This is a genomic window from Methylobacterium soli (assembly GCF_008806385.1).
GTDB lineage: Bacteria > Pseudomonadota > Alphaproteobacteria > Rhizobiales > Beijerinckiaceae > Methylobacterium > Methylobacterium soli.
The window spans coordinates 1-53,425 of sequence record NZ_VZZK01000032.1 but is presented as its reverse complement, the minus strand read 5'-3'; the positions used below and the strand labels follow the sequence as shown (position 1 = coordinate 53,425).

66 protein-coding genes and 1 tRNA gene (1 of these 67 cut by a window edge) are annotated in these 53,425 nt (G+C 62.8%); 28 read left to right on the top strand and 39 right to left on the bottom strand.

Annotated elements, in window-relative coordinates; genetic code table 11:
• Positions 1-740, top strand: the 3' end of a protein-coding gene (locus F6X53_RS24290; RefSeq protein ID WP_151003149.1) for an ATP-binding protein. The gene continues 1,339 nt to the left of window position 1, outside the view; 740 of the gene's 2,079 nt are visible here — the last part of the coding sequence; the start codon falls outside the window, past its left edge; its stop codon occupies positions 738-740.
• Positions 741-849: 109 nt separating this feature from the next.
• Here F6X53_RS24290 and F6X53_RS24285 read toward each other — a convergent pair whose 3' ends face one another.
• Positions 850-1,842 carry a hypothetical protein gene (locus F6X53_RS24285; protein ID WP_151003147.1) on the bottom strand — a complete coding sequence of 331 codons (993 nt, stop codon included), beginning with the start codon at positions 1,840-1,842 and terminating at the stop codon, positions 850-852.
• Entirely contained in the window at positions 1,839-2,234 is a 396-nt protein-coding gene (locus F6X53_RS24280; RefSeq protein ID WP_151003145.1) for a hypothetical protein, read from the bottom strand. The genes F6X53_RS24285 and F6X53_RS24280 overlap by 4 nt, the downstream gene beginning before the upstream one ends.
• Before the next feature lie 267 nt (positions 2,235-2,501).
• Between F6X53_RS24280 and F6X53_RS32635 the strand changes: the two genes are divergently transcribed.
• Complete coding sequence (locus F6X53_RS32635) at positions 2,502-2,966, top strand: hypothetical protein (RefSeq protein ID WP_191970977.1); 465 nt, start codon at positions 2,502-2,504, stop codon at positions 2,964-2,966.
• Positions 2,967-3,156: 190 nt separating this feature from the next.
• Positions 3,157-3,366 carry a helix-turn-helix transcriptional regulator gene (locus tag F6X53_RS24265; RefSeq protein ID WP_151003141.1) on the top strand — a complete coding sequence of 70 codons (210 nt, stop codon included), beginning with the start codon at positions 3,157-3,159 and terminating at the stop codon, positions 3,364-3,366.
• 34 nt (positions 3,367-3,400) lie between these two features.
• Here the strand turns inward: F6X53_RS24265 and F6X53_RS24260 are convergent, their stop codons facing one another.
• Genes F6X53_RS24260 through F6X53_RS24245 form a run of 4 tightly spaced genes read right to left on the bottom strand, consistent with a single transcriptional unit; the run spans position 3,401 to position 7,660 of the window.
• Positions 3,401-6,205 carry a lytic transglycosylase domain-containing protein gene (locus F6X53_RS24260; RefSeq protein ID WP_151003139.1) on the bottom strand — a complete coding sequence of 935 codons (2,805 nt, stop codon included), beginning with the start codon at positions 6,203-6,205 and terminating at the stop codon, positions 3,401-3,403.
• Positions 6,205-6,486: a hypothetical protein gene (locus F6X53_RS24255; protein WP_151003137.1), complete on the bottom strand. Its 282-nt coding sequence runs from the start codon at positions 6,484-6,486 to the stop codon at positions 6,205-6,207. Before F6X53_RS24255 ends, F6X53_RS24260 begins: the two co-directional genes overlap by 1 nt.
• Before the next feature lie 44 nt (positions 6,487-6,530).
• The gene (locus F6X53_RS24250) at positions 6,531-6,863 is read right to left on the bottom strand and encodes a hypothetical protein (RefSeq protein ID WP_151003135.1); all 333 of its coding nucleotides are present in this window, start codon (positions 6,861-6,863) and stop codon (positions 6,531-6,533) included.
• Positions 6,864-6,874: 11 nt separating this feature from the next.
• Positions 6,875-7,660 (bottom strand): hypothetical protein, encoded by a 786-nt coding sequence (locus F6X53_RS24245; protein ID WP_151003133.1) that lies wholly within the window; start codon positions 7,658-7,660, stop codon positions 6,875-6,877.
• Positions 7,661-7,867: 207 nt separating this feature from the next.
• Between F6X53_RS24245 and F6X53_RS24240 the strand changes: the two genes are divergently transcribed.
• Complete coding sequence (locus F6X53_RS24240) at positions 7,868-8,206, top strand: hypothetical protein (protein ID WP_151003131.1); 339 nt, start codon at positions 7,868-7,870, stop codon at positions 8,204-8,206.
• Positions 8,207-8,254: 48 nt separating this feature from the next.
• Complete coding sequence (locus F6X53_RS24235; RefSeq protein WP_151003129.1) at positions 8,255-8,704, top strand: HNH endonuclease family protein; 450 nt, start codon at positions 8,255-8,257, stop codon at positions 8,702-8,704.
• Between the two features lie 190 nt (positions 8,705-8,894).
• Here F6X53_RS24235 and F6X53_RS24230 read toward each other — a convergent pair whose 3' ends face one another.
• The 3 genes from F6X53_RS24230 to F6X53_RS24220 all read right to left on the bottom strand — a co-directional run bounded on the left by F6X53_RS24230 (position 8,895) and on the right by F6X53_RS24220 (position 12,149).
• Positions 8,895-9,353 carry a Mov34/MPN/PAD-1 family protein gene (locus tag F6X53_RS24230; protein ID WP_191970975.1) on the bottom strand — a complete coding sequence of 153 codons (459 nt, stop codon included), beginning with the start codon at positions 9,351-9,353 and terminating at the stop codon, positions 8,895-8,897.
• Positions 9,350-10,915, bottom strand: a complete 1,566-nt coding sequence (locus F6X53_RS24225) for a ThiF family adenylyltransferase (RefSeq protein WP_191970974.1) — start codon at positions 10,913-10,915, stop codon at positions 9,350-9,352. The genes F6X53_RS24230 and F6X53_RS24225 overlap by 4 nt, the downstream gene beginning before the upstream one ends.
• Before the next feature lie 112 nt (positions 10,916-11,027).
• Positions 11,028-12,149: a CBASS cGAMP synthase gene (locus F6X53_RS24220; RefSeq protein ID WP_151003123.1), complete on the bottom strand. Its 1,122-nt coding sequence runs from the start codon at positions 12,147-12,149 to the stop codon at positions 11,028-11,030.
• A gap of 120 nt (positions 12,150-12,269) precedes the next feature.
• On the opposite strand from F6X53_RS24220, the gene F6X53_RS24215 reads away from it, so the two are divergent.
• Positions 12,270-13,262, top strand: coding sequence for a CBASS cGAMP-activated phospholipase (locus F6X53_RS24215; RefSeq protein WP_151003121.1), 993 nt, complete (start codon positions 12,270-12,272; stop codon positions 13,260-13,262).
• Between the two features lie 102 nt (positions 13,263-13,364).
• Here the strand turns inward: F6X53_RS24215 and F6X53_RS24210 are convergent, their stop codons facing one another.
• A complete protein-coding gene (locus tag F6X53_RS24210) occupies positions 13,365-13,994 on the bottom strand; it encodes a recombinase family protein (RefSeq protein WP_151003119.1) in 630 nt (209 codons plus the stop codon).
• Between the two features lie 270 nt (positions 13,995-14,264).
• On the opposite strand from F6X53_RS24210, the gene F6X53_RS24205 reads away from it, so the two are divergent.
• From F6X53_RS24205 to F6X53_RS24185, 5 genes are all read left to right on the top strand, one after another.
• Entirely contained in the window at positions 14,265-15,335 is a 1,071-nt protein-coding gene (locus tag F6X53_RS24205; protein WP_306426581.1) for an HWE histidine kinase domain-containing protein, read from the top strand.
• 199 nt (positions 15,336-15,534) lie between these two features.
• Positions 15,535-16,080: a YciE/YciF ferroxidase family protein gene (locus F6X53_RS24200; protein WP_151003117.1), complete on the top strand. Its 546-nt coding sequence runs from the start codon at positions 15,535-15,537 to the stop codon at positions 16,078-16,080.
• 11 nt (positions 16,081-16,091) lie between these two features.
• Complete coding sequence (locus F6X53_RS24195) at positions 16,092-16,328, top strand: DUF2171 domain-containing protein (protein WP_151003115.1); 237 nt, start codon at positions 16,092-16,094, stop codon at positions 16,326-16,328.
• A 418-nt stretch (positions 16,329-16,746) separates the two neighbouring features.
• Positions 16,747-16,998 carry a polyhydroxyalkanoate synthesis regulator DNA-binding domain-containing protein gene (locus F6X53_RS24190; protein WP_238296139.1) on the top strand — a complete coding sequence of 84 codons (252 nt, stop codon included), beginning with the start codon at positions 16,747-16,749 and terminating at the stop codon, positions 16,996-16,998.
• Between the two features lie 231 nt (positions 16,999-17,229).
• On the top strand, positions 17,230-17,925 hold the full coding sequence (locus F6X53_RS24185; RefSeq protein WP_151003113.1) for a hypothetical protein: 696 nt from the start codon (positions 17,230-17,232) through the stop codon (positions 17,923-17,925).
• A gap of 2 nt (positions 17,926-17,927) precedes the next feature.
• Here F6X53_RS24185 and F6X53_RS24180 read toward each other — a convergent pair whose 3' ends face one another.
• From F6X53_RS24180 to F6X53_RS34060, 10 genes are all read right to left on the bottom strand, one after another.
• Positions 17,928-18,494 (bottom strand): hypothetical protein, encoded by a 567-nt coding sequence (locus F6X53_RS24180; protein ID WP_151003111.1) that lies wholly within the window; start codon positions 18,492-18,494, stop codon positions 17,928-17,930.
• A gap of 732 nt (positions 18,495-19,226) precedes the next feature.
• Entirely contained in the window at positions 19,227-19,508 is a 282-nt protein-coding gene (locus tag F6X53_RS24175; protein WP_151003109.1) for a hypothetical protein, read from the bottom strand.
• Between the two features lie 39 nt (positions 19,509-19,547).
• Positions 19,548-22,253, bottom strand: coding sequence for a DUF5906 domain-containing protein (locus F6X53_RS24170; RefSeq protein ID WP_191970973.1), 2,706 nt, complete (start codon positions 22,251-22,253; stop codon positions 19,548-19,550).
• A complete protein-coding gene (locus tag F6X53_RS24165) occupies positions 22,250-22,813 on the bottom strand; it encodes a hypothetical protein (RefSeq protein WP_151003105.1) in 564 nt (187 codons plus the stop codon). The genes F6X53_RS24170 and F6X53_RS24165 overlap by 4 nt, the downstream gene beginning before the upstream one ends.
• Complete coding sequence (locus F6X53_RS24160) at positions 22,786-22,974, bottom strand: helix-turn-helix transcriptional regulator (protein ID WP_191970972.1); 189 nt, start codon at positions 22,972-22,974, stop codon at positions 22,786-22,788. The genes F6X53_RS24165 and F6X53_RS24160 overlap by 28 nt, the downstream gene beginning before the upstream one ends.
• A 496-nt stretch (positions 22,975-23,470) precedes the next feature.
• Complete coding sequence (locus F6X53_RS33745; protein ID WP_280526064.1) at positions 23,471-23,605, bottom strand: hypothetical protein; 135 nt, start codon at positions 23,603-23,605, stop codon at positions 23,471-23,473.
• Positions 23,602-23,904 (bottom strand): hypothetical protein, encoded by a 303-nt coding sequence (locus tag F6X53_RS24155; RefSeq protein ID WP_151003101.1) that lies wholly within the window; start codon positions 23,902-23,904, stop codon positions 23,602-23,604. The genes F6X53_RS33745 and F6X53_RS24155 overlap by 4 nt, the downstream gene beginning before the upstream one ends.
• Positions 23,901-24,176 (bottom strand): hypothetical protein, encoded by a 276-nt coding sequence (locus tag F6X53_RS24150; protein WP_151003099.1) that lies wholly within the window; start codon positions 24,174-24,176, stop codon positions 23,901-23,903. Before F6X53_RS24150 ends, F6X53_RS24155 begins: the two co-directional genes overlap by 4 nt.
• A 571-nt stretch (positions 24,177-24,747) precedes the next feature.
• Positions 24,748-25,980, bottom strand: a complete 1,233-nt coding sequence (locus F6X53_RS24145) for a tyrosine-type recombinase/integrase (protein WP_210386407.1) — start codon at positions 25,978-25,980, stop codon at positions 24,748-24,750.
• 505 nt (positions 25,981-26,485) lie between these two features.
• Entirely contained in the window at positions 26,486-26,710 is a 225-nt protein-coding gene (locus F6X53_RS34060) for a helix-turn-helix transcriptional regulator (RefSeq protein WP_151003095.1), read from the bottom strand.
• Between the two features lie 293 nt (positions 26,711-27,003).
• On the opposite strand from F6X53_RS34060, the gene F6X53_RS24135 reads away from it, so the two are divergent.
• Positions 27,004-27,366 carry a CsbD family protein gene (locus F6X53_RS24135; RefSeq protein ID WP_151003093.1) on the top strand — a complete coding sequence of 121 codons (363 nt, stop codon included), beginning with the start codon at positions 27,004-27,006 and terminating at the stop codon, positions 27,364-27,366.
• A gap of 566 nt (positions 27,367-27,932) precedes the next feature.
• The gene (locus tag F6X53_RS24130) at positions 27,933-29,087 is read left to right on the top strand and encodes a YihY/virulence factor BrkB family protein (RefSeq protein ID WP_151003091.1); all 1,155 of its coding nucleotides are present in this window, start codon (positions 27,933-27,935) and stop codon (positions 29,085-29,087) included.
• 152 nt (positions 29,088-29,239) lie between these two features.
• Here F6X53_RS24130 and F6X53_RS24125 read toward each other — a convergent pair.
• The 3 genes from F6X53_RS24125 to F6X53_RS24115 all read right to left on the bottom strand — a co-directional run bounded on the left by F6X53_RS24125 (position 29,240) and on the right by F6X53_RS24115 (position 31,203).
• Positions 29,240-29,329, bottom strand: a tRNA-Ser gene (locus tag F6X53_RS24125).
• A 78-nt stretch (positions 29,330-29,407) separates the two neighbouring features.
• Positions 29,408-30,565 carry a tyrosine-type recombinase/integrase gene (locus F6X53_RS24120; RefSeq protein WP_151003089.1) on the bottom strand — a complete coding sequence of 386 codons (1,158 nt, stop codon included), beginning with the start codon at positions 30,563-30,565 and terminating at the stop codon, positions 29,408-29,410.
• Positions 30,562-31,203, bottom strand: coding sequence for a hypothetical protein (locus F6X53_RS24115; RefSeq protein WP_151003087.1), 642 nt, complete (start codon positions 31,201-31,203; stop codon positions 30,562-30,564). The genes F6X53_RS24120 and F6X53_RS24115 overlap by 4 nt, the downstream gene beginning before the upstream one ends.
• A gap of 107 nt (positions 31,204-31,310) precedes the next feature.
• On the opposite strand from F6X53_RS24115, the gene F6X53_RS24110 reads away from it, so the two are divergent.
• The 5 genes from F6X53_RS24110 to F6X53_RS24090 all read left to right on the top strand — a co-directional run bounded on the left by F6X53_RS24110 (position 31,311) and on the right by F6X53_RS24090 (position 34,411).
• On the top strand, positions 31,311-31,523 hold the full coding sequence (locus tag F6X53_RS24110) for a helix-turn-helix domain-containing protein (protein WP_151003085.1): 213 nt from the start codon (positions 31,311-31,313) through the stop codon (positions 31,521-31,523).
• Between the two features lie 178 nt (positions 31,524-31,701).
• On the top strand, positions 31,702-32,001 hold the full coding sequence (locus tag F6X53_RS24105) for a hypothetical protein (RefSeq protein WP_151003083.1): 300 nt from the start codon (positions 31,702-31,704) through the stop codon (positions 31,999-32,001).
• Positions 31,998-32,270: a hypothetical protein gene (locus F6X53_RS24100; RefSeq protein ID WP_151003081.1), complete on the top strand. Its 273-nt coding sequence runs from the start codon at positions 31,998-32,000 to the stop codon at positions 32,268-32,270. The genes F6X53_RS24105 and F6X53_RS24100 overlap by 4 nt, the downstream gene beginning before the upstream one ends.
• 17 nt (positions 32,271-32,287) lie before the next feature.
• A complete protein-coding gene (locus tag F6X53_RS24095; protein WP_191970971.1) occupies positions 32,288-33,532 on the top strand; it encodes an AAA family ATPase in 1,245 nt (414 codons plus the stop codon).
• Positions 33,533-33,949: 417 nt separating this feature from the next.
• The gene (locus F6X53_RS24090; protein ID WP_151003077.1) at positions 33,950-34,411 is read left to right on the top strand and encodes a hypothetical protein; all 462 of its coding nucleotides are present in this window, start codon (positions 33,950-33,952) and stop codon (positions 34,409-34,411) included.
• A gap of 34 nt (positions 34,412-34,445) precedes the next feature.
• Here the strand turns inward: F6X53_RS24090 and F6X53_RS32630 are convergent, their stop codons facing one another.
• Together F6X53_RS32630 and F6X53_RS24085 are read right to left on the bottom strand one after the other, a co-directional pair.
• Complete coding sequence (locus F6X53_RS32630) at positions 34,446-34,598, bottom strand: hypothetical protein (protein ID WP_191970970.1); 153 nt, start codon at positions 34,596-34,598, stop codon at positions 34,446-34,448.
• Between the two features lie 114 nt (positions 34,599-34,712).
• Positions 34,713-34,955, bottom strand: coding sequence for a DUF6522 family protein (locus F6X53_RS24085; RefSeq protein ID WP_151003075.1), 243 nt, complete (start codon positions 34,953-34,955; stop codon positions 34,713-34,715).
• A gap of 484 nt (positions 34,956-35,439) precedes the next feature.
• Between F6X53_RS24085 and F6X53_RS24080 the strand changes: the two genes are divergently transcribed.
• The 4 genes from F6X53_RS24080 (at position 35,440) to F6X53_RS24065 (ending at position 37,767) form a co-directional block, all read left to right on the top strand.
• A complete protein-coding gene (locus tag F6X53_RS24080; RefSeq protein WP_151003073.1) occupies positions 35,440-35,712 on the top strand; it encodes a hypothetical protein in 273 nt (90 codons plus the stop codon).
• Positions 35,705-36,019 (top strand): helix-turn-helix domain-containing protein, encoded by a 315-nt coding sequence (locus tag F6X53_RS24075; protein WP_151003071.1) that lies wholly within the window; start codon positions 35,705-35,707, stop codon positions 36,017-36,019. Before F6X53_RS24080 ends, F6X53_RS24075 begins: the two co-directional genes overlap by 8 nt.
• Before the next feature lie 199 nt (positions 36,020-36,218).
• Positions 36,219-36,917 carry a hypothetical protein gene (locus F6X53_RS24070; protein WP_151003069.1) on the top strand — a complete coding sequence of 233 codons (699 nt, stop codon included), beginning with the start codon at positions 36,219-36,221 and terminating at the stop codon, positions 36,915-36,917.
• A 352-nt stretch (positions 36,918-37,269) separates the two neighbouring features.
• Positions 37,270-37,767, top strand: a complete 498-nt coding sequence (locus tag F6X53_RS24065) for a hypothetical protein (protein WP_151003067.1) — start codon at positions 37,270-37,272, stop codon at positions 37,765-37,767.
• A gap of 11 nt (positions 37,768-37,778) precedes the next feature.
• Here F6X53_RS24065 and F6X53_RS32625 read toward each other — a convergent pair whose 3' ends face one another.
• From F6X53_RS32625 to F6X53_RS24050, 5 genes are all read right to left on the bottom strand, one after another.
• Complete coding sequence (locus tag F6X53_RS32625; protein ID WP_191970969.1) at positions 37,779-37,952, bottom strand: hypothetical protein; 174 nt, start codon at positions 37,950-37,952, stop codon at positions 37,779-37,781.
• Positions 37,953-38,521: 569 nt separating this feature from the next.
• Positions 38,522-38,680, bottom strand: coding sequence for a hypothetical protein (locus F6X53_RS32620; RefSeq protein WP_191970968.1), 159 nt, complete (start codon positions 38,678-38,680; stop codon positions 38,522-38,524).
• A gap of 180 nt (positions 38,681-38,860) precedes the next feature.
• Positions 38,861-39,043, bottom strand: coding sequence for a hypothetical protein (locus tag F6X53_RS24060; protein WP_151003065.1), 183 nt, complete (start codon positions 39,041-39,043; stop codon positions 38,861-38,863).
• A gap of 13 nt (positions 39,044-39,056) precedes the next feature.
• A complete protein-coding gene (locus F6X53_RS24055) occupies positions 39,057-39,305 on the bottom strand; it encodes a hypothetical protein (RefSeq protein WP_151003063.1) in 249 nt (82 codons plus the stop codon).
• Positions 39,306-39,498: 193 nt separating this feature from the next.
• On the bottom strand, positions 39,499-39,786 hold the full coding sequence (locus tag F6X53_RS24050) for a hypothetical protein (RefSeq protein ID WP_151003061.1): 288 nt from the start codon (positions 39,784-39,786) through the stop codon (positions 39,499-39,501).
• Between the two features lie 596 nt (positions 39,787-40,382).
• Between F6X53_RS24050 and F6X53_RS24045 the strand changes: the two genes are divergently transcribed.
• On the top strand, positions 40,383-40,637 hold the full coding sequence (locus F6X53_RS24045) for a hypothetical protein (protein ID WP_151003059.1): 255 nt from the start codon (positions 40,383-40,385) through the stop codon (positions 40,635-40,637).
• Positions 40,638-40,665: 28 nt separating this feature from the next.
• Here the strand turns inward: F6X53_RS24045 and F6X53_RS24040 are convergent, their stop codons facing one another.
• From F6X53_RS24040 to F6X53_RS32615, 3 genes are all read right to left on the bottom strand, one after another.
• A complete protein-coding gene (locus tag F6X53_RS24040; RefSeq protein ID WP_151003057.1) occupies positions 40,666-40,902 on the bottom strand; it encodes a DUF6894 family protein in 237 nt (78 codons plus the stop codon).
• A 155-nt stretch (positions 40,903-41,057) separates the two neighbouring features.
• Positions 41,058-42,647: a DUF4214 domain-containing protein gene (locus F6X53_RS24035; protein WP_151003054.1), complete on the bottom strand. Its 1,590-nt coding sequence runs from the start codon at positions 42,645-42,647 to the stop codon at positions 41,058-41,060.
• 161 nt (positions 42,648-42,808) lie between these two features.
• Positions 42,809-42,952 (bottom strand): hypothetical protein, encoded by a 144-nt coding sequence (locus F6X53_RS32615; RefSeq protein ID WP_191970967.1) that lies wholly within the window; start codon positions 42,950-42,952, stop codon positions 42,809-42,811.
• 20 nt (positions 42,953-42,972) lie between these two features.
• Here F6X53_RS32615 and F6X53_RS24030 point away from each other — a divergent pair, with 20 nt between their 5' ends.
• Positions 42,973-43,455, top strand: coding sequence for a hypothetical protein (locus tag F6X53_RS24030; protein WP_151003052.1), 483 nt, complete (start codon positions 42,973-42,975; stop codon positions 43,453-43,455).
• Positions 43,456-43,873: 418 nt separating this feature from the next.
• Here F6X53_RS24030 and F6X53_RS24025 read toward each other — a convergent pair whose 3' ends face one another.
• Entirely contained in the window at positions 43,874-44,212 is a 339-nt protein-coding gene (locus F6X53_RS24025) for a hypothetical protein (protein ID WP_151003050.1), read from the bottom strand.
• Positions 44,213-44,358: 146 nt separating this feature from the next.
• Between F6X53_RS24025 and F6X53_RS32610 the strand changes: the two genes are divergently transcribed.
• Positions 44,359-44,640, top strand: coding sequence for a hypothetical protein (locus F6X53_RS32610; RefSeq protein WP_191970966.1), 282 nt, complete (start codon positions 44,359-44,361; stop codon positions 44,638-44,640).
• Here the strand turns inward: F6X53_RS32610 and F6X53_RS24015 are convergent.
• Positions 44,625-44,807, bottom strand: coding sequence for a hypothetical protein (locus tag F6X53_RS24015; protein ID WP_151003046.1), 183 nt, complete (start codon positions 44,805-44,807; stop codon positions 44,625-44,627). The genes F6X53_RS32610 and F6X53_RS24015 overlap by 16 nt on opposite strands.
• Before the next feature lie 294 nt (positions 44,808-45,101).
• On the bottom strand, positions 45,102-45,341 hold the full coding sequence (locus F6X53_RS24005) for a hypothetical protein (protein ID WP_151003042.1): 240 nt from the start codon (positions 45,339-45,341) through the stop codon (positions 45,102-45,104).
• Positions 45,342-45,472: 131 nt separating this feature from the next.
• Between F6X53_RS24005 and F6X53_RS24000 the strand changes: the two genes are divergently transcribed.
• Together F6X53_RS24000 and F6X53_RS23995 are read left to right on the top strand one after the other, a co-directional pair.
• On the top strand, positions 45,473-45,667 hold the full coding sequence (locus F6X53_RS24000; RefSeq protein WP_151003040.1) for a hypothetical protein: 195 nt from the start codon (positions 45,473-45,475) through the stop codon (positions 45,665-45,667).
• A complete protein-coding gene (locus F6X53_RS23995; RefSeq protein WP_151003038.1) occupies positions 45,667-46,314 on the top strand; it encodes a hypothetical protein in 648 nt (215 codons plus the stop codon). The genes F6X53_RS24000 and F6X53_RS23995 overlap by 1 nt, the downstream gene beginning before the upstream one ends.
• A gap of 411 nt (positions 46,315-46,725) precedes the next feature.
• Here F6X53_RS23995 and F6X53_RS23990 read toward each other — a convergent pair whose 3' ends face one another.
• The 3 genes from F6X53_RS23990 to F6X53_RS23980 all read right to left on the bottom strand — a co-directional run bounded on the left by F6X53_RS23990 (position 46,726) and on the right by F6X53_RS23980 (position 51,345).
• Positions 46,726-46,959 carry a hypothetical protein gene (locus F6X53_RS23990; protein ID WP_151003036.1) on the bottom strand — a complete coding sequence of 78 codons (234 nt, stop codon included), beginning with the start codon at positions 46,957-46,959 and terminating at the stop codon, positions 46,726-46,728.
• Between the two features lie 420 nt (positions 46,960-47,379).
• Positions 47,380-49,629 carry a glucans biosynthesis glucosyltransferase MdoH gene (mdoH, locus tag F6X53_RS23985; protein WP_151003034.1) on the bottom strand — a complete coding sequence of 750 codons (2,250 nt, stop codon included), beginning with the start codon at positions 49,627-49,629 and terminating at the stop codon, positions 47,380-47,382.
• 84 nt (positions 49,630-49,713) lie between these two features.
• Positions 49,714-51,345, bottom strand: a complete 1,632-nt coding sequence (locus F6X53_RS23980; protein WP_151003032.1) for an OpgD/OpgG family glucan biosynthesis protein — start codon at positions 51,343-51,345, stop codon at positions 49,714-49,716.
• 320 nt (positions 51,346-51,665) lie between these two features.
• On the opposite strand from F6X53_RS23980, the gene glmU reads away from it, so the two are divergent.
• On the top strand, positions 51,666-53,042 hold the full coding sequence (gene glmU / locus F6X53_RS23975) for a bifunctional UDP-N-acetylglucosamine diphosphorylase/glucosamine-1-phosphate N-acetyltransferase GlmU (RefSeq protein WP_151003030.1): 1,377 nt from the start codon (positions 51,666-51,668) through the stop codon (positions 53,040-53,042).
• Positions 53,043-53,425 lie beyond the last annotated feature (383 nt).

The window sequence follows — 53,425 nt, the reverse complement described above, 5'->3', positions numbered from 1 at the left end:
GACATTCGGTCAAGGAGCGAGGAGAGCTCGATGTTCTTGTGCAAGCAAACACGTGGATATTTGGCGAGAACTTTCACATTACTCTAGCAGAAACCGGCTTGAGCCGGATCATGCAACGAGTGAGTGAGGAACTCTCCGGCAAAAAATCCAAGAAACCTAGCCTGAGGAAGCCCGATGGCTCGATCGGCAGAGTCGACTCTTTCCTTGGACGCGTGGTGCCCCATCAGCAACAGCGTCATCGGGAGTTCCTTCTTATCGAGCTGAAGAGGCCGTCCCTTAAAATTGGCAGGAAGGAGGCTGATCAGCTTGAAGATTATGTCAATGCGATTCGAACTCAGCCTGATTTTTACAACACTTCCACTTTCTGGAACTTCTACTTGGTCACTGGCGACTACGATGACGCAGTGCGCGAACGCATAACGCAGAAGGACCGTCCTGAAGGCATACTGCTCGAAAAGCCTACGCACATAGTTTGGGTAAAAACGTGGTCGGAGCTGATTCGCGAGTGCGAAGCACGATTGCACTTCATTGCGGAGAAGCTACAAATAGAAGTCACAACGGAGGAAATTGAAGAGCGGATAGCACAACTCAAGGCATCAATCATGCGGGAAGACCCCCGCATGTTGAATGGAAGTTCGTCTGACACTTCGGAGAGCGAGCCTGAAAGCTTATTCGATCGCGCAAGTAGTATCAGTCCTGCGAGGATACCCGGCGGATTAGCTGCGAACAGAAGCGAGTGAACCAATCAAAGCTGCATTGCGTCCGATGACCCATGGGGCATAAGCTTTAACGGGTGTTGAGGGTCGCAAGAAAGGGGCACCGCCAGATCGGATCCGGCGGCGCTATGGGTTAGTAGTTGTGGTCGGCTCGGTCGCCCGGCCGGTGAGCAGCCACGGCAGTGCTGAGCACGCGACTGGAGAGCCGAGGCAGGGTTCCAGTGGAGGACGATCCGCAAGAAGGGCAGCGGCACTCCACCCGGCCGGCGAAGGTCCTGGCCTGGACCTGGGCGACGCCACAGGCCGAGCACACGATGGCTTGCGGACGCCACTCGGGGGTGACAGCGGCCCCGTCTCCATCCTCGTCCATGTCGAGCCAGGCCGCCGCGGCATGCACGCTCATCCGGGACGTGGGCATGAACGGTACTGCGACCACTTCGCCGGGGCGCAGGCTGTCAGCCTTCGCAGGGACGTAGTGGATCAACCCTTCATGCCTCAGCTCGAGCATGACCTTGGCAGGATCATTCCGGTCGCGATACTCGAAACGCTGCGCCTGTTCGTTCCATGCGGTGACACCCGGCACCTCATCGTGGAAGGCGAGGCCGTCAGGCAGCTCGCGAATGCACCTGGCCAGCACCTCGGCGTCATTCTGGGTTTCGGCGACCTCGCGATAGCAGGGCTCACCATCGACGACGATGCCGGCACGCCGAGATCGGAGCGCCCGGAATGTCTTGGGCGCGGTGCCTTTGCTGTTCCTGCCGATCCTCCACTCGCGCTGTCGGTTCCAGCAGCTCACGCAGATATCGCCACCCGCATGAATGAGGCGCAGGTCGCTGCGGCCACAGCGCGTGCACCTGGTGTCCTGGTCCGGATGACCCGTGATCTTGACCTTGGCTGAGGCCGAGGCCGCCTGCAGGGGATCAACCTTGCCGGCGTGTACGGCGCCGATCGGGCAGAAGCGGCAGGCCGACACTCGCTCGTCGCCGGCAATGGCCGCGGTATGACGGGCGGAGCAGTCGCCGGTACTCATGGTAGCGCTCAGCTTCTCGCAGCGGAAATGCCGTTTGCCGGGCACCCACTGCAGGTACTCGACGCCACTGGCGCACGGTTCGGCAGCGACGCTCATGGCCGCACCTCAATGCTGGCGAGGCCAAGGCTGATTGCTCGGGCCTCCGAGGCGCGCATGGGCGGCGGCTCGTCGTCCGCATCCTGACCAGCCTGCAGTTCGGCAAGCTGGTCAGCCAGAGCAGCGAGGGCGGCATTAGGGGTGACAGGGGTAGGGGCGGTGCTGCGAGGCGCCCGGTGCTCTCCCGCTTCCGCCAGGGCCCTGCGCGCCATCTTGATGCCCAGCTCGATCACCTGGGCATGGGTCCGATCGTGCTCGACGGAGATCGCCCGCAGGATCTGCGCGGTGGTCTTATCCATCTCCACGGTCATGCGAGTGATGCCGGCGAGCTTCAGTTTGTCTCGTCGCGTCTTCTGGCGCTGCTTTGGGGTTTGCGAGGTCTTCACAGCCATTCTCCATGGTCACGTCCGGGGACGTGCTCATGGTCGGCTCACGACTATCCGCGGTGCGTGGTCACACTGGCTTTATCATTCGTGGTCACGCATTGACGTGACCTGATCAGGCCATTCTTGTGATCAGGTCACGCGGCTTGCAGCTCAGGGCGGCGCTACTTGTACTCAGACGTGCTCTGAGCGCTCCTAGTGCGCTCCCATTCCTCAACATCGGTCAGCCTGTAGACAACCCGGCCGCCCATCTTCGTGTACCGCGGTCCGTTGCCCATGGTTCGCCAATTCGCAAGCGTGCGCACGCAGATGCTGCCGCTCCAGCGCTCGCTCAACTCCTTGGGTGTCAGGAACATCTTGCGTGACATCGCCGGTCTCCACCGGGTCGATCATGTCGACCCAGGTATCGTCCAGCGTCCTTTTGATCTGCGCGCAATCCCCGTGACAAAGAAAATCACTCTCAGTCAGGTGCTCTATAATCGAATATTCAACGAGCACAGAGGCTTAGCCGTGAGAAACTTTACGTTCGGGCGCAAGATCCACAGGGTGGCTTTAGGGATTATCGCGGGTTTTGCGGTAGCTATGACTGCAGCCGCGGCAGATGCCGGCAGCTGCTATGGCGTCAGCGACCCCGAGGCACGCACCTGGTGTCTCGCCAAAGCCCATCAGCAGCCCAGCGCTTGCTACGCGATCCAGGACAGCACCATGCGGTCAATGTGCCTGGCCGAAGTTCGCAAGTAGATCTGCGCCCGAACAGCGCCCGATTGGTCTAATCACAAAAATTATTCTCTTTGAAAATCCGCGGCATAACGCTGTGGAGCACCAGATGAACAATCAGGTGCTTTTGACTCACGCGTCCGGCGATTCCAGACATCACTGCACGCCACCAAACGACCGGCGGAATCACTGAGGCGGACGGAAGAACATCGCAATGCAGACAGGTCAGGAAGTGCTCAGGCCCCATGATCTCGTAGAGCGCTGGGGAGGAATTGTGAGTGTTCGGACGCTGGCCAACTGGCGATCGCAGTCGATCGGGCCTCGTTACGTCAAGTATGGCGGCCGGATCGGGTACAAGGAAAAGGACGTGCTGGAGTGGGAAAACAAGCGGACAGTCGAGGGCACCTCCGATTACATCCGGTGAGCCCGAGAGGCGCCGTCCGTGGCGCCTCTTTACATCAGCGCCAGGCGCTGGTTGTGCCGCTCGCAACGGGCTTCCCGACAGTTGTCTGGAGGTCGGCCTGAGCCACCTGATTGCCGCTGCTGTCGCGCAGGATAAACTCGCCAGTCTGGTGCACGTTGACGCTGATGCCCTGATCTCGGCGGGCAGCTTCCTGCTCGCGCTTCCGCTGCTCAATGGCGGGCACTTGGTCAGCGTCCGGGACACTCCCCATCCACCGCTTTACGTCGGCCGGGTACTGCCGCGTCTTCGGCCCCCACGCCTTGCCCGACGCTCCACCGTAGTAGGCCATCAGCTCGCGATCCAGGTTGTGACCGATGTTCGGGTTGGCTTGGTTGTCCTGCATCAGCATGCGCCGCATCAGCAGGGCGTCATCGAGGTTGCTCGGGTCCAGATTACGGCCGGCCCGCTTGGACATTGCCGCCACGTTCTCCGGCATCATCTGCGCAAAGCCCAGCGCGCCCTGGTTGCTCACCGCGCCACTCTTGAAGCGGCTTTCCTGCCACAGTTGTGCCGCCGCCGTTCCCTTCTCATGGCCCAGCGCCTCATCCTCGCGCTCTAGGCGCGCGGCCAGGTCAGGATGCGCCTCGAGGTAGCTGCGCATGGTCTCGCGCTGCTTGCCGACATCCAAGGGCTTGGAGCTGGTGGAGCCGGTGCCGGCAGGATTGGCGCCCGAGGTCACTACATCGCGCTGCACCGGGTGAAGCTCCGGGACGCCAGCGGGCACGTTGTCGAGCGAGTCCTTTTTGTAACGCTGGCCTTCCCCGGCCACGGCATCGTCGTACGCCTGCTTGGCATCCCAGTACTTTTTACCGAGGGCATCTTCCTCGCTGCTCTGAAATGCAGTAGCTCCGCGCTTCCAGAATGGAACCTTGTCGGAATACTCTTTCCAGGCAGCGTCCTTCTTCTTACCGAGGTCCGACTCGATCGAACCAAGTCGGGCCTGGTGATCGGCTTCCCTGGCACGCTGCTCTGGCGTTGAAGGAGCATCCATGCCCGCCAGCTTCAGCACGCCCGACTGGATCGAGCTGAGCATGGGTAGGCCATCGGCCGCCAGGCGCACCATGGCGTTCGAGCCATCGATCGTGGCCTTCCGCGCATCCGACCCGACCGTGTCCTCCTGGTTCTTGCCTGCGATGTCCTTGGCCGCGGCATCCTTTTGGGCGTCGGTCAGCTTGTTGTCGGCTTCGAGCTGGCTGAGCTGGGAGATGCCTGTGGAGTTGACTTGGCTGGGATCCACGCCGAGGCGGGTGAGCCGACTGACAAGGCCGCCGACCTTCACCGAGCCGGCGTTTTCCCATGCGGCTGCCTGGCCGTAGCTGAGCCCGAACTGCGTTTTCATCGCGTTCAGCATCAGCTCCCGTGGCTTGCCGGCGTACTCGCGCTCCATCGCCTCCATCAGCAATTCCATGTTCGTCCTGTCCGAGTTCGCGGCCTCGGGCAGGGGAACTCCATGCTTCTGGTAATCGCGACCAATCGCGGTGTTGGGCCCGAACGTCGAGCGGCCGCTAGCGAACATACCGCCCTCAAGCTGCATCTCGGCTTGGACGGCGTTCAGCCCCAGCGCCTTCTGCAGCGTGCCGCTCATGAAGTTCTTGCCGGCCTCAGTAATGCCCCCTTGGCTCACCGCGTTGTCGACCTTAGCCAGCATGTTGCTGGAGGCGCCCGGGGAGGTCCCTGGCAAGCCGGTCTGAGACAGCCCGGCGAGCTTCGAGAGCCACGCCTCGCTGTTCCCACCGCTCATGGCGCGCGTTGACGTGCTCTCGATGTAGCGGCCAAGCCCGGCCATCACGTCCGCCATGCGGGGCAGCTCGCCCGCCTTCGCGACACTCTCGCCGATCAGCAGGGCCAGGCGCTTATTGTCGTCAGCGCTTCGAGTGATGCCCATGCCACGCATCTGACCGAAGAAATTCACGCCGGCCGACGGATCCAGGCCGAAAGACCGGGAGAAGCCAACGCCGACGCCGACTTCGTCGCGAAGGCCGTTCTGGTTGTTCGACCCGGAGAGCTTCGCGTAGCTCGAAGTGAGGGCGATCGCCTCGTCATCCTTGAGGCTGAACTCATCTGCCAAGCTGTGTGTCTTGTCGCTGAGCCTCTGGAAGGAGATGTTGGTGTCGCCCAGGGTGCGTTTCAGGGTGTCCAGGCTGATGGCTGCGTCGCGAGCCTCGCCAAGTGAGCCGATGACGCTCGTCAGTGCTCCGGCCAAGCCACCGATCGCAGCACCGATCCCGCCGCCCACGAAGCCCCCTGCAAGTGCGCCCGACGCAACCCCACCCGTAAGGCCGCCGACTTGGCTGGCCACACCACCGGCAATGCCAGCGGCAGCGCTACCAGCAGCCATCTTCCAGCCGCGACGCTGAATGCTCGGCGGCCGATTGCCACCGTCCGGGTCGCGGTGGCGACCCGGAGTGTTCGATCCGGAGCCGCCAGAAGGCTGTTGCTGGGCGGCGCGAGTGTCGACTGAGTCGGGCCGTAGGCGGCTCAGCATGGAATGGGCGTGCCCGGCCCGCTGAGCCGGATCGTGCCAGACCTTGCCCCACTCCACCTGGTCGAACGATCTGCCAGCTTGGCCGCCGGCCTCCAGGGCGCGTTTCAGACCGGGCGCCATACGCACCATGGCATCGAACTCAGCGCGCATCCGCTTAATGTCGTCCAGGGTCGTCTTGGTGACCGGCGTGAAGCGCAGGCGGCCAGCGTCCTGGGCAACGCGGCCCAGGTCATTCAGAGCAGCTTCCATCTGCTTGATCTGCGCCTGAACATCCTGCTGGTTCAGCTCGGCCGTAACCGGGATCTTGATGCTCATTAGTGATTGCTCCCGACTGCGGCCAGGTACCGGATGGCCAGGTCGTCAGGCACCTGCTTTCCGGTGGCCAGTTGGTGGCAAATGTCGCGCGCGTCGGTGCCGCTGATCTTGCCGGCGATGACAGCCTCATCCAGCTCGCGGCGCAGCTCGGCCAAATCCTTGGGCCGCAGCTTCTCGGGCTTCTCGACCGGGAGGGACTTCCTCAACAGGATCAGGTGCTTCGGCTTTGCCTTCTTCGGCTGGAAGCCAAGGGTGCGCAGGAGTTGATCAAATTTGCCCATGGTGGGTACCTCGGGCCGCGCGCCAGGCGGCGGCCCTGTAAAAGTCAGTGGGAAGTGGTCGAAGGAGCCGGAGTCGTGGCTGCGCGAAGCATTTCTTCGTGCAGGAGGCGCGCCTCGTTCCGCAGGCGCTCCTCCTTCTCCAGGTTTCGGGCCTTCATGATCTCGGCCAGGCACGCCAGGGCTGGCCCCATCAGCTCCGCCTCGCCGTTGTAGGCCCGCTCAATGGCTCGCGACACGAGGAACGGGGTCGCCTCGTCGATCTCCTTGAGGCAAGCGCGGGTGGCGATCTCCTGCTCGGTCAACTTCGGGCGGCCGGCAGGATTGCCCTTGGCTCCAGGGGCGAACTGGCCACGAGAGGTGCGATTGGTGGTTGTCATGATGGCGGCCCTCAGTGGCGGCTGATGATGCGTTTGATTTCGGGGTTGGCGCGGTAGTCGCCACTGGGGCGGAACTCGTACTGTCCGCTGGCACGTTCGGCGGCTCGCAGTTCGGCGTAGAGCGCCAGAAACAGCTGCTCAGCCCGAGCGAGGCGATCAGAAGCGATCCGCACACCTACGGTGCCGCGCGTCTGGCTGAGACGCTTCTCTGCGGCAGCCAGCTCGCCTTGCAGGACGGCCGGGACGGCAGCTGCGGCTTCAGCACTGGCAGCGGCCAGGCGAACCTCCAAGTCTGCGATGTCCTGCGGCAGGCCTAGGGCTTCGAGCCCATCGTCAGCGGTGGCAGTACCGGCGGCCCGGCGACCCAGGATGCTTGCCAGGTTCGCTTGCTTCTGGCTGATGGTGTGGCGGAGCTTGTCGACGGCCTTGCAGAGCTCGCCATGAACGCTCGAGGCCTGCGCCAGCGCTTTGCGGGCCTTGATTACGTCGAGAGCGGCAGACGCCAGCAGCGGGTCGCACTCAATCGCCTCGGCTATTGGGGCGGCGGACAGCGCTTCCAGTTCTGCGACAGTACCGGCATCCTCGATGCTGGCGGCATGGCTGAGGGCAAGCACGGCGGCCTCATCCGCAATTTGCTGGCTGGAAGCGGCGGCTTCGGTGCGCTGAGCGGTGGCCAGCTCGGCTTCCAGTCGGGTGATGGCTTCGCGATGCGAGCGGGTAGGCTCGCCGGCCTCGAGGGCAGCATCAAATGCAGCCTGAGCCGCGGTAAGTTGTTCCTGCAGGGTAGTCGTCGACATTCTGTAGAGCCTCGGAATAATATGAAGTTGCCGGACTGCGATTGGTGGCTAACCAGTTCCTCACCAGTTCTTGTCCAGTTACTGAATCATGGCGTCACGACTGTTCGGGAGGTCTGAAAAATGGGAGAAAGGAGGGAGCCGCTGCGACTGCCGGCCGTCACGCAGGCTCATGCGTTCGCAGCTGGGATCAGGCAGCTAGAGGCGGCCGTGTTGAGGGAGCAGTGGACTGGGGACAGCATCAGCGACGCCCACCAGGTCTATGAGCTGCCGAACTACGGCGAGCTGCTGGAGCAGGCCTACACGTCCGGCTTCGTGCGCGGCGATCTGTCGGCCGATGGCTTCGACTTCCAAGCAATCAACACCCAGCCGCAGGAGCAGCTGGGTGGCATGCCGATGGCCGAGGTTCGCCGGTTCGTGCACGCGCTCTACCGGTGTGAGCGGCACAACCACGGCTGGGGCAGCTTCGTGCTCGACGCGGTGCAGTCTGGAGCGTTTGGGGTGGTCGCCAGCAGGCTAGAGGCATGCAGCAACCCCGCCGACAGGTAGCTGCTGCGTGACGGCATGATTGCAGGCACCATTCATTCGAGGTGCATCATGCTCAAAAACTTCAACTACCCTGCCGCCATTCTGGCGCTGCTTCTCACCGCCGGCATCGCGCAGGCTTCCGATACCGACCTGCTGACCGGCCGCCTTTACGGCGCCGAGGCCATGCCTGAGCGCACGGTCGGGCGCGTCGAGTACGTGCACCTGATCGATGTCGGGCCTGATGCACCAGCGGGGGCCGCCGACGATCTGCGCAACGTTCTACCGGTATTCCGAATTGCTCCAGGTGAGGCCGTTGAGCGGCCTGAGCTGCGAGGAACGATCGCCAGGGCGCATCTGCTCATGGCAAAGCTCTACGGACTGCCGCTGAGGCCAGAAGACGCCCAGCGGTATCGTGATTGGGACCTACGCTACCCGCCGGCAGCGTGGGAGGTGCGGCGCGATAAGCGGATCACCTGCGTCGCGGTGGAGGAACCGATCAAAGACTGCGGCGCTCAGTAGCTCGCGTCGAAAGCCGGCGCCCACCTGGCCATTTTGGATGGTGGAGAGCCGACGTTCGGAAAAAGGTCAGTTAGGCTCGGCCGAAAGAGATTTTGGCCAGGCTCAACGCATCCAACATCGACCGGACACGATGGGTGTACCCAACTTACCGTACCGGTTCAGTGAGAGCTGGGCATCGACCCAGATCTCGTTACGGGGCGTCGAAGGGCACGGCCTCACAGAGTTCGCCCCTGTGTCCGTGCGCGCACCAAACCGACCGGCGCCCGACGATGAGAAAGACCACCGGGTCGGCGACGCGCCCCATGATCCCCCTCCACGTTCGAAGGTCCAGCGCCGACGGCTGCGGGTTGTCGACGGGATGCGTGTGCCACTCGCCGACGTAGGTGTCGGTACCCCCACTACGCCTCCAGGCGTCGAGGGCTGCCGCGTGGTGGCCAGGGTCCCGGCGGTCGAAAAGGGTCGGTCGCCGCAGGTCGCGGGGCAGCGGTGTCGTGCATATGGTGATCTCAATGTGCGGTCCGCGGTGGCTGCCGACGAAGATGCCCCCGGCTTCCAGCCCGATCTCGGCATCGGACACGAAGCGGGCAATGGTAGCCTCAACTGCGGGAGCGAGCAGGACTAACCCGTCGGCACTGAACCGCAGGATCACGCGCCGGCCCGACAGGCCGGGCAAGCCTCGTCCGGGCCTGGATTACCGTTCGGGACTGGGAGCGCACGGCGCACGTCGAGGAGGATCGTCCGGAAGCGGTCGCCGGGGTCGCCGTTCGCCCAGTCGATCGCGAGATCGCAGGCCAGCGCTGCCGCGGCGACCGACCGGGAGACCGGAAATGGGACGTAGTCCGCGTCACCGCATGAGACGTTGGCCATCGTTTCGACCTCGACGCCATCGCGCAGCACTGGGAAGCGGGGCGGACCGGCGAGCGCCGGTTTGAGGCACTTGAGGCAGGCCCGTTCAGCCTCGCCGGTCAGGAGGCACTGGGCGGCCGCACCGTTGGCGACCAGCCAGACGAACAGGTGTGGCGGCGTCGTGGGCCGAGTCCGGACTGCGCGCTCGTTAAGCGCGAGCGACAGGGCCTCTTCGCCCGTGGCGTCAATAATGAGATCGTAGCTCTCTCGGCGCAGGTCCAGTTCGCGGACGTCGCAGGCGTGACCCTCGATCGCCAGAGGCGGTAGCTGTTCCTTGAGGAAGGCCGCGCACGCCTCCGCTTTATTCCGGCCGAGGTAGGGCACGCCGAGGAGGTGCCGCCCGAGGTTGCCGGTGGAGAGGATATCGGTGTCAGTCAGCGCGAGGGTCCCTTTGCCGGCCCCGGCCCCGCACTGGGCGAGCTGTTGGGCGAGGAATCCGCCGATAGTGCCACAGCCTGCAAGCAGGATTTTCTTGCCGGAGAGGTTGCGCATGCGCCCGAGATTCCGCCCAAATAGGTACTCTGCGTCCGCGCGGACACCGACGGAACGCTCGATTGGCGTTGGGGTGAGCTGGCGTGCCATCACCTCCGGCAGCCGCATCCGCCGAATTTCAAGGAACTCGGGCCTGCGCAGCTGGAGCGGGACTTTGACCCTAAAGCAGTACAGGCCGTTGGGCGCGCGGATCAGGACCGCAGCACTGGTGCCTGGCCGCGTGCGGAGCACTTCCTCCACCACCCCAACCACGCCCGGCGCAGCGCGCTCGAGCCACCGGTTGAGATCGGGGAGGGTTTCCGGCGGCCAAGCCTCGGTCGCGGCGAAGGTCAAGGGCTGGTCGACGGTGACCACAGCCAGCGGTTCGCCTGCGTCAGACCGGCGGCGCGCGCGCTCTGTTCGAGCCATGAACCACGAGCGCCCAGTGGTCGCCACAAGCGGGGTCCGGTTCCCGCGGTCGAGCGTCGTACGGCAGAGGCGAGCCGGGCCGATGTGGCCGATCGGCAGATCGACGTAGGCGAAGGTGCCGCCCCAGTAGGCCTGGAACTCGTCGGCGAAGTCGTCGTCCGAGCGGCCCGCGACTGCATCACGTAAGACCGCCTCGGCCTGCTCAAGGCACTGCAGGACGGTGCCGCCAGGGTCGTACCGATCAAGGATCACGCTCCCCTTGCCGTAGTAGCAGAGGGAGCGGTTGACGCCGAGTAGGTGGGGCAGCGTGCGCTCCGGCATATGGAAGCCGGGCTCGATTTGGATTCGCGGGTAGGCAACGAAGTCCAGGTCGTCGACCGCGATGGTGGTCGGGATCCCGAGCACGTTGGGGTCGAGGACCCCAGAGAAGAGTGCCGTCCCGGACGCCGAGGCTGCCGGGGTGAAACCGCGCTGCCCCAGGGCGTCGTGGACTGCGGTCCGTGCTGCGGCGCTTGCGTCAGCCACTTTGCGACCGCCCAACCACGGGGGCGGCTACGTATTTCTTCGGCTGCGCCGCCACGGTCGCCTCAGCCCGCACTGGGATGCTCACGAGGTCCGGGCGATCCGGTAGCCGGGTCCCAAACGCGACGCGCAGGAGATCGACTGCGCGCCGCTGCTCACCACAGGTTTCGACCGCTTCTCTCAGGCGGTCCCGAAGCCGCTCAGCCGCAATCGCCGTCCGCGACCGCTCGGCGGTCGACATGCGGTTAAGGTTTTCTTCCGTGCACGCCGGGTTCGGCATATCCTCGCGCAGCATCGCCGGAAGCCGCTCAACGATCCGCAGGAGGCGTTCGTCCTCGCGCGTAGGCAGGAAGGGTTTCCCGATGGCCTTGTAGGCGTTCCACGCGCAGGCCATCAGCAGGATCGACGAGAGGTGGTCGTCGTCAAGGTGGTGGTGGTCGCGCCACCCCTTCAGATAACGGCAGTCGCGGCGCAGCCGCTCGCCGTAGTCGTCGACCGCCTCGATGAACCACATGTGGATCTTGCGCGGGTCGGAGGCCTTCCAACCCTCTTCGCGGTGGGCGAGCAGGACCGCGTCCGACGGGAGCGCGTCCCAGCGGTCGGGGGCTTTGTCGTAAGTTTTCTCCATCCGCTCGGCCCGGGCTTCGAGCAGCGCGAAATCATGGTCGGGGATCGCGTATAGCGGGATGTCGACGTGGGCGTCCGTTGCGATTTCCAAGCGCACGCAAGTCGGCTTCTGAATGAGCGTCCAACCTTCCTCTTCAGCTAGCTCGCCCAACACTGTCTCGACGAACTCGAAGAACTGCTCCGCCGCCTTCGAGGGCCGCTCGCCACGCACGAACGACAGCGGCAGGTAACACCCGTCGTCCAAGTCCTTCTGCTGATTCGGGGGCCAGGCCGGGTCGTTGAGGGTGCGGTAGCTGCTGCTGCCCTGGGTAAAGAACCGCGGCTGGATCTCTACATCGAACCGCTCCCGCGACGCCAAGCTGAAGGCAAGCCGTAGCCGGGCGCGGATCAACCGCTTCGCCCTTTTCAGATCGCTCACCTCCGCATCGAGATTCACGAGGAACGTCTCGGGATCAGTGGTGGTGTGCAACAGCTTGGAGACGTCAGCCACGAAAGGCTCCTCAGGGACGGTCGATAGGACGATGGCAGCCTGATACGCTTCGGCCACAGACGTTTTGGACATGGCCCCTACGATGGAACGGATCAAGAACCGCTCCGGTTATTGTCCACCATGACGTTCCAGATTCTCTCGCTCAGCGGCGGCGGCTACCGTGGACTGTTCACAGCGGAGGTGCTCACCCGACTGGAGAAGCAGGCCGGCAAGCCGCTCAGCCAGTGCTTCGACTTGATCGCCGGGACATCGATCGGCGGTATCATCGCGCTCGGCCTCGGCCTCGGGCACACCGCCGAGGCGATCCGCGACGCCTTCCTTGCTAACGGCGCGGCGATCTTCCCGCCGCGGCCTCCGCCCCGTCAGGGGGTCCTCGGCAAATGGGACCGCTATCGCGCGTTCACGAGCGGGCCGAAGTACGACGGCAAAGCTCTGCGGCGGACCGTGGAGGAAATCGTCGGCGCGGACACCTTGCTCGGGGCCGCTCAGACACGGCTCCTGGTGCCGGCGGTCAACATCACCGACGGACGCGTGCAGATGTTCAAGACCCCGCACCACCCGACGCTGACCATGGACCAGCACAGGCGGGTTCTTGAAATCGCGATGGCCACCTCTGCCGCGCCGACGTTCTTCCCGCTCGCGGCGGTCGGTAAGAGCTACTACGCCGATGGGGGGCTGGTGGCCAACTCGCCGGACGCGTGCGCCGTGCACGAGGCGATTCACTTCGCGGGGCAAAAGCGGGAGGATGTCCGGGTCCTCAGCATCGGCACGACGTCGACCGGGTTCGGTCTACCCAAATCCCTGGGCGCGGAATTCGGTCAGTCGGAGTGGGTCACGAATGAGCGCCTGGTCTCGACGGTGTTCGGGGTACAGCAGCAACTCGTCGATTTTATGCTGAAGCAAGATCTGAAGGACCGGTACTACCGGATCGACACGCTCACCTCGGCTGAGCACGCGGTGGACGTCGGCCTTGACGTGGCCACTGAGGCGGGGAGGGAGACGCTTCTCGCCCTCGCGGAGGGATGCTACCAACGGGCCTGTACGGTCCCGTTGGTCCTGGAGGCCCTCAAGCATGTCCCGACCAAGCCAGAATTTGTGAAAGAAATGCGGTAAAATCGCAATCTCTCGCTCCACAATTATTAACCCGCCGAAGAGCAGACATTCGGAAGGGCAGCATCGGGTCAGAAGCGGCGGTTCCGGCGCCGTCGGTGTGCCCTAACCAAGACGCGCTCCAGCAGGCCTGCACACCAGTTTGACGAGGCTCGCGCTGCACTTAGCCAGTTTAGCGGTGTCAGCAATGCTGTGACCAGAGGCCCTGAGGCTACGGATCAACTCATGCCGAGGCGCGTCCGCCTTTCTGCCGCTATAGACGCCCTTCTGCTTGGCCAAGGCGATACCCTGCTCCTGGCGCTCCCGACGCGTCTCATAGTCGTCGTGCGCCATCTGCAGAGCAAGGCGCAGCAGCATGTCCTGCACGCTCTCCAGCACCACCTTTGCCACACCCTCAGATGCCGCCGCCAGCTCGGACAGGTCGACCACACCAGGGATCGCCAGTCGCGCACCCTTGGCTCGGATGGTGGCGATCAGCTTCTCGGCCTCGGGCAGAGGCAGGCGGCTGATGCGGTCGATCTTCTCAGCGATCACCACCTCGCCAGGCTGCAGGTCGGCGATCATGCGCAGCAGCTCAGGACGGTCTGCGCGAGCGCCTGAGGCCTTCTCTCGGTAGACCCCTGCCACGTAGTAGCCTGTGACCCTTGCGCTGCTGACGATGGCTTCCTGGCGCTCCAGGTCCTGCTGGTCGGTGGATACACGGAGGTAGACGCGGGCAATCTTCGGGGCAGTCATACGATGGGTCTCGGTTAGTTTGGGTAGACCCATTATGCCCTACGTCAGTACCTAGGGCAAAAGAATTTATTCAGGAGCCAAATTGACCAGCGAGCAATGTTCCATCCTAATCGTCCAGCTTGGCCACCCATCACCCTGCTCGCGCCCTACACCTTGCGGTTGATCCCCGGCTCCCTGCGACGCCTCGCCCTGCAACCAGCGCGAGCGTCATAGGTTAATCCGCCAGACTGCAATCGCGCTCTTTCAGCTTGAGCATGAAGTCGAGGGCTGTTGCGGCAGCAATGGGTTCTGGAGGACACGTCTTTGTTCGGTGGTGACAGTGGAGTTGTACCTCCAGCGGATGCGGATCCATCCCCCGCTGTTGATCTGAAGCTGCTGCAAGCGGCCATCGAAGCCACGAACGAAGCGATCCTCATCACCTCGACCGAACTCGACGAGCCCGGCCCACGTATCGAATACGCCAATCCTGCCTTCACGCGCATGAGCGGGTACACGCTGAAGGATGTGATCGGTCGAACGCCGCGCCTGCTGCAGGGTCCGCAGACGGAGCGCGCCGTGCTCGACAGGATGCGTAAGGCACTCATTGCCGGGGAGGCGTTCCAGGGCGAGGCTACGAACTACCGCAAGGACGGCTCCACCTACTTCGTCGAGTGGCTGATCACCCCGGTACGCGGCCCTGACGGCAGCGTCTCGCACTGGATCTCGGCGCAGCGCGATATCACGGACCGGCGAGCCGCGGAGGACCGCCAGATCCTGATGGTCCGAGAGCTGCACCACCGCGTCAAGAACACCCTCGCCACCGTTCAGGCAGTCTTGAACGCGACCGTGCGCTCGGCGGTCAGCATTCCGGATTTTGCGCGGATGCTGACCGGACGGATCACGTCCCTCGCGAAAACGCACGCCATGATCACCGAGGATCTGGCTCAGGCGGTCCTGTTCCGCCAACTCGTCGCTTCAGAACTCCAGGCTTACGACGATCGGCAGGACGGACGGCTATCTCTTGAAGGCCCGCAGGTCGTGCTGCCTTCGGAGTTGGCCGTTCCGATCGGCATGGCCCTCCACGAACTGACGATCAACGCGATCAAGCACGGGGCACTGGCGCACGCGGATGGGCGCATCGAGGTGACCTGGTCGCTTGAGCAGGGGACATCCGGCCAGCAACTGCGCTGGATCTGGAACGAGCACGATGGTCCACCGGTGGCCCTGCCGACCAGAGACGGCTTCGGCTCGCGCGTGCTCAACCGTGTGCTGACGGCTCAGATCGGGGCCGAGGTGAATATCGACTACGATCCGGACGGGTTGCGAGTGACTGTCGACGTTCCCCTTGGTCAAGGACGATAAGACGTGCAGGCAGAGACGAGCCGCGCCTGCGAATCCGGACTTCGCGAGTCAGCTTGAATGAGATTGGTTCCTGGCTCGTCCGGTTGATTTCACAACATAATTTTCGGACCTGATCCGCCAGTGGCACGTTCTCACAGCACAGGTGCCAGCGATCGCTGCTGCGCCCGCATACCTGCAAATATTCAGGAGAATGTCAGCCATGGCTGCCAAGCAGAAGACCCTGCATGACGCCTTCTACGAGACCTTGAAGGACGTCTATTACGCTGAAAAACAGTCCGTTAAGGCGCTGAAGAAGTCAGCCAAAGCCGCCGAGCACGACGAGCTTCGCCAGGCGTTTGAGACTCACGCCGAGGAAAGTGCCACCCAGGTGGAGCGCCTGACGCAGGTGTTCGAGATCATCGGCAAGCCGGCGCGCGCCAAGACGTGCGAGGCCATGCAGGGCATTACCTCCGAGATGGAGGAGGACATGGATGATTTCGGCGATAGCCCTGCCGCCGACGCAGTGCTGGCCGCCTGCGCGCAGGCCGTCGAGCACTATGAGATCGCCCGCTACGGCACCCTGAAGACCTGGGCGAGCCAGCTCGGCTACGACGATGCCGCCAAGCTCCTCGATGAGACTCTGCAGGAGGAGAAGAAGACCGACCAGCTGCTCTCGCAGATCGCAGAGCGCATCAACGTCGAAGGCTCCGAGGGCGGAGCTCCGGAGGCCGCCAACAAGGGCAAGAGCAGCCGCAAAACAGCCTGAGGGACACGGCGATGATCGATCCAAGCAGCATCCAGGAACACATGCCCGTTGTCGGCTCAGACGGCGGCCATGTCGGCACGGTGGATCACCTCGAGGACAAGCGCATCAAGCTCACCCGAACCGACCCGGATGCGCACGGAAAGCACCACTACATCCACATAGACTCGATCGCCGCGGTCGAGAACGGCGAAGTACGGCTGAACCGAACTGAAGCCGAGGCCAAGGACGAGTGGGCTACGGCGGATTAGCTCAGTCGAGCTTCACCATCACGGGAAGGGGCCGCCGCAGCACGCCCATGTGCTCAGCCGCACGGGCTGCTTCGCTCAGCAACAGAAAAGGGTTGCGCTCCCGCGCAACGCTGTCATTGTTGCAATGCAGCACGGCGATGGCGTCGCTGGGCTGCAGCCCTTTCTTGGGCGTTTCCTCCCTTGACTTCGGGCCGCTCCCTCACCGGGGCGGCCTTTTTTATGTCTTGGGTGCAGGCTTTTAGCTCTCCCGTACGCTGACTAACAAGCATCATTTTGCGCCACCCGCTTCCATGTGGCGTTTTCCTGCGCATGGCGGGGCCATCGTCGACCAAGATCTCACGCAGACGATCGCCAAAATGCGTTCACACGCATTCGTCGCCTTGCTGGATGGTACAGCAGTCTGTAACCGTTCTAGAGTATGCAGCACTCGGCAATCGAGCAGGCGACGGAGAGCGGGCCCTCACCGGCAATGAAAACGAAGAGAGATCAGCCCATCCGGCTCATCAAGCGCTATGGCGGCTGCCGGCTCTACGACGCCACCGCGAAACGGTATGTCTCTCCAGACGATATCGAGCGCCTGACGCTGGAAGGAGTGAAGGTTACCGTTCGAGAGGCAGAAACCGGCCAAGAAGTGACCGAGGAGCTTCTCCCAGGACGCCGTATGCACTGAGGGCGCACAGCCGCGGCTGCCGTATGAACCAGGTCGATTGCAGCCAGGCCCTTGACCAGCTGCTGGCCGAAGCGGTGCGGATCGCCTGAGTGTCAGCTGCAAGGCAAGACACTTAGGCCTGTCGACCTGGTGGCAATCCGGGATCGTAACCCACCGTGGCGATGGCACGGCGCGCCGGGATGTGGTTCAAGCACCTCAACCTAGGCCGCACAACGCCATGCAGGAATTTCTATGAGGACGATCTTTCCGGCCGTCGCGTTGGCGGCCTGCCTCCTTTGCCCGCAGGAGGGCCAGGCCATGGGCGAAATCTACATGCGGGTCGCCCAGGACACCAACATGGCCAAGTGCGGCACGGGCAAGCTCGTCGAGTACCTCCACACGGGCGGCAACGTGCACGGCTTCTTCTCCAGTTACGTCCTCGCCTGCCTGAAGACCGAGACGACGGCGGAGTGGGTTCTCATTTCCGGCACTTCCTGCGACGACCCATCGGAAAAGGAGCGCCACGACTGCAACGGCAAGCGCGCCGGTCTTGTGCCGAGGTTCGAAAAGAATGGGGACTTCTGGCAAGCGAAGCCGGTCGGCGGCAAGGTCAAGCTCGGCTACAACCTGATCAAGTATGGCTTCGGACTTGATTGCCATTCGATCGTTCAAAAATACAAATCATCCCTTACGGGCGACAGCGGGAGCGAACTCACGGCCTGGGTCTGCGACTCTCTAGAGCTGAACGACGGAACCTACGAAGATTACAACCGAATCGAGGACCCGCGTAAATTCAAGCTCTACCACCTCACGACGACCGGCAAAGACACACTCAAGACCTCATACCCGGTCGCACCCTTTCCCCCAAAGGGGGACGATAGCTACACACCGGCCCTGAATTTTGTCCTGCCAGACACAAATTACACTTATGACGTGAGAGGGCGTTAGCCTCAATCGATGCTAAGCCGGTGGGGCGCATCGACCTGATAGGGCGACCCACGCTCGATGACGACTGTGTGCGCCTGCTCTCCGCTATCCAGTCCCCATGCCAAGCGCTCAGCGCGCTGCTTGATAGCGAGCGTCTGAGCAACGCGCCAAGCCAACCGGGCACCTCCGTCGTCCCTGGATCGGACTGCCTCGCTCAGTAGGCCGTCCACGACCTTCAGCTGCTTGCGGTGTGCCACGATCAGCTGGGCCCGATCATCAGCAGCAATGTCCTCCCGCGCTTCCGCCATAGCGGAGGGCCGCTCCTCTACCGGCACCTGAGCTACCTCCAGCTCGGCAGCAGCCTTCTCCATGCGATCGGCGATCTCGTGGGCACGCTCAGTCAGCTTCGGGCCGCCAAGCTTCTTCCAGCCGCCATCCGCAGCGCTCCAGCGCTTTATCGTGCGCTCGCTGCAATCGACGTGAGCGGCTACTTCGGCCAGCGTAGCTGGGGACGTGACGTAAAGGGTTCGTGCGGTCTCACGGCGGACCTCGATCAGGGGCTGGGCTGGTTTCTGGGTTTCGTCGGTCATGGCTGTGGCCTCGCAGGGCCCGTGGTGGATGTCCCCTGATCGTAGCGTCACGCCAGCAGACCGTGGCACCTGTCACCCTGAACATCGCGCTGGGGGATGCCGGCGGTGTCGCTATGGTTATTTTACGAGCGAAAAGCCCCGTCGCCAGACACGTGGGCCGACTTTTCTGCCTGCCTGTTCCAACCTTGTGAGGCGTTCCAACCCTGTTCCAACGTTTCGAATGAGTTGGAACGTCCTTAAGTGCCTGTAATCGCTAGTCTTTTACATACTCTGTTCCAACTGTTCCAACTATTTCAAAGTTCTAATCATGAGAGAGATTGCACATTGTCAGAATGATTATCATTTATCATTTGAGAAAAATATTCCTATATAGACTGAAACCAGTTGGAACAGTCGTCGAGTTGGAACGAAACTCGATAAACCCTTGCACAACAATCACTTACGACGTTCCAACCGACAAAATGAGTTGGAACACAGTTGGAACAGGGCCATGAGTTGGAACGGGAGTTGGCCGTCCAGAACAGCAAAAACCGTCTAAATGAGAATTGCTACGACTTCTCATCGTGTCTCGCTGCATGCCCACGCCTGACCGGCATGCACCACCATGGCGAGCCGTTTGCCCAACGGGCAGCCTTTGGCATGGCCTGAGCCAGCATGCCGCCGGGGTGCCACTCGATTGCCAGGCACGAAAAAGCCCGCGACTGGGCGGGCTTGTGGTGGTCGGAGCGACGGTCAGTTGAAAGTGTCGAGGGTCAGCCGCTCATGCTCAAGGTACTTGTCCAGGTTCGGGAAGGTCGAGTCCTTCGTGTAGACGCGGCCGGACGGTGAAACGAAGGCTTGCGCGGTGTCGAAACCACCGGTGTACCAGCAAATGGCAGGCTCATCGTCCAGGTCACTGCGGCCCTCATCGCAGACAATCATGAAGGCAAGGTCGTCCAGGTAGACCAGCCCATCATCCAGGTAGATGACACCTTTGCTTCCGGCCGGCGCAGCGATGACAGTGGATTTTTTCACAAGTGCTCCAATGGGGCGCGCCGCGCCCCTGTAAGTTGATCAAAAAGGTGTATCGTCGTCTTCGATAAGCGCTTCGCCGAGGCGGGTCTTATCCAGCATGGCGCGCACAGAAAGCTCGGTTGCCCCAACCGGCGAGCGCAGCCAGACATTCTGTGACTCGCCGTTCCAGCGCATCCGCTTCCACTTCACCAATCCGAGCTTACGCAGCGGGTTACTCAGCGACTGACCCTTGATGGCCTCGTGGGATGGGAGGAGCGCGTTGTACGCCTCCAGCAGCTTCGGCACGAACACCACGTCGGAGTTGAAACCGATGCCGCCACGCTCGACCAGCTCACGCAGCGCATCGTCTTCCTCGGACTTGCTCGCGCCAATCATGATGTCGCGTTCCTCGGTGTGCGGGGCGTGGCCGTTCGGGTTGAACTGGTCACTGATCTTCCAGTTGAGCAGCCAGCGGCGGATTGCCGGGGCGTTGTTGCGAATGGCGTCGTGCAGCTCGCAGAAATAGTCAGCCAGCGGTCGACCGATCCGCACAGCCATCTCAGCCTTGGCCGACCAGGGAGTGAAGATCACCCACCAGCGGCGGTCGTTGTCGTTGATCGGGATCGCGTCGGCGAAGTTGGTAACGGCGATGTAGTTGGTGACGTTGATGATTTCGTAGCCGTCGCGACCTTTGCGGACGATCGGGGCAGTGTCGTTGGTGATGAGCGGCTTCACGGCGTTCAATACGTCGTGGCGGTTGTGGCCGACCATGCGGATCTCCTCCAGCATGACCACGGCAGCACCTTCCGCGTAGCCGTTGAACTGGCTCGCCAGCTCTGCTGGGCCTGCAGTGCGGATGTTCCTGCCACCAATCGCTGCCGCCAGGATGTCCTTGATCAGGGTTTTGCCGTCGCCCTCGATGCCCTTGATCAGTGGTGCGTAGCGCACCTTCTCGCCGATGTGCTGCACCTGGAAGGCGAGCCAGTCGGTGAACAGCTGGATCTGCTCCTCGCGGCCACCCAGGATCATCTTCAGGTGGTTCTGGATGATCTCGATCGCCTTTGCGCCGGCCTCGCTGATCTCATCGTCCGCAGGCGGCAGCATGGTGTCGGAGAACGAGTTGATAATTGGCAGGCGTTCGAACTCGAAGCGCGCGCCGGCAGACGGCAGATACATGGTCCGCTCAGCCGTCTCGATCATGTAGAAGTTCAGGGCTTCGTTCGACGCAGCCGGCTGGGTTCCTTCCTCGGTGGGCGGCACGAAACGGGTGTGAGCGGCATCAAACGCAGCGCGGCTCATCGCCCGGCCAGTCTCGACATGGTAGAAGCACTCCCACTTGGTCAGATAGACCCAGCCATCAAGCCATTCAGGCAGATCGCTGACAGCCTGGCGCTTGGCCTTGTGCTTGGTGGTAAGCGCCTTTTTGGCCTCTGCCTTGGTCAGGCTGGTACCGGTCAGCATTAGAAACGCATTGCGGTATGCGTCCATGACCCTCGCCAGCTCGGTCACCTCAAGCGGCTGTGCCTTGATTGTCTCGGCGAGGTCGCGAATGGCCTTCTCGTTTGGCGCGGCGACGATTGCTTCAATGATCTCGTCGTAGGTCAGCAGCTCTGTGACCGTGCCGACTGGCTCGATCGCCTGCTCACCCTCGAATGGGGGTGCGTCGTCAACCACACCGTCGTCCGGCTCGACGACGCATTCGAGCTCACTTCGCAGCACCTCGCCAGCAGCCAGCACGGCATCGAACACTGAAGTCACAGCCTTCCGGCCAGCGTGCTCGACCAAGTCATTGAAGTCGGTGGGCTGCCCCTCGGCGTCGGCTGCGAATGGCGGGATGGCCAGCAGGCCGCCGACCGCAGCAGCAGCTCGGGTAGCGAAGTGCACGCCAGGGTTGGCGACTGGCTTGGTAGTCCACTGGTCGTTGTCGGCCGCCAAGACGATGATTGCCTCTGGCTTCGCCTCGCGGATGGCTTCAGCCACCGGTAGCAAATTGCTGGTATCGAATGCCACGAGCACCAAGTGTCCCGTAGCCTCGTGGATGCTGGCACCGGTAGCGTAGCCTTCAACGATCACATAGACCGGACGGCCGTCGACTGGCTGCGGACGGCCGATCGCATGGAACAGGCCAAGCTTGGCGCCGTGCTTCAGGAAATCCTTGTCTCGTGCACCTTCGCCCTTCCCGAGGATTTTGCCTGGGAAGAGGGCCTGAAGTGATTGGACCTGGCGCTTCTTGTCGGCGATCGGCACCAGGAGGGCGTTGTCCGTCAACATGAAGACATCGCCGGTCTCCTCATTGGTGAACTCCCACTTGCCAACGCGCAGGCCGTGGGCCTTCACGCCCTTGCGCTTCAAGTAGGGGTGGTCATCGCTGGCCGGCGTCGCTTCTGCCCAGATGTCGTTTGCGCGCACCGCGGCGTCAGCATGGCGCTTGCGCTCGGCCTCGGCCTTCTCAGCCTTCTTGCGATCCCACTCCGCCTGCTGCGCCTTGCGCTCGGCCGGGGTCATCGGCTTGGTGATTCCGGCCGCGCGCCAGGAGAACTTGTGCTCGCCGTGGCGTTTTTTGCAGCCGAACTGGCCAGCTGGCTGGGCATCCATGTGAATGCAGGCCCATCCGTTGAGGCTGCCCTTGCGGTCGCCCTGGACGTGGAAGCGCTCGAGTTTGCCATCGGCCTTCAATGGCTCGCCAGGCTCGATGCCTTGGGCAGCCATCGCGGACAGCAGCTGATCCATTGCGGTCTGATGATTGACTGGGACATGCGCGTTCATGCAGTCACCTTGCCGACACCGCGGCGTGCGAAGGTGCTGACCACGTCCAGCAGGTGGCCCAGGGTGGGGACCGGGAAGGCATTGCCGCTCACCGGGCAGATCCATTCAACGCGGAGGCCAGTGCCAACACCATCCGAAGGTGCAGTCCGGAGCGCCTTGGTCAGACCGCGCGACGATCCAGCAACCTGGAGCGAGCGGGAGCCGGCTGCACCTTGCACCTCGCAAAGCGCCAGTTCTTCGCCGCCGCAAAACGCGATCACATCGCGCAGGAACTCTGCATCACTTGCGCCGAACTCTTCAGGCTCGCGGCGAATGGCGATCACGTCGAACTCGCCGACCTGCCCAAGATAATGAACACGCTGAAATTGATCAATGATGCCGACAAGCGGGGCCAAAACGGCTTGCACATCGGCGTCTGTGGTGTCATTATTGTCGGGCTTGTTCAGCAAATTTGAAGTGTTCATTTCGGTGTCCGCCGAAGTGGTTTTAGGTAAAGAAGGCTGCCCTTGTCGGAGGGTGGCCTTTTTTGCGTTTAGGCCTGGCTGGTTTTTGTCGAGCATTGCTCTTTCTCCCGAAGCCACGACGCCACAGTTTCCTCATTCCAGCGGTAAGTGCGGGCGTTCAACCGGATCGGCTGCGGAAAACCTCCAGCCTCTACAATTTTCATCAGTGAATGGCGGTTGATGCGCAGCATCTTGGTCACGTTCGCGGTGGTCAGCATTTGGATCATTGGGTTGCCCTCATTCAAGTTGGGACGCTTTGGGTCTTGGAGCCATTAAAGCGTCCATTGAGCGGCGGCTGCAAGAGTTGGCACGGTGGTTGCAATGAAAGCAGCTGATCAAAATTGATCAATGCCGCAATGATTGCGGGCCAAATCCGAGCAAAAAATTATTTATGGGAAATTTCGATGTGTTCGCGCGGTCTTCACGCGAGTTCACATCTGGTAATTCGATTGTTCGAAAAGCCAGATAGCGATTCGCGAGAGAGCGTCGTGACGGGAGGATGCTTGTGTCGAAAGGCATTCCGACAACCTCGTTCCCGTGACACCTCGGTGCACGGTTCAAGCCCGCTCCAGTTGGCATACCCTGGAGCGGGCTTTTTTGATCTCAGCAGAATGTCGTGACTCCAGGATTGGAGTGCGGTGTTGTCATGCACATCCGCCAATCAAAGCCGCCCAGGTTCAGTGACCTCGGGCGGCTTTTTCCATGCCCGGAGCATCAGCCGAAGTAGCGGTCTGGAAAAACGGCGATCACGGCCAGTGCGAAGGCGCCCAGCGGCGTCAGTGCGACGATCAGGGCGTCGGCGGGGGTCAGGGCTCGGAGATCGCGGCACAGGGCCGCCAGCGTGTTCACGGCGCCTCCCCGAAGTGCTCCAGGACGTCGCTCGGCTTGAACTCAAACTGGCGACCCGCAACGATGCGGCCAGACTTCCGCTCCTTAATCCGGATCCCACCCATGTTCTGCGGCCCATCGCCAAGGCCGTCAGCTGAGCGCTCTAGCACACAACCGTGCCGCTCGGCTGTTTCGACAGCCCGGTTCAGCTGCCCGGGCGCCCAGTCATTCGCATACTGTTCGCCTAGCAGCCTGTGGTATTCATCCATATCACCGCGCGCGCCGGCATTCGCGATCGCCTTGAGCTGATAGTCGGTCATAGCGCACCTCCTTTCAGCTCGCCGTGTTCGTAGGCCGCAATGATGGACTCGAAGCCAACAAAGCCGCTCGCGACCACACGGCCACTGTGGGCACATCGAATAACTAGGCCGGCGATGCTCGGCTCGATAACGTAACCATCGCGCCAGACCAGGCAGCGGGCACGTGTTTCGGGGCTAACCCGCGGGACAGGCACGCCATTGATACGCACGTTCACGTTGATGCCGGGTGCGGAGTAGGTAGGCTCAGGGGAATTCGGGGCGGGGTTCAGCACGGGTATCTCCTACCCTCGACCATGAGGGTGCAGGCTGCGTATGGATTGGTCGACAGGGAGATTGGCCTGCACGCCCGAAGGCGTTCCATACGCAGCGCCGCATAACGGAGCCGGATATCTCGCCGATCGACCAAGATCGGATCAAATAAGTTCTGACAGCTCGTATACTGATGTCCCGACTAACTGCGGTTGCTCAAAATGTATGAGTCGCATTCGGCAACATTCCAACGCACCCGCCTCCCAATACGAATAGGAGAAGGAAAGTCCTCTGTTTTACTTAGCCGCCACCAAGTCGTGTTGCTGATTTTGTATCGCTCGTGGAAAAAGGCAGCAGCTTGCCATTCGTCAAAGCTGGTCGTGTTCATATTCGCACCGAATGAGATCTAGGGAGATTTCTCGAACTTTCGGGACATCTCAAAAGCTTCGATAAGCGAATTATGCACTCGGATTGGAGAGTTACTAGTGGCGAGTTTTTCGAACTTAAATACACAACTCTCTGAAAGCCACCTTGAACGTTGCCCCGTTATTCAAATATGAGTAACGGGGGTCGCTTCCGTTTCCCGACAAACGGTCATTCAGAGGCTGGTGTTCTCGCCAGAATTTGCGCCAGCTTGACCTCAAAGGCGTCCAACGCAGAGCGTTTTGCAGGAAGGTAGCCAGCCGGATCATTGCGATAGTGCTTCGTGACCACACCGCCCACGCCGTGGCTCTGCAGAAGGTCGGAGGCAAGATCGTCTACCCCTGCTCTCTGCATTATCTGCGAACAAGTCCGACGTAGATCGCGAGGAGTAAACCTCTCTATCTGCGCGCCAGCGACCGCACCTTTCGCCTCATACCATTTGTCTATGCTGTGAACCGGTGTCGTCACAGATATCGTCTGCCGGCCGGTTGTGGTCCATGGCCACTGATGAGAACCATTGATTTCTCGGACCTCCTTCAAAATCTCGATGGCGCGATCGGAAAGTGGCACAAGGTGAGTTCTTCTAATTCCTCCACGTCCCTTTGCATCGATAAGGCGCATGGTGCGCGCTTTCTCGTCGAAGCTCTCCCACGGCTCGCGCATAACTTGCTCGATCCTCTGGCCGCCGGTTGCGATGACGAACTTCAGAAGCTTTGCCACTATGGGCCCAACTCCATTCGCTCCTTCAATCGTTAACCAGAAGTGAGAGAGTTCCGCCTCAGATAGCGAGCGCGTCCCAGGGTTTGAGGTTCCAGGCACAGTTACCGAGTCTACCGGGTTCTGTTCTAGGCCGAACGCTTTGCCGCTCCTCCGGCCCAACGAGAACTCGGCGGCCAGGCCATATGCGAACGCGGCTCTGAGAAAGCTGCGCACCTTTGCCGCTTGCCTTTGAGCGTTACGCGCCCAGATCGGCTCGAGAACTTGTCGAATATGATGGGGTCGGACGTCCTTAGCGGGAAGATCCAAAATCGCGGGGAATTTTCCGAGGTCGACTTTCAGTATCCGCCCAAACTCCGCGATCTGATCGTCGCGAGCTTTGCCGCGCCGGTTGTCGATGTAGTCCTCGAACAAATGTCGAAAGGTGCCGCGCGCCGCCTCTTCCGCAGCCAGCCGTTCAGCTGCACGAGCCAGCTGAACTTGGTGTTGAGCACGCTCCTTCACCCCGCCATGTTCGCGCACCTCTGCTGATACCCGACCTGCTTCGCCACGCCAGAACGCGATACCTCGCTCGCTCCCATCTGGCGCGATGTCGAACAGCACGCCGAGCTTTACACGCTTCTGCGGGCCACCTGAGCGCCAGGCGAAGTAGACCTCAACGGCCCCGGTCTCACGCCGTTCAAGCATCAAGCTGCCTGCACCGCGTTCGTGCAGTCGCTCCGACAAAGTCCTAGCCGGCACCGCCTCCTTCGCCCCTGCCTTTCGAATAACGCCGCTCCTTCTCCACCCACGCAATGCAGAATCACTATACCCGGCCATAGAATACCCTCTGAAATGCTCAACACTATGCTCAACACTTCAGTGAAATACAAGGAAAGCATTTGAAAACTCAGGAGACAATAAAAGTGGGTATATGCTTGATTTCTATGGCTTCTGGCACATCAGGAAATTTCCTGAAATTTCAAAGCAACTCCCTCATAATCCCTTGGTCGCAGGTTCGAGTCCTGCTGGGCCCACCATATAAATCAAGGGCTGGCGCTGAGTACTGAGAGATTGCAGGGCGCCTTGCTCAACGTTTTGCTCAACAGTTTGAAGTCAGTGATCCCCCTCAGGTGCGAGTGGTACCACGGCTTCGCGGAGCAGGGCCTCGACACCTTCCAACGTAGATCGCGCTCGCCGCGGCTATAGCCAGTCACTGAGGCCCCGCCAGATCGCGCCTGGCGATCCGCTGCTCAACGAAGGCCATAACCTCGTGCTCGAGCCAGGCAACTGGTGGGTTCTTCCCATCCGATAGGGAGATTGGCTTCGGAAAGCGGCCGTCGGCTACCATCTTATAGAGGGCCGAGCGCTTAAGCCCGACGATGGTCTCGACTGCTGGCCGGCGGAGTAGGCGGATAGGTGAGGGTTGTTGGCTCATGGCATCGTCCGTGTACGTTCGAAACGAGCCATAGTGTATGTGGCAAGGTAGCTATTAGCACCCTTCACGCAGGCTCATCCTAATACCTTCGCGGCTTATTTACACCCGCAGCCTTCACTGAAATGCAGCAGAAAGCCTGCTTTTTACATTGGCGTCCCATTTGCCCACTGCGAGGCTCCATGCGTCCCGAACAATCTGAGTCAGATAACTTGCGACGTTCTGAGCGGCGAGCGCGTTGTCTCCGGGCAAAGAAGCCCAGGTAGTGATGGCTTCCGATCTGGAGGGAAGATCAGATGGACGAGAATCGCATCACCGGCGAGGCCAAGAAGGTTGGTGGCAAGGTCGAGGGAGCGGTCGGCGATCTCACCGGAGACCAAAAGACACAGGCCCAGGGCAAGGCGACGGAGCTTAAAGGGACGGCTGAAAACCTTGTCGGCCAAGCCAAGGACGCCGTCCGAGATATTGCTGACCAAGCCTCCAGCGTGGCGCAGGACGCTTTGGAGAAGGGCCGCAAGAGTTACCCTGACGCTGAGCGTGCCTACCGCCAAGGCGTCGACGCTGTTGGGCAGTATGCCAAGGCCTCTCCGTTGGCTGGTTTGCTAACGGCCGGAGCTGCTGGCTTTCTAATTGGATGGCTGCTTCACAGCCGAGACTAGAACACCGTGCGCGCTCGCGCTGAGCGGACGAGTTCAAGCGCGAGCGCTTTCGTGCGAGTAAGAAGGCATTCGCCAACGAGACGCATCGTTTAGCAAGTACTACTATTTGTGTCATTGCTCGCATTGTAGCGAACTAGTTTCGCGGCTCCAATCTAGAATTCAACGATACGGCGCCCTCATCTTTCTCATGCGCCTGCTGTTAGCGGAGATTTTCTCAGCTTTCCTTATCATGCGGACCAAGACTATGTCGCCCAGATGAGCTTCAGCCAAGTCTGCATCCTGATCGCACTCAATCTTCTCGCAGGAACTTTTATTGCCCTGCAGAAGAGACGCACAAGGAGCTTTGGAGCGAATTTTTTGCTACTTACAATAATTCTTTTCGGGTTCTTTTTGGTTTGGCAATCGCTTGCATGAGGGTTTACCGGGGATCTGTTGCCCCGCCCCACCTCGGCTTATGGCTACTGAGAAGTAGATCTTCTAATGGTCAGCGCTGGCAACAAAGGGGCCAATTACACGTTGGATCCTCGGCCGAGGCGACTGCTTAGGCGTAACCTCAGGGGTGCCCCATGACTGATCGCATTCCAGGACCGCCAGATAGATCCCAATCAGGGGCGGCTTCGACAGCGTGGACGATCTTCCTCGGCACAGCCCTGCTCGGCCTTGTGGCATTGCCGCGTCGTCACGCTCCGCGTTCACAGGCAAGCGACGGCGGTCAACTCGGGCGCGAGAATGGTCCCAAAGCCCATGAGGGTGCTGATGCCGAGCGCGTCGCGGACACACAAGCCGATCGAGGTCGCAAGGCAGAGAGCCCTTCTGAAATCCCCGCCAAGGGCTGGTGGGACATCGGCAAGCGCGTCATCCAAGAATTCGGGAACGATCGCGTGCTGCTCGTCGCGGCCGGCGTGACCTTCTACGCGATCCTCGCCCTCTTCCCAGCCATCGGCGCCCTGGTCTCGATCTACGGCCTCGTCGCCGATCCCGGAACCATCAACGCGCAGCTGGCCAACCTCCAGGGCATCCTGCCGAGCGGCGCCCTCGACATCATCGGCGAGCAGGTCAAACGGATCGCCGCCAAGGGCGGCGGCACTCTGGGCTTCACCGCCGCCTTCGGCATCCTCCTGTCGATCTGGAGCGCCAACGGCGGCATGAAGGCGATCTTCGACGCGCTCAACATCGTCTATGACGAGAAGGAGAAACGGAACTTCATCTGGCTGAACCTGCGCTCGCTCACCTTCACCGCCGGCGCGCTTCTCTTCGTTGTCTTGGCCCTGATCGGCATCGTGGTGGTTCCGGCGGCCCTAGCTTTCCTGAACCTCGGCTCGATGGAATGGGTCATCGCGCTGCTGCGCTGGCCGATCCTGCTGCTCGTGGTGCTCGGGAGCCTCGCGCTGCTCTACCGCTACGGTCCGAGCCGGGACACCGCGCAGTGGCGCTGGGTGACGTGGGGGAGCGGCGTGGCCGCCTTCCTCTGGATCGCCGTCTCGGCCCTGTTCTCGTGGTACGTGTCGAGTTTCGGAAACTACAACGAGACCTACGGTTCGTTGGGAGCGGTGATCGGCTTCATGACCTGGATCTGGATCTCGACGACCATCGTCCTGCTCGGCGCCGAGGTGAACGCTGAGATGGAGCACCAGACCGCCAAGGATACCACCACCGGCAAGCCAGAGCCGCTCGGTGCGCGTAAGGCAAAGGTAGCCGACACCGTGGCCGCATCGGCCTGAGACGCGAATCAGCGGGCAACAGGCCCACATCATCCCCCGAAGCCACGGCCGAGCCAGGCTGTGGCCTCCACGGATCAGTGGGGGATTGACTGGGGGATCAAGTCGTCTACCAAGAAAAAAGCCCTGCGTTTGCAGGGCCTTGTGAGAGCAATTGGCGGAAGGGGTGGGATTCGAACCCACGGTGGAGTTGCCCCCACGGCGGTTTTCAAGACCGCTGCCTTAAACCACTCGGCCACCCTTCCAAGCCTTTGCAGGCTCCAGCGAATTTCCCTCTTCCGAGAGACTGGAAAATCGCCTTCTGCTACCGCTTTGCTACCCTTTCAGACAGCGACCTTGTCTATGGCCGCCCGCAGGGCAGCGTCAACCTTCGCAGCAGCGTCCTCCTGCATCCCCGGCAGCACGTGGGAGTAGAGATCCAACGTGATGCCGACGCTCGAATGCCCGAGGCGTTCCTGCGCGATCTTGGGGTGGATACCACTCGCGAGCAGCTGTGTCGCGTGGCTGTGGCGAAGATCGTGGAAGCGGACCCGGGGCAGGGCGGTCGACAGGGCCAGGATCCGCGTGAACTCGTGGGTGAGGCTGTTGGGCTGGACCGGCGACCCATCCGCCTGGGCGAAGACGTAGGCGTCGTCGGTCAGGCGAACGCCGATCCTCAACAGTTCCTCGGCCTGCCGGAGACGGTGCTGGCGCAGTTCCTCGAGGGCGAACGAGGGCAGGGCGACTCGGCGCGCCCGGCCACTCTTCGTCTCCTTCGATCGCGTCCCACGCGTCGTCTGTTCGGTGCTCTCGACGATCGCGAGCTGCCCGGCTGCACAGTCCACGGCTCGCCAGCGCAGGGCCGTCACCTCCCCGCGCCGCAGTCCACAGAGGGCGCCGAGCACGACGGGGATGAACATGCGCGTCGGCCGGAAGTGGGCGAGCAGCAGGGCTGTCTCGTGGGCATCGAAGGCCCGCATCTTGGCACGCTCGACCTTCGGCGGATCGACGGCGTCCGCAGGGTTGCGGGCGAGGATTCGCCACTTCACGGCTTGGCCGAGGGCCTGCCGAAGGATGCGGTGCATGTGATGAACCGTGCGGGGCGCGAGGCCGCCGGAACCATCACGGCGACCGCTCACGAGGGCTTTGGCATAGGCCGCAGAGATCTGCTCAGGCCGCAGCTTGGTCAGGACGGCGCTGCCGAGGAAGGGAACGACGTTCTTCCTGGCCAGCTCGGTGTAGCGCTCGTGCGTGCGAGGCGAGACTTGCGAGCGGATATGGTCGAGCCACCGATCAACGAACAGGGACAGGGTCTCCTTGCTCGGCTCGACATAGTCGCCGCCCTGCATCTCGGTGATGAGGCGGGCGCACTCCTTCTGCGCCTCCCGCTTCGTGCCAGTGAAAGAGTGCCACTTCCGCCGGCGCTTGCCTGTGTCGGGATCCCGCAGGTCCAAGATGACGGCCCAACGGCCGGGCGAGCGCTCGCGGATGTGACCCTTCATTTCGATTTCTTTCTCGATTTGGTTTTCATCACAGACGAATCTGACTGCCCTTTCTGCTGCCCACCTCCAGCAGAACATATTTCTGAATTGTCCTGCGGCGTCTGTGATCTCTCAATCAATGAGCCAAGATCGCTTTTGATCGTTGACAGAACTCGGCTGCGCCTCCCGCCCCCCAGAGGAATCGCGGCAGCCGCTCGCTGCACATCGTCCAAAATTCCAGCGGGATGCGACCGAACCGACAAATCCGCCAATACACGGTCATCACTAGACAGTTCGTTGGAACTGCCTGTCGGCCGCATAGCTCTGAGAACTCCATCAATTTTCTTACAGACCTGATCATACGCAATCGGATCTTCTGTCCAATCGGCCTGAAGGTCCGATGGATTGTGCCAGAATTCCAGCACCATAGATATGGTTCTCATCAGAGCATAATTGCGCCTGCTACCAAAAGCTTCCGATATTTTATCGTCCTCAACAAAACTGCGCCTCAACCTATGCTCTATTTCGCGAGAAAGCGTTTTTCCACTTTTCTCTACCTCAGCTTCAAGAAGCGCACGTAGATCAGGGGTTATGCGGGTCGAGAGGACCGCTGTCTGACCAACGTACTCACCCTTTGGGATTGGTCCACGTTTACCCATCCACCGCCCTCCAAAACTATCTTACAAATCGTACGCGCACGGGTTGCGATGGTCAAGGATCATCTATTATCATCTTTCACAACGTAAGACAGTTCCGGAGAACGATCATGAAGCCGAACGAGCTTGGTCAATCCGATCGGAAAACGATCAGCGTCGAGGAAGCAGGAAGGCAGCTTGGGATTAGTCGAAACACTGCCTACGAGGCAGCCAAGCGCGGTGAAATCCCGACCATCAAGATTGGCCGCTTGTTGAGAGTACCCGTGGCGCCGTTTGAACGGCTGCTGGATCAGCCTGCGATTACTCGTCCGGAGGTAGCTTGAGCCATGAAAAAACCCGCATCGCGGGGCGACACGGGTCTCTCGAATGCTTTCCGGCAAGTCAGCACTGAGAGATATGCCACCGCCCCCAGCACATTGCAAGCCTCACGGCTAGTCCTTCGGTTCGGATTGAACCAACCGTTAGCTGCCATCATTGCAAGTCACATCTGGGGTAATGATCATGCAGAACGATAATTTTGATCTTTTCCGCGAGAAGAGCGCCGCCGAAATTCGTCGTGAGAAGCTGAGGGCGGAAGTCAAAGCCACTATCATCCGGTTCATGGCCGAGGCAGAGCGGCAGGGCCTCGACGCCTATAATGCGGCAGAAAGTGAGTTCCCCGGCACCCCTGACGGCGTGCTGTTCGAATGTCTTGGCGCGCTCGGTTCTCAGCAGGAGGCTGCTTGGTGGGATCGCATTCAAAAGACGATTGACGGCGAGATCATCAAGAACGCAATTCGGACGCGCGGAGGAAAGCAGTGAGCTTCTTCCCCAAGGACATCTCGCACGGGTCGCCAGACGCCGTGCGAGCCGAGATCCACGACCTTTTGTGGGTGCTCTCCCATCGTGTCACTGCGGCTTTGGATAGCCTTCAGATCGGTGACGATTTTGCAGTGACGCGAGCCATGCGCCTCGGCGCTTTGGAGTTCGACAGTGCGGCTTCACTCTTGGTCGTGCTGGAGGACACCAAGGTTCGTGAGCGCGAAAGGCGTTGCAGCCCCAGTCGCCAACGCGAACGGGTGCCTGGATGAGGTCAGAGCCGGCGCGCGTGGGCGCGGAGCATTTCGAGGCGCTGGACCGGATGCGGGTCGAGCAGGGCTCGCACCTGTCTGACGAGCCGTGGACGCCAATGGACGATGCGCTCGCTGAGCTGCGGGAACGAAACGGTTACGCCCGCTTCGATCAGGAGGAGCGGCACTCATCGCCTCCCAAGCGTTCCCGCTTTCCGATCCTGCACGTCGATGACCTTGAGATCGGAGCGGATCCGGTTTGGCTGATTGATGGGCTTCTGCCTGCCACCGGCTTCGGTGTTATCTTCGGTGCGCCCAAGAGCGGTAAGTCCTTTCTGCTTGCTGACGCCCTGTTCCATGCCGCCATGGGGCGAGCGTGGGCAGGCCGAGAGGTGATGCAAGGCGCTGTCGTCTACATCACGGGCGAGGGCGTCGAGGGCTTTAAGCGCCGCTTGATCGCGATGCGCCGCCACTACGAGGTGGAGGGTCGGCGCGTGCCCTTCCTCCTGATCCCTGTCGCCCCGGATCTCGGCCACGCCAGCGGCGATGACCTCGCTCTGATCGAGGATGTACGATCCTATCTCGCGAGCATTGGCAACCCGCCGATCCGTGCCATTGCGATTGATACACTCGCGCGCACCATGAAGGGGGCTGACGAGAACGCCGCGAAGGACATGACCACCTTCGTGGACAACTGCGAGCGGATCGGGACTGCTTTCGGTTGCATCGTTCTCGGCGTCCACCACGCAGGCAAAGACGTGGCAAAGGGCTCCCGTGGTTCGAACGCCCTGGACGGCGCCGTAGACGTGATGTGGAGCGTTGAGAAAGGGGAAGTCTGTAGCACTGCCACCATCCACCATATGAAGGACGCTGAGGCGGGCGCGACTTGGCAATTCCGCCTCCTTCCAACGGTGCTTCGCGAGGGGGGCGCAGCACTCCAGAGTGCTACGGCCGCCGTAGTCGAGATCGCCACTCTTCCGGGTGAGGCGCAGCACCCCGCAGCAAAGCGCAACAAGCCTCTGCCCGACCGCGCCCGCCTCCTCCTTGATGTCCTCACCTTTGCCATCGGGGAAATGGGCGAGGCGGTGAAGGGTGACTCCAACGTTCCTCATGATCTCCGCTCGGTAGCGCGGGAAAACCTCAAGCGATATCTTGAGCTTAGAGGATACTGGGACGAGCTGATCACTCCAGCAGTGAACCGCGCGAACCTGAGTCGCGATCTCAAAACCCTTCAGGCTCGCGGCATCATTGGCGCCACCGCAACGTGGCTGTGGCTGAGATGAGCAGCACCCCGCAGCAAAGCGCAGCACTTCCGCACTGCTGCGCCCCGGCCACCCCTCTTGAGGGCGCGCAAAGAGGGCCGCAGCACGTGCAGCACACCTCTATAAGAGGTGCTGCACTGCTGCGCCCTCGCGTCGAGGCCCAACGACGGGGGCATGGACAATGAGGTCCGCCGACCAATTCGGGCCGTGGGCGGTCGGTTTGAATGAGGTCGAGCGTGTCGCCCGCCTTCGGTCCATGCGGGCCATCGTGCGGCTCACGTGCGGACCACGAGGCCAGGATCTCGCCAGACATCTCCTCACGGCAGAGCACAACCCCGCTGCTCTGGAATCCGCTGCGGTTGCCCTGAACCATCTCGCTCCCACCGATCGCCGGCACGTTCTCGCCAGTTTCGCAGCCCTTCACCGGGAGCATCGCCTGTGATTGATCGCGATCGGTTTTCGAAATGCCGGACCATGTGGGAGCGTGGCGCCACGGCTGGCGAGCGTGAAGCCGGGAAGTCTGCTGCGGCCCGTGTAGCGGCGTCGGCCGGACTGACCCTGGATGAGGCTGTCAGGTTGGTCGGCAGCCATCCTCAAGCTTCCTCGCGCACGCAAGGCCCCTCAGCTTACCGGCCTTCGTCCTCGCAGGCTTGGCATCCAGCGCCTGTCAAGACGAAGCCGAAAGCCAAGCCTCAACCCTTCACGGTCGCCGAGATGCTGAAGGCGAAGGAAGCCGAGGTGGAGCGCAGGAAGCGAGCCACGGCCCGTGAGGACGAGCTGATGCGGGCGTTCTTTGAGAGGCAGGAGAAGGACATGGCTGCGGCTCGCGAAGCGCAGGCAATCCGAGATCGCGAATGGGCCGAGCGTCGGCGCCAGCATGCGGGAGCCAACCATGTCTGAGCATGGATGCCCAGCCCTCAAGGCCGCAGCGGGTTCACAGGTAGTGACGGAACACGACCTCAGCCGCAGCGTCGTGCTGGATCGTCGTCTCACCGCGCGAAACAGCCTCGCGGCACGGCAGAATCGCAGTCGGCACGAGGAGAGCAACCAAGGCCAGCAGCCGGCGGAAGGGATGGGCAGCGGTCATGCGGGCCTCCTAGGCTTGGACTGGATCGGAGCGTCACTCTTGATAGCGGTCGCGCGTTACATCCCTGTTTCTAGGCTTGGCATTGATTGTTTCGCGGTGCTCAGGCGCACGCGGTCAGAGCATGCGCTCGCTGGTCAGACTGCCAACGGCGTCGAAGATGCCCTGCCAAGCAGCATCACCAGCGCGAACCGTCACGCGCCAATTACCCTCATCTTCATCATGGCCAGCCTCGACGCGGCTGGTCACGAGACCGAGCCTCATCTTGTGGCGGAGATGACCGGGATCGAGCCCAAGCCTCGAGGCGAGCTGTTCCGGATCAAGGATCCAGTCGCCTTGTCCGTTGCGATCCAAGTGCATGAGAGGGCCCTCCATCAGCGCTGCGGCAGAAGCGGGCTGAGAAGGAGCTTAGCACAGGCCGAGCGGTCTGCGGTGGGAAACTCTATAACGCGGAGGCTTGGCCATGATGAGGCCGAGCACAGCACCTTCAGCGGTGAGCGTGGCTCCATCCCTGCCGCGACCCAGCTGATACCCGCTCAGGTGTGGGGCTCCGGGGTGAGCGGAGGATGTACAGTAGCACGGCGACGAAGGCTGCAAGAGTGCTGCCGCCGAACGGAGCCGCGGCAATCGCGATCACGGCACCGTAGCTCCAGAGCGCAGACACCGTCAGTAGAGCGCCGCCCCACGCAGCAACCATGTACGCAAATACCATGTTCGGGCCTCCGAACGCTTCTTCCCTCCCCCGGTGTATGTGTTGCGAAATGGTTAACCAACGGAGGGTTTCGGAAGACACCTTCTCATTTCTGTCAGATATGGCGCGACGGCATACCGCGCGGGATGCGCGATGACTGACCGCGCCTGCGCTCTCGCGCATCACCTCGTGCTTGACGCCATTCAACGCTCTGCAGCCCTGGCTCGGCACTTCATCAAGGAGGGGCTTGTGCATTCTGACGAGCCCGCTCCCATCATTGAGCCGATCCCGCTGCCCTGGACCCCGCTAGAGCCTGATGAACTCAGCCTCGGCTTCGCGATGGCGGTGAACGTGGTGCGCGGAACTGGCTTCGACGCAGAGGCCGATCGGCTCGCAGTGCTGGGAAGGGTCGCTGGCCATGGCTGAAGCACACGTGCAGGACGATCAGCGCCAAGCACTGCAGGACGAATTGTCGGCTTGTTTGGCAAGGGCGGCATCAATCGCAGCGGAACTGATTGGTGGCCCGGAGACATCGTCTCCCGAACCGGATGCCGAGTGGCCCAAGTTCGCAGATGATCCCGATCTGATTACGCCTGACTATGCGGCGAAGCGTGCTGGCGTCGATGCTTCTACCATTCGCAAATGGTGCCAAGCTTATGGCATCGGCAAGATGTATGGCTGCCGCCGCTGGCGTGTGTCAGTAAAGCGCTTGCAAGCTTATCTCGCCAGATAATTCTTGCCCCAGCGCGCGTCTGGCGCGTTGAGCGCGTTTAGATCCCTTTTCCGCGCGCGTTTGATGCCGCCTAATGCTTCTATTCGGGGCTGCCATGCGGCGGCTCTGCAGCCAGTCGAATAACGGGAAGTGAACCTGCAGGCCCCCTCGGTATCAAACTGCTCAAGGTTCACAAGGCTGCACGAATTTGAGGAAGCCTATGGCTGTGAAGACGAAGGCAAAGCAAAAATCATCGGTTGACGTGCAGGCCGAATTGGATCGGCTGGATCAGGAACGCGCTGCCGCCATCAGCGAGCATCTGGCGCTCGCCAACATGCGAGAGGCCATCCTCCTTGACGGCACGGACGATGAAGTCCGCAAGCACGACGAGGCCATGGCCGCCGCAATGGTCCGCGCTGAGCGTGCCGCCCTTCGCCGTGAGCGCCTACTGCCCGAGCTTGACGAGGCTGAAGCCGCCGAGGAGCAGGCCCGGCGCCAGCAGATCTACGCGAACGCAAAGGCGAAACGCGATGACGGGGTAGCTGCCCTCGGGGAATACACGGCCGCCGCTGAGAAACTGGCCAAGATCGCCCGGCGGATCGCCGCCGCTAATTTCGCAGTGAACGAGGCTAACCGTGAACTCCCCGATGGTGTCGAGCCCTTGGACACACCCGAACCTTACAACGGCACGCCGGCCACTGGCGCTGAATACAGCGACGAGCAAATCCGTGTGTTCGTGAACAAGCGCACAGGCGAGGTCGTCAACGGATTCAACCCGAAAGACCCCGACATCGTTGAGCAGTGGAAGAAGACTGGTCGGCGGACGCTAATCAACCTGCCGTCACAGGGGCGGCCGCATCGCTCCTTCCTTCACTCCCTCCACATCCCCGGCCGCGAGCCCGGTGAAGTTTTGTTCTGAGGTTCCTCATGTTTTCCGAGAAGCAGTTTCGCGCTTGGCAGAAGCTCGGTGAGACGTTGGCCGAGAACGAGCCCTCATTGCGTGAGCAGATCGCCGAGGAGGTGAATGCCGCCGCAGCCGACATCGAGCGGCGCAGAGAGACCGAGGAAGGCGTCGCACAGTTCCGGCATGCTCTCCGTCACCGTGACGCGCTTCGGGCCAGAGCCCAGCCTCAGCCGCCTCGTACGACTGAGCAGGAGGCCGACCGCCGCACCGCAATCCGCAAGCAGATTGAGCGGGAGATGGACGCTTTCGACCTGAGGTCACCTTCACGGAAGGGCAGAACATCCTCTCGGCGAATTGCTCCATCGCCATGCCGGCCGTGGATGCGGTGATCACGGACTCCCAACAACCGGGCTCAGACAGCCTGTTCGGGAAGAAGGCGGCTGAGGTCCGAGCCAAGGCGACGATGGAGGGGCCGAAGGGCCAGTCGCGCGTGATCCTGGCCGAAATGCCGCTCACGCAGAAGGAAGCCGAACTCCGGACCAACATGGAGGTGCAGGCGATCCAGGCCTCCCTTATCCGCGTCGGCATCACCTATCAGGGCTGGCTTCGTCCTGGTGTAGGTGGCCTTTGGGATCTCGCCGTGGACTACGCCACGATCAAATCGCCGATGCTCTTCCCCACGAAGGAGGGGCAGTTGCGGATGAAGCTGTGGTCGTATGCCTATTCGCAGTCAGAGGCTGGCACGACGACCACGGTGGAATTTGTGTCCGAGAAGGCGTTCGCGCAGAAGGCCGCCGACGCCAAGCAGAACGATGGATTTCTCAGCAACGGAGCCACGGCGGCGCAGGCTGAAGCGGCGACGTGATCCAGAGCGGTTCAATCGTCTTCATCTTCCAGCCCTGGAACGTAGTAGATGTTGATCGCTTTCCAGAAAGCGTTGCGCTCTTCCTCTGTCCGGAAGGCCAAGGCCGCCTGTAGCTTGGCCAATCCAGCCTGAGCCGCTGCTTCGCGCTGGCCGGCGTCCATCAGATCAAAAATTTCACACACCATGTTCTCCAGGGCGGCACACCGCTTTGAATCAAACGTTTTCAGGTCGCAGCGCGATCCCCTTGGCCAAGAAGCAGCCCAGCGACGACACCGCGAAGGATGGGCGGAAGGCGGCTGAGGGCCACTAGCGGCAGCGATCTGATGCAATGCGATGTGACTTCGCGTCACCGTGCTATGCCAGCACCGGGCCGCCTCTGAGCATACGGGCGACTCGGCCCACTCGGCCCACTCGGCAGGTGGCGGGAAACAGCCGAGAGCCGGCGGCTTGGTCCTGCAGCTGAGCGCGGCCGGCGCACAGGTGCAAGCCGAGCGGCCACGGGGTTCGGAGATCGCCCGGCCTGCTCACCATCCAGCCACCTGGGTTCGGAGAAGCGGAATGGCGCCGCATTGATCCCGTTGCTGCCGAGTTGAGCAAATGCCACGCTTGCATGCCAGCTCCGGTCTTGGCTGCAGGTGGGCCACCGTTCGCGCCCTAGGCATGACGAAGCCCGTGCGGCGAACCGGGCAGGCTGAAACGAAAAGCCCCGCGAGCCCTGAGGCCGCGGGGCTGCAATCTCGACGAGCCCTAAATACTACTTCTGCGGGGCCGGCCGCTTGGACTGGAACGGAGCCCGCTGGTACTGCCTCCCCTTCTTCGGGTCAGGCTTGTCGACCAGCATGCGCTTCACGCGCTCGTTGAAATCAACAGCCGAGATCGCCTGTGCAGCGCCGTTGTTCGTGGAATGAGCCATGTGGCCTCCCCGTCGTCACCCAGTGCACGGGATTGCGCGGAGGGCCCTCTTCAGATGGGATGGCGGCAGGGCGATTACGAGCTCAGCTGAAGTTGCCTCGCGTATCGGTGGGCTTATGAGGGATCGTGAGGCCGCGGCTTCACTTCAGACAGCCCTTCGACTTCACATGCTCGGTGAGGATCATCGCTCCCATTGATCCCGCCGCATTTTCCCGAGCACGATGATCGAAGCGAACAGCGCAGCAGCGGCGGTATCGCCCAGCGCCACCTTCGGATCGTCCGGATTCAGAACCATCAGCACGGCGGCCGTGGCGAGAGCGACGATCACCGCACCGGCGATCAGGATCTGAGTGCGTTGGTTCACGAGCGTTTCGTCATCAGGAGTTTGGTGTGCTGGTAAACTCGCTCCGACGCTCACGCGCCTCACGAGCGAACGCCTGGGCGGCGCCGGCGGCTTTGCCGAGGGCCTGTATCTTGTCGGAGTTCTCATCACCTGTCGGCTGGGCCACCACATGAATCTCCAACCATTTAGGCTCCTGCTCTGACCGGGCTAGGACCACATATACCGGATCGCCGGAGACCTGCTGGCTCGCGTCCTCGATCGGCTGTACATCCCACTTCATCATGCCTCAGTCCTTGAGGTAGCCCTTCGCCTTCAGGTGCGCTCGGCAACCATCAGCTCGCCTCCAGAGCCTTTCTCACAGACGGCCTTCGCCATTCTCCTCGACGAGGATGATGCCAGCCGTCAAGCTGATGCAGACGAAAAGCCCCGCAAGCCGTGAGGCTGCGGGGCTGAAGTTTGCGGTGAGTGCCGAGGGCTTAGCCGCCGCCAACGCCGCCGTTGCCGCCGCTTCCACTAGCACCGCCTTGCGGTACGGCACGTGAGGGTTGACCCGCATTGCCGCCTGCAGCCGAGTCCGTCTCAATGGTCTCCGCGCCGGTGGCGCCGGGCGCGATGATCACGCTGCGGTCGTTGCCAGTGTTGTTCAACTGCCGCTGGATGACCGTTCCGGTTGCTTCCGGCTCCCGAGCCGCAGGAAAGCCTTGAGCAAGGGCGGAACCCGCAATCGTCAGCGCAAAAGTGCTGACGGCAATAAGCTTTTTCATGTTGTCTCCCTGCCGGCTGGATCCGGCTCAGGGGCGGACAACGGGGGCCCGCGTCGAAGGTTGCTCCTGCCCCGCTCGCTTTCCTGCGCTTCTTCGGCTTGGGTTGATGCACGTTAACGAAGAAGCCCCGCGCCGTGAGGCTGCGGGGCAAGTCACCTTGGGCAAGTGAAGATCGGCCCCGCCGGGGTGCGAACCGGAGAAACGTGCCAGCGGAGCCGCGTCAGGTGGGCAGCACCCAACGGCGCCACCCTGCCTTCCGGGGCAAGGCCCGACACTCACGCAGATGAAACGGTGCCGGAAATAAAGTGCCCCGCGAGCCAGGGGCTGCGGGGCTGAGTGCATCTCAGGAGGTGGTCTCTCTGCCGCAGATCGGGGGGAGTGATGGCGCCAAAGAGACCATGCCGGGCTTCAAAAAACCGACGCCTGGATCTAACATCAAACGTAGACGCCACATTTACCTGAGATAACTTCCGAGAATTTTTATCAATCCTATCATATGATGTATTTCAAAAAATCGGCTTTGCACAAAACCTATGTTAGGGCAGTGACCAACAAGGTAATTTACTCAGATCAGACAAATTGCAGGAGTGATATGAATGCGGATTGCTGATCCTCAAGGTGTAGAAATCGATCTCGAGATGGCTGCGCTTGTACAAGCGCTGTCGCAAGATAAGCCGCAATCTGGCGGTGCAGCGGCTCTCATGGCCATTGAGCAGCTTCGTCGCCTGGAAGAGGAAGCTCGCTCCTCAGGCGTCAGCCGTCAGGCGTTTCAGAGGATCGCATCGGCTCGGCGCCTACTTGGCGATCGAGCCAACTTCGGTACCTTCGAGGGACCGTTCCTGCCTGACTGACGAGAGAACCGCCGTGTCAGGCCGAGGATCACTCCAGCCACTCGGCTCGCATCTCAAGCTCCGCTTTGAAGATCGTCTTGCCGCTCTCGTCCCGGACACTCGCGCAGAAGGTGCGGCGGTCGCCGTCCGGGAGGACGCTGCGCGCCATGTCGGGGAGCGTGGTTATCGCAATCTCCCGAGCAGCTTCCTTGGCAGGAAGCTCCAGCCCATCCTCATCGCGCACGTAGTAGTCACCATCGTTCGTGTCGATGAAGTAGCGGGGCATGCGATCTCCCTTAGACCGACCGGGAGAACATTTCACGCAACGGTCGGTTCCACGATCGCCCCCCAGAGAAGACCAGCCGTGACGAACGAGGTGGGCTGAAACGAAAAGCCCCGCGGGCCATGAGGCTGCGGGGCTGAACGCGTGTCAGATGGTGATTAGGCGAGGTGCCAGCCCTGCTCAATCTGACTGAGGTGGGTAGTGTGGGCCTCTGCGCTGTCCGAGAGCTGCACCGCCAGATCAGCACGCGAGGTGCCACTGTTAAGCCGCGCCGTCCAGAACTGTAGACCATCCGCATCGGCATGCCGCCCGAGGGCGTTCTCATATAGCGCGTCCACATAGGCGCTGTTGGCGAGGGAGCCGTACTTCGCCTGATTTTCTGGTGTGCTGAGAAAGCCCTGCGCAAGGCCGCTCAGGGAACCGCCGTGGTCGAGTTGATTGGTCCAGAACTGCAACCCGGCTGCATCCGGGGCGCGATCAAGCATGGTGTAGTAGAGCCTCGCGACATCAGAGGCGTGAGCGTTTGGCACGAAGAGACCGGTATCGAACACGGGCTTCATGTTAGCAACGTGCTCGTCCGAGAAGACAAGGCTCATAGCTACATCGATGCGGGGAGCGCCGTGGACGAGTTGGTCCGTCCAGTAGCTGCCACCGGCATCATCTGCACCACGATTGAGTGTGGATTGGTAGAGCTGCTGGACATAGTAAGAATTGCTGATCGATCCAGTCCTTGACTGGCCCTCGGGAGAGTCAAGCAGTCGCTGCCCGAGGTCACGAACTGAAATGCCATGCTGCAGTTGATCCGCCCAATATTCCAACCCTACAGAGTCAGGTGAGCGTCCGAGGAGCCCATCATAGAGTGCGAAGACTTGTCCACCCGCGCTGCTTACGTCATGTGTGACAGATCCGAACAACGATAAATTTGGGGCGCTGCTCGCGGTCCCAAAGAACGCATGGTTGTGCCCGGTGCTGTCTGTGTAGTACCCGACAATCTGGCCCAGATTGTTGATGTCCTGGATGGTCGTGCTAGCTGCGCCTGGGTATGTAACAAACGAGAACTCGTTACCATCTTCTACAAAACCAAGCTTTCCAAGCTGAGCAACAAACTGCCCGCTGTCGTTGATATCTCCAACCGCGCTGCTGGTCTGACCTTGGTAAGCAATCTTTGTCGCAACTCCGTCTTCAACAAAAACAGGATAGCTGTTATTGAAAGAGGCATAATTGGAAGATTTTTCGTAAGTTTTTCCAAGTACTATGCCAGGGTTATTGAAAGCCGATGGCAGAATGTGAGATTGGATTCCCGTAGATATTTGAGACCCGTTTTCATCAACAATTGTTGCTACAAAGTCAGATGACCTAGTGCTTAACACCGTCAAATAACCTAGAGCATTGCCTGCGTCATTTATATCGACGACAGTGAATTGAGGCCCAATAAAATTACCGTCAGGTGACTTAACTCCAATTTTTGTGTATAGTGAATCGCTTAGCTTGAATGAGCCGCTTTGATAGGAAGCGGCGGCGTCGTATGTTCCAACAATCTGTCCAGAATTGTTGATATCAAGCAGATCTGTTTTGACTGATCCGGGGAAATCTATCTGCGTGAACGCCCCAAAATTATACTCGAACCCATGAATATTTCCAGATACATCAGAGAATGACCCAATGACTTTCCCCGCATCATTGATGCCGTTGGCATAGGTCGATAAAGCACCCGGAAAATTCAATTCAGATAGGGCGTAAACTGTCACGGTCAGTTCCCTTTGGATCGTTCTATGAGCTTACCGACTCATAGCCCAAGCTCACTCCTAAGAGTCAGATTCAGTACAAAACTGGAAAGGGAAACTCAACCTCACGTAGAATTGCACCAGCCTCACGACCCTCCGGTTGCGGCCTCAGCGGCCCGGCATGGTCACACCTTCCTCAGCCGCACCGCAGGCTCGCCGCCGTTCTCCAGGCTGAACTCGACGCCGGTGAGCCGCAAAATCCGAGCAAAAGGCATTGCCATTTGATGATAGGTGGCGGACCTTCTCACCTCTCGTCGTTCCGCAGCCATGGTGCTTCCTGGAGATTCGTTTGAGGCGTTTTGGATTTGCGGCGGCGCTCTGTTTCTGGTCCACGGCAGCTTTGGCCGGTGGCGATTTCGGCCCCCTTAATTCAGTCCATGAGGCGTTCAACCGAGCCGCCAAGGAATTCGGTACTGACTCCCGAATGCTGCTGGTGACCTGCTCCGATCAGCAGGGGGCCTGTCAGTACAGCATCAGCGGGAAGATGATGGGCATCGCCAAGACTGAGGATGGCAGCAAGGGGAAGGCCGGCACCGTCGCCATCTTCTACGGCAAGGACTCTGCTGCCCTGGATTTCGTCCTTGCCCTCGGCGTCTCCATGGCGGCGTGGTCACCAAAGGCTGACAAGGCAGAGCGCGGTTTGGCGCTTTCCAGTCTGGTTGAAGCCGTGACCAAAGAGAGCCCGAAGGAGATCATTCTGGACGGGACGAAATACCGGCTCGTCTCGATCAAGGGCGAAGGTCTTGTGGTCCTGACGATGAACCGGATCTAAGACCACTATCGAGGCTGCGCGGGCCAAGAAAAGGCTTTAACGCTCGCCTCCTGCCCACTCCGGTCGCTTTCCCATCCAGGCAGGAGCTTGAGCCCATCGTTGCCCGCTCGTCGTCTCCTCCCGATCTCCAACCCGAAGGAGCACCTTTTCGGCGTCGTCGCGGCCAGTCTGCGAGCCGATGAAAGCCGCTGGCTTGCCATTGATCGCCTTGATTACCCGTCGATGCGCCATTTCAGCCTCGTTGCTGAGCAGCCTCATTGCCGCTTCGCAAAACCATATCGCAGCGCAACTACGTGTACGGGTGTGGCTTCGCACGAGTAGCCCTACCGTCCGGCTACCCTTTCTCAGCCGCGAGCCCAGCCCTTCGCCACTCTTCTCCATGAAGGTGACGCCAGCGGCTTTATGCGTCGCATGGCAGTCAATCCTCGGTCCCATTCAGCGCCATACGCGCCAGAATGTGGAGTACAATGCCGATCAGAACGGCTGCCCAAGTTGCTACGGCACGGTCCAAGCCAGTGCCGGTCCTGAGCCCTATGAGAGCAAAGAAGTCGTTTGCCAGGAAGCTGTTCGCCAAGCCGGCTATGACGAAGGCGATGCTCAGAGAGTTGAGAAACATCGCGGTCGTCCGGCGCCGCTCGTTGCGCGCAGCCTTGCCGCGAAGACCAACCAAGCCCCGATCGGCCCACGCCAGGAATAGGGCGAGGCAAAGCGGGCCGAGGATGAGCCAAACAGCATCCGTTGTGTTGCTGAACTGCATCCTTCTCCCCTGGGCTTGTTAGAACTGTTACGCCTTTGGGGCTTCTTCGACGAGACCGCAGATGACTAAGTTCAACCCAAGCCATCTCTTCCGCTTACTGGCGGAATCCTGAGCCCCGCGGCCTTCAATCGATCAAGAAAGCGGGTGTGGGCTTCATCAAGCAGGCGCAGCCGCCTTGCCTCTACGCTACTTTCAGCCGGCTTAGCCTCTATGAAGGCACAGACACTGCGATGCAGGTCATCAACCGCTGCATCGACACCGGGATCGCGTCGCACGAGGTCGAGCACGTCCATCAGGTGACCACGAACCTCGCGCCCCTGCGTGTTTACGTCTTGCCGTTGCCGGATGAGGCCGAGGGCGCTCTCGATAACAAAGATCCGAGCGCTGAGCAGATCGGTGAGGTCAGAAGGAATCATCGCTGCCACTGATCGCGCCGGATTTTCCCGAGCACGATAATCGAGGCAAACAGCGCAGCGGCAGCGGTGTCACCCAGCGCCACCTTCGGATCGTCGGGCTCCAGCGCCAGCAACACGGCGGCCGTGGCGAGAACAATGATTGCCGCGCCGGCGATCAGCATCTGAGTGCGTTGGTTCATGAGCGCTTCGCCTTCAGCTCTTCGTCAACGAGGCGGACGATCGGCGGATCACCAAGCCACGCAAGCACCGCAGCTAGCGTTCGAAACCGATGCTCCGTTTTCTGGAAAGGAGCAGGGCACTTGATCGCAGGCAGGTCGTCAAGCAACTCCACGCGCCAATTGCCGAGGCGACCACTGGGTTCGACGTTCCTCACGACGCTTCCAATGACCTTCCCATTAAGCGCTAAGTCGTAGCTGCCGGCCGCTAGGCAATGGAGCGAGTAGGGCAAGATCGAGTCCAAGAAGCATGGAGCATCACGTTTCATTGATCGAAGGGCTACGCGGGTGGCCGGTCGCTAGATGAGGTTCGTTGCTCATGGTCGCGTTTGGTGTTCTGCCTAGCATCCCCTTCGCCTGAAGATGCTCGATCAGCAACCACTCCATTAGTGACGCGAGTGACCGACTCTCAGCAGCAGCCGCCTTTTCACCGGCTGCCTTCACAGAAGGGCGCATGCGCACTTGGAAGATCGCTGTCTTCTTCTCTTCCAGCGCCATTGTATGTCGGACCGATTGACAAGCGTTGATGTGCTGTGATTGTATGTCGGTGCGTCATACAACGCAACGGCCCGCAACGGTGTTTGCACCACCGCGCGGGCCTCACCAGCAACGCTGACAGAGAGCGTCCCATGGCTATTATGACCACTAGCACGCCGGCTTCGGCCGGTGAACGCGCACGCCTGCGCAAATCCCAGCAGGGCCCCGTCACTCTGGCTGTTGCAACGATGCGGCGGGCTGACCCTGACCGCCTCTCGCCGACTGCCCTGCGCGATCGGCTGTACAATCGCCTGACGGCGTTCCTCATGACGGTGGAGCGCGCCTGATGGCCTACAAGCTCCCTATGATGGACCTCAGCGCCGTCGCGCAGCCGGTCAGCCGCCTTGTCGCCTATCGCGAATGGCTCGCCGCCGAGTGTCAGGCGGTGGACCTAGAGGTTGAGAACCTGACCGGTCTCGTTCTGACCAGCGACACGCAGGCCATCTACCTCAACCCGAGTCAGTATCACCGTCCCCGTGACGGCCACCCGCTGCCGTCTCCTGTGGACCGGGCTGAACTCGTGCTCACGGCGATTGGAGCCACCCGCAAGCAGGCTCCGTATGTCGGCGTCGAGGTCATCGGTCTTCTCGATGAACCCAGCCCTGATGCGGACCTCATCGCCTACTGCGTTGAGCACCAACAGGTAAAGAAGCGCATCAAAGAGGGCGGCATCTCAGAGGATGCAGAAGCCTTCAAGGCGGCCACCGAGCGTGACGACGAACTCTGTCGGCTGATTACCCAGACGCCCGCCCGTACCCGCTTGGGGTTGATGTGGAAGGCCAGGGTAACGGCTTACGAGCATGAGCTTGAGCGCTTCCTGACGTGGACTGCCGATGGTCCCCCGCGCTCTGACGATGAGCGCCTGCTGATCTCCCTCGTCTGGGACATCCTACAGGGCCCGGCGGCGGATCAGTGGACGGGTGAGGGCGCTTGATGCCCCTGTCTCACCGCCTCATCCTACGCCTCGCCCTCGGCGTGCTCTACGTCCGCATCGTGCTCTTGCCGGCATGGCTGGAAGCGCTCGCTCGTTGGGACCGCCGGGCTTCTGAGTTCGCTGTTGCCCGAGGAGATACGTGCGCCGCCGTGGCGCACCTAAGCCGGGCTATCGGGCGTCTGCAGAAAGCTCACGTGCTCGTCTCAGGCTTGCGTGGAGCAGCCTAATCATCCGCTTCGGCCGCATCATAAGCTGCCGAGGCGCTACCGCCTCACCGCACTGGGGCGACCCAACTTAGGACCGCTGCCAACCGTTCGGCTTGTGGCCGGGTCAAACCCGAGCAGAGAGGATTCCCGTTTTGGTAGACCACGAAGGTGCCGTCGCCCGCAGCGAGAACCTTGACCGAAGCCATTACGCGTCTTGGCCCGTGAGGCGCTGGGCCCTGGCCAAGCCGCTGTCGGTGATCTGCCAAGTCTCAAGGTCGGCGTCCACGCCGATGCGACGAAGATCGCCACGGCTTTCTAGGGCGGAGAGCCTGCTGTGATCACCGGGCCAAGATGAGTTTGGTTTTTGCTTTATGGAGATCTGGAAATCGACAGCTTCAGCAGCCTTTTTGAGGAGGCGTCGCTCGTGATTGACCAGCATATTCCCTCCATCCGCATGCAACGCAGTCGCAGTACTTAGGCGGAGACTGGCCCATATGGCTAAGCTTGGCAACCCTCTAGGTCGTTTCGATCGCTCATAACGGGCTGGCTGCAAGTTCGGCAGGACAGGGCGGTTGCTACCGCTTTTGCTACCCAACTCATTAATACGAACAGGGATGGAGAACGATGAGTGAACGCACCCAGGCCAAAATTGGCCTTCAGAACAACACGTTAGCTGATTGGCTGGGATTAAGCGGGATGGCCGAGAGCGAATTTCAAGACCGCTGCCTTAAACCACTCGGCCACCCTTCCGGATCCGGCCCGGCTCGGCCGGGAGGGGTGTGATAGCGGAGATCGGCGCGCGCGAACATCCGGAATCTCGCGCGCGCCGCTCGGCCGGGGCGGGGCGCCCCGCCCCGCATCAGGGCCTCAGGCGGGCGAGGCGGTCGAGGAGGGCGCGGTCGTGGAGGAGGGCCATGCGCTCCTTGGGGGTGAGCCAGGCCTGGGCTTCGGGGAGGGTCTCGGCCTCGACGACCTTGGCCTGGGCCAGCGTCCGCTCGGGGTCGATGCGCCCGCGCGGGCGCGCGGCGCCGGGGGGCAGCATCCGGGCATGGGCTGCCGCCAGCGGCGCGTCCGCGTGGAGGGCCGCGAGGGCGTCGGCGGCATCGAGGCCGGTCTCGGCGTTGCGGGCCTCGAGGGCGCCGGCCCGAAGGGCGATCGGGGGGCTGGCGCGCTCCTCGGGGGTCATCAGCAGGCCGCGGCGCTTCAGCGCGAGGCCGAGGCCGAGCTGCCCGCTCGCCCAGGAGATCGGGATCGCCAGGACGAGGCCGAGGATCGTGGGCGACATCCAGAGGAACAGCGAGGTCGCGATCGCGAAGGCCGCCACCCCGGTGATCAGCCCGAGCACCATGTGCCAGCGGTGGCGGCGCACGATGTCGCGCCACGGGATCGAGCCGTCGTCGCGCCGCTGCGGGTTCCAGCCGGTATCGCGCCCGACGAGGATCTGGAACACCGAGCCCGACTGGATCAGCATCGCGATGGGGGCGATCAGCGCCGAGAGCAGGATCTCGATCAGGCTCGACAGGAGGAGCCGGATCGCGCCGCCGCAGGCCCGCCGGACGGGCCCGTCGATCAGCGCCAGGATCAGCCCGAGGCCCTTCGGGGCGAGCAGGATGCCCATGGTCAGCCCGAAGAGCTGGAGCGCGCGCACGGGGTCGAAGCGCGGGAAGACCGGGTAGAGCCCGAACTCGCTCGTGAAATATTCCGGCCGCACATAGGCGGTCTGCAGGACCAGCGCGATGCCGACCACGAGCTGCGCCAGCCAGAGCGGGGAGGCGACGTAGCCGGCGATGCCCGTGGCGAAGTGCTGGCGCGAGGCGAAGGTCAGGCCCGCCGCCCCGATGATGCGGCTGTGCTGCAGGTTGCCCTGCGCCCAGCGCCGGTCGCGCACCGCCACGTCGATGAGGGAGGGCGGGCTCTCCTCGTAGGAGCCGGGCAGCGTCGGCAGCATGGTCACGGCCCAGCCCGCCCGCCGGATCAGCGCCGCCTCGACGAAATCGTGGCTCAGCACGTGGCCCCCGAAGGGCGGACGGCCCGTGAGGTCGGGCAGGCCGCAGGCCTGCGCGAAGGCGCGCGTGCGGATGATCGCGTTGTGGCCCCAGTAATTGCCGTCCCGGCCCGACCAGACGCTGAGCCCCGTGGCGATGACGGGGCCGTAGATGCGCGCGGCGAATTGCTGGACGCGCGCGAACAGGGTGTTGCGGTTGATGATCAGGGGCAGCGACTGGATGATGCCGGAATCGGGGTCGGCCTCCATGGCGGCGGCGAGCGCCACCACGCAATCGCCCGTCATCAGGCTGTCGGCGTCGAGCACCAGCATGTGGTCGTAGGCGCCGCCCCAGCGGCTGACGAAGTCGCCGATATTGCCGGCCTTGCGGTGGTGGTTCTTCGGCCGGTGCCGGTAATAGAGGCGGGCCTCCGGCCCGAGCCGGGCGCGCAGCGCCAGGAAGGCCCGCTCCTCGGCGATCCAGGCGTCGCCCTGCGTCGAATCCGACAGGACGAACCAGTCGAAATGGGCCCCGAGCCCCGTCGCCTCGACGGATTCGCGCATGGCCTCGATGCCCGCGAAGGTGCGGGCCGTGGCCTCGTTGTAGACCGGCATCACCACCGCCGTGCGGCTCGCGAGCCGGGCGGGACGGGGGCCGGGCCTCGGCCGGCGCAGCAGCACGAGGAAGCCCAGGATCGCCCCCGTGAAGGCGAGGGCGATCCAGGAGAAGTTGAGGGTGAAGAGCGCGAGCAGCACATATTGCAGCGCCGTCGTCCCGCCCGAGACCGAGACCGTCTCGTACATCTGCAGGGCGCCGTAGCCGGTGAGCAGCGCCGCCCCCCCGAACACGAAGGCGCGGGCGAGCCAGGGGCGGCGATGCGGGCGCGAAGGCCGGTGGCCGAGGCCCGGGTCCCAGCGCGCCAGGTCCTGCACCGGCATGGCGAGCGGCGCCTCGGGCGGCATCGCGGGCGCCAAGGATTCGGGCGCCAAGGATTCGGGCGCCAAGGATTCGGGCACCAAGGCCTCGGCCGCGAGCCCGGCTCGGGTCCCGATTTGGGTCTCGGCCTGGGTCTCAGCGCTGTCGGCGGGCCGGGGCGGCGGGGAGAGGGTCGGGGTCTCGGCCATGAATCTTCCGGGGTCTCGTCAATCGTCCAGGGTCTCGGGGCGGGGCCGGCGGGCGGGGCCAGCGGGCGGGGCTCGGCGCGAACCTCACGGGGTCCAGCGATAGAGCCAGGTCTCGGTGACGGCGCGGCCGCCGCGGGCGAGGGTGAGGCGCAATTCGCAGGCCCGCTCGCCGCCGGGATCGAGCTCGAAGGCGACCCGCACGGTCCTGCGCTCGGGATAGGCGTAGAGGGTCTGGCGGGCGATGCCGCCGGGGCTCGCGCCGAGGACGATGTCGAGGCCGCCCTCCGGGGAGAACAGCCCCTCGCCGGTGAAGTCGACGAGGAAGAGCCGGCGGGTGCCGCCGCTGCCATGGCCGCTGCGGGTGCCGGTGACCCGGGCGACGGGGGGCCGCTCCGGCGGTTCCCAGCACCAGAACTGGCGATAGGCGAAGCGGGTCTCGGCCCCGGCCGCGAGGGCGGTCTTGGGGCGCCAATAGGCCAGGATGTTCTCGTTGAACTCGGAATCGCTCGGGATCTCCAGGAGCGTCACGGCGCCCTCGCCCCAGGGGCCGAGCGGCTCGAGCCAGAGGGAGGGCCGCCACTCCCAGTGCTGCACGTCGTCCTCGAAATCGTCGTAGGCGCGGGCGCGCTGCATCAGCCCGAACCCCTTCGGCTCGGCATCCAGGAAGGAGGAGATCTGCAGGGTGTCGGGGTTGTGCACCGGGCGCCAGATCGCCTCGTCGGCGCCGTTGCGGATCTGCAGGCCGCCGGCCGCGTGGGCGGCCGCGCGGGCATCGTCGGTGCCGCGCCGGTCGTGGGGGCCGAACAGGTAGCTCGCCTGCATGCCGCCGAGGCCGAGATGATCGATGGCGCGGCGCGGGAAGATCGTGCCCTCGATGTCGGCGAGCGAGACCTCGCCCGGGCGCAGGCTCATGCGCAGGGCCCCGGCGCAGGATTCGGAATCGATCAGGGCATGCACCACGATGGCGCCGCCGGGGCGCGGGCGCTCGATCCAGAAGGCGCGAAACAGCGGGAATTCCTCGCCGCGGGCATCGGCGGGGCGGAGCGTGAGGGCGCGCGCCGTGATGCCGAACCCCTGGCCCTTGGCCAGCAGCCGGAAGAACGAGGCGCCCTGGAACACGGCGAAATCCGCGAGGTCTCCGCCGTCGAACCGGGCCCGCAGGCGAAAGCCCGAATAGCCCGGATCCGCACCGAATTCGGGGAGCACGATGCCGCCGGTCTCGAAGCGGGCGCGGTCGTAGGGCAGGGCCCGCACCACGCCGTCCTCCACCAGGGCGAGGGTCACCCGGCCGGTGAAGATCGAGCCGCGATGCAGGGGCTCCAGGGTGAATCCGAGCCCGTCCTCGGCCCAGACCGCGCTGCCGGGGGCGGCCCGGATGGCGCCGTATTGCTCGCGGCTGAGGGTCTTCAGGGAGGCCGGCAGGTCGTCGCTGCGGGGGGCCGCGTAGGGGGCGGCGGCGAGCGCCCGGGCGAGCTCCACCACGGTGGCGGAATCGAGGGCGGCGCCGGGGGCGGGCAGGGCCGGGGTCTCGGCGGCGCGCGCCGGCCCGGCCCATCCCGTGAGGCCCGCTGTCCATGAGCCCGCCGCCCCGCCGGCGAGGCGCAGCAGCGCCCGGCGGGTGGGATCCGGGTATCCTGTGCTCACGGGATCGAAGGCCCTGTCCGCGGTCCGGATCCCGTACGGGGAAGCGGACGAACCATCTCTCGGCAGCGTCATGCGCCCTTCATGCAAGGTTGGGGGCGCCCGGGGCAGCCGCGCCGGGCCTCCGGCAGCGTCGGGCGCCGATTGTCACGTGCCGGAACCCTCTAGCATGCCCCCGCCTGAACCCGGAGTTAAGGATTCGGCCCGTCACTGGGCGGCCTGGGTCCGGTTCCGCACGCAAGGCCCGGGGCCGGCCTTGGGGGGCCGGTTTTGCGGAGCCGGTTTTGCGCGGCCGGCGCGATCGGATAAATTCCGGCCGGATCGGTCAAGCTCGGGGCCGGTCGCGCGCCGGGCCGGACCCGGCATCCGGACGGCAACAGGACGCAAGGACGGCGATGACGACAGAGACGGGGCGCCGCAGCCTCACGGCGATCGTGCTCGCGGCCGGAATGGGCACGCGGATGCGCTCGAAGCGCCCCAAGGTCCTGCACGCCATCGCGGGGCGCAGCCTGCTCGGCCACGTGCTGACGGCGCTCCGGGAGGCGGGGGCCGACCGCATCGCGGTGGTGGCGGAGCCGGGCCGGGACGACGTCGCCCGCGAGGCGCAGGCGATGGCGCCGGGCGCCCGCCTCTACCCGCAGGCCGAGCGCCTCGGCACCGCCCACGCGGTGCTGGCCGCCCAGGCGGCTTTGGCGGAGCCGGTCGACGACGTGGTGGTGGCCTTCGGGGACACGCCGCTCATCACCGGCGAGACCCTGCGGCGCTTGCGGGCGCCGCTCGCCGAGGGCGCGGCGGTCGCGGTCCTGGCCTTCGAGGCGGCGGACCCGACGGGCTACGGCCGGGTGCTGACGGAGGGCCGGCGGGTGCTGGCGATCCGCGAGCACAAGGACGCCACCGAGGCCGAGCGCGCGGTCCGCCTGTGCAATGCCGGCCTGATGGCGCTCTCCGGCGCGCAGGCCCTGGCGCTGCTCGCGCGCATCGGCAACGCCAACGCGGCCGGCGAGTATTACCTGCCCGACGCGGTGGCGCTCGCGGTGGCGGACGGCCTCGCCGTCGCGGTGGTGCCGGTGGCGGAGGCGGAGGCGCAGGGCGTCAACGACCGGGCCCAGCTCGCCGTGGCGGAGGCCGAGATCCAGGCGCGGCTGCGCCGGGCGGCCCTCGTCGGGGGCGCGACCCTGATCGCGCCCGAGACGGTTTTCTTCAGCGCCGACACGGTGTTGGGGCAGGACGTTGTGGTGGAGCCTCACGTGGTGTTCGGGCCCGGGGTCACGGTCGGGGACGATTGCGTGATCCACGCCTTCTCGCATCTCGAAGGGGCGCGCCTCGCGGCCGGGGTCAGCATCGGCCCCTATGCGCGGCTGCGGCCGGGCGCCGTGCTGGAGGCGGGGGCGCGCATCGGCAACTTCGTCGAGGTGAAGAACGCGACCCTGCGCGCCGGCGCCAAGGCCAACCACCTGACCTATCTGGGCGATGCCGAGATCGGGGCCGGCGCGAATGTCGGGGCCGGCACCATCACGTGCAATTACGACGGGGTGAACAAGCACCGCACCACGATCGGGGCGGGCGCCTTCATCGGCTCGAATTCGGCCCTGGTCGCCCCCGTGCGCATCGGCGACGGCGCCTACGTGGCCACGGGCTCGGTCATCACCGACGACGTGCCGGACGATGCCCTCGCGATCGCGCGCGGGCGCCAGGCCGTCAAGGCCGGCTGGGCCGAGCCGAAGCGCGCGGCGATGCGCGCCGAGAAGGACGCGCGGTCGAAAAAAACCTAGACCGGAGAGCGGCTTGCCGAGCGATCTTTGCGCATCGCCCGAAGGGCAGGGCGGTCCGGTGCAGGGTCGCGGCCGCCGGAGGGCTGGCTTCCTGCCGTCCCGATCCGGTACAAGCTGAGCGGCGGACCGGCCTTCCGGCCCGGAGCTTGCGCGTGTGGCGACTGTCTCAGCCGGGGATTCCCGGTCGGGCCCATCCGGGTTGGCCATGCCGGCAGCATCACGAGGTTGAAGAGACGAGCATGTGCGGCATCGTAGGCATCGTCGGGCGCGACGCGGTGGCAGGCCAGGTGATCGAGGCGCTTCGGCGCCTGGAATATCGCGGCTACGACTCGGCCGGGATCGCGACCCTGGAGGACGGGCGCCTGGAGCGCCGGCGCGCCGAG

Bases quoted from the DNA above. Each gene is read 5' to 3' on its own strand.
- F6X53_RS24285 (WP_151003147.1), bottom strand. From the start codon at position 1,842: ATGAGCGTCGCTGCCGAACCGTGCGCCAGTGGCGTCGAGTACCTGCAG.
- F6X53_RS24280 (WP_151003145.1), bottom strand. From the start codon at position 2,234: ATGGCTGTGAAGACCTCGCAAACCCCAAAGCAGCGCCAGAAGACGCGA.
- F6X53_RS32635 (WP_191970977.1), top strand. From the start codon at position 2,502: ATGGTTCGCCAATTCGCAAGCGTGCGCACGCAGATGCTGCCGCTCCAG.
- F6X53_RS24265 (WP_151003141.1), top strand. From the start codon at position 3,157: ATGCAGACAGGTCAGGAAGTGCTCAGGCCCCATGATCTCGTAGAGCGC.
- F6X53_RS24260 (WP_151003139.1), bottom strand. From the start codon at position 6,205: ATGAGCATCAAGATCCCGGTTACGGCCGAGCTGAACCAGCAGGATGTT.
- F6X53_RS24255 (WP_151003137.1), bottom strand. From the start codon at position 6,486: ATGGGCAAATTTGATCAACTCCTGCGCACCCTTGGCTTCCAGCCGAAG.
- F6X53_RS24250 (WP_151003135.1), bottom strand. From the start codon at position 6,863: ATGACAACCACCAATCGCACCTCTCGTGGCCAGTTCGCCCCTGGAGCC.
- F6X53_RS24245 (WP_151003133.1), bottom strand. From the start codon at position 7,660: ATGTCGACGACTACCCTGCAGGAACAACTTACCGCGGCTCAGGCTGCA.
- F6X53_RS24235 (WP_151003129.1), top strand. From the start codon at position 8,255: ATGCTCAAAAACTTCAACTACCCTGCCGCCATTCTGGCGCTGCTTCTC.
- F6X53_RS24215 (WP_151003121.1), top strand. From the start codon at position 12,270: ATGACGTTCCAGATTCTCTCGCTCAGCGGCGGCGGCTACCGTGGACTG.
- F6X53_RS24210 (WP_151003119.1), bottom strand. From the start codon at position 13,994: ATGACTGCCCCGAAGATTGCCCGCGTCTACCTCCGTGTATCCACCGAC.
- F6X53_RS24200 (WP_151003117.1), top strand. From the start codon at position 15,535: ATGGCTGCCAAGCAGAAGACCCTGCATGACGCCTTCTACGAGACCTTG.
- F6X53_RS24195 (WP_151003115.1), top strand. From the start codon at position 16,092: ATGATCGATCCAAGCAGCATCCAGGAACACATGCCCGTTGTCGGCTCA.
- F6X53_RS24190 (WP_238296139.1), top strand. From the start codon at position 16,747: ATGCAGCACTCGGCAATCGAGCAGGCGACGGAGAGCGGGCCCTCACCG.
- F6X53_RS24185 (WP_151003113.1), top strand. From the start codon at position 17,230: ATGAGGACGATCTTTCCGGCCGTCGCGTTGGCGGCCTGCCTCCTTTGC.
- F6X53_RS24180 (WP_151003111.1), bottom strand. From the start codon at position 18,494: ATGACCGACGAAACCCAGAAACCAGCCCAGCCCCTGATCGAGGTCCGC.
- F6X53_RS24170 (WP_191970973.1), bottom strand. From the start codon at position 22,253: ATGAACGCGCATGTCCCAGTCAATCATCAGACCGCAATGGATCAGCTG.
- F6X53_RS24165 (WP_151003105.1), bottom strand. From the start codon at position 22,813: ATGCTCGACAAAAACCAGCCAGGCCTAAACGCAAAAAAGGCCACCCTC.
- F6X53_RS24160 (WP_191970972.1), bottom strand. From the start codon at position 22,974: ATGCTGACCACCGCGAACGTGACCAAGATGCTGCGCATCAACCGCCAT.
- F6X53_RS24155 (WP_151003101.1), bottom strand. From the start codon at position 23,904: ATGACCGACTATCAGCTCAAGGCGATCGCGAATGCCGGCGCGCGCGGT.
- F6X53_RS24145 (WP_210386407.1), bottom strand. From the start codon at position 25,980: ATGCTTGAACGGCGTGAGACCGGGGCCGTTGAGGTCTACTTCGCCTGG.
- F6X53_RS34060 (WP_151003095.1), bottom strand. From the start codon at position 26,710: ATGAGCCAACAACCCTCACCTATCCGCCTACTCCGCCGGCCAGCAGTC.
- F6X53_RS24135 (WP_151003093.1), top strand. From the start codon at position 27,004: ATGGACGAGAATCGCATCACCGGCGAGGCCAAGAAGGTTGGTGGCAAG.
- F6X53_RS24130 (WP_151003091.1), top strand. From the start codon at position 27,933: ATGACTGATCGCATTCCAGGACCGCCAGATAGATCCCAATCAGGGGCG.
- F6X53_RS24120 (WP_151003089.1), bottom strand. From the start codon at position 30,565: ATGAAGGGTCACATCCGCGAGCGCTCGCCCGGCCGTTGGGCCGTCATC.
- F6X53_RS24115 (WP_151003087.1), bottom strand. From the start codon at position 31,203: ATGGGTAAACGTGGACCAATCCCAAAGGGTGAGTACGTTGGTCAGACA.
- F6X53_RS24110 (WP_151003085.1), top strand. From the start codon at position 31,311: ATGAAGCCGAACGAGCTTGGTCAATCCGATCGGAAAACGATCAGCGTC.
- F6X53_RS24105 (WP_151003083.1), top strand. From the start codon at position 31,702: ATGCAGAACGATAATTTTGATCTTTTCCGCGAGAAGAGCGCCGCCGAA.
- F6X53_RS32630 (WP_191970970.1), bottom strand. From the start codon at position 34,598: ATGACCGCTGCCCATCCCTTCCGCCGGCTGCTGGCCTTGGTTGCTCTC.
- F6X53_RS24085 (WP_151003075.1), bottom strand. From the start codon at position 34,955: ATGCACTTGGATCGCAACGGACAAGGCGACTGGATCCTTGATCCGGAA.
- F6X53_RS24080 (WP_151003073.1), top strand. From the start codon at position 35,440: ATGACTGACCGCGCCTGCGCTCTCGCGCATCACCTCGTGCTTGACGCC.
- F6X53_RS24075 (WP_151003071.1), top strand. From the start codon at position 35,705: ATGGCTGAAGCACACGTGCAGGACGATCAGCGCCAAGCACTGCAGGAC.
- F6X53_RS24070 (WP_151003069.1), top strand. From the start codon at position 36,219: ATGGCTGTGAAGACGAAGGCAAAGCAAAAATCATCGGTTGACGTGCAG.
- F6X53_RS24065 (WP_151003067.1), top strand. From the start codon at position 37,270: ATGCCGGCCGTGGATGCGGTGATCACGGACTCCCAACAACCGGGCTCA.
- F6X53_RS32625 (WP_191970969.1), bottom strand. From the start codon at position 37,952: ATGGTGTGTGAAATTTTTGATCTGATGGACGCCGGCCAGCGCGAAGCA.
- F6X53_RS32620 (WP_191970968.1), bottom strand. From the start codon at position 38,680: ATGGCTCATTCCACGAACAACGGCGCTGCACAGGCGATCTCGGCTGTT.
- F6X53_RS24055 (WP_151003063.1), bottom strand. From the start codon at position 39,305: ATGATGAAGTGGGATGTACAGCCGATCGAGGACGCGAGCCAGCAGGTC.
- F6X53_RS24050 (WP_151003061.1), bottom strand. From the start codon at position 39,786: ATGAAAAAGCTTATTGCCGTCAGCACTTTTGCGCTGACGATTGCGGGT.
- F6X53_RS24045 (WP_151003059.1), top strand. From the start codon at position 40,383: ATGCGGATTGCTGATCCTCAAGGTGTAGAAATCGATCTCGAGATGGCT.
- F6X53_RS24040 (WP_151003057.1), bottom strand. From the start codon at position 40,902: ATGCCCCGCTACTTCATCGACACGAACGATGGTGACTACTACGTGCGC.
- F6X53_RS32615 (WP_191970967.1), bottom strand. From the start codon at position 42,952: ATGGCTGCGGAACGACGAGAGGTGAGAAGGTCCGCCACCTATCATCAA.
- F6X53_RS24025 (WP_151003050.1), bottom strand. From the start codon at position 44,212: ATGCAGTTCAGCAACACAACGGATGCTGTTTGGCTCATCCTCGGCCCG.
- F6X53_RS24015 (WP_151003046.1), bottom strand. From the start codon at position 44,807: ATGAACCAACGCACTCAGATGCTGATCGCCGGCGCGGCAATCATTGTT.
- F6X53_RS24005 (WP_151003042.1), bottom strand. From the start codon at position 45,341: ATGGCGCTGGAAGAGAAGAAGACAGCGATCTTCCAAGTGCGCATGCGC.
- F6X53_RS24000 (WP_151003040.1), top strand. From the start codon at position 45,473: ATGGCTATTATGACCACTAGCACGCCGGCTTCGGCCGGTGAACGCGCA.
- F6X53_RS23995 (WP_151003038.1), top strand. From the start codon at position 45,667: ATGGCCTACAAGCTCCCTATGATGGACCTCAGCGCCGTCGCGCAGCCG.
- F6X53_RS23990 (WP_151003036.1), bottom strand. From the start codon at position 46,959: ATGCTGGTCAATCACGAGCGACGCCTCCTCAAAAAGGCTGCTGAAGCT.
- mdoH (WP_151003034.1), bottom strand. From the start codon at position 49,629: ATGGCCGAGACCCCGACCCTCTCCCCGCCGCCCCGGCCCGCCGACAGC.
- F6X53_RS23980 (WP_151003032.1), bottom strand. From the start codon at position 51,345: ATGACGCTGCCGAGAGATGGTTCGTCCGCTTCCCCGTACGGGATCCGG.
- glmU (WP_151003030.1), top strand. From the start codon at position 51,666: ATGACGACAGAGACGGGGCGCCGCAGCCTCACGGCGATCGTGCTCGCG.